This window comes from Thauera linaloolentis 47Lol = DSM 12138 (assembly GCF_000310205.1).
Taxonomy (GTDB): domain Bacteria; phylum Pseudomonadota; class Gammaproteobacteria; order Burkholderiales; family Rhodocyclaceae; genus Thauera; species Thauera linaloolentis.
In genome coordinates, this window is sequence record NZ_AMXE01000018.1 from 1 (window position 1) to 53,276 (window position 53,276).

A 53,276-nucleotide genomic window follows, 5' to 3' on the forward strand; every position below is an offset into this window, starting at 1 on the left:
GCCGAGGGCGAGGCGCCCGCTGCCGGCGGTGCCCGGCCGGCAGCGCCCGGGCCGCGCCTGCCGGGTGCGCACGTGCTGGTCGTGGACGACAGCGCGATGAATCGTGACCTGGTCGAGCGTGCGCTCGCCCTCGAGGGCGCCACCGCGACGCTGGCGGCCGACGGGCAGCAGGCGGTGCAATTGCTGAAGACCCGGCCGGACGGTTTCGACGCGGTGCTGATGGACGTGCAGATGCCGGTCATGGACGGCCTCAGCGCCACGCGGACGATTCGCGGCGAACTGGGGCTTGCCGGACTGCCGGTGATCGCTTTCACCGCTGGTGTCAGCGACGGCCAGCAGGCGGCGGCGCGTGATGCGGGGGCCAACGACGTCCTGCCCAAGCCGATGGACCTGGATGAGATGGCGGTCTTGCTGGCGCGCTGGATCAGGCCGGGCGCCGTCCGGGCGCCGGCGGCGGTCACGGCGGGCGGGGACGGCGGCGCCGGTTTTCCCGCCATCACCGGCATCGACCGGGAACGTGCCGCGCAGCGCGTGGGGCAGGACAGGGCGATGTTCATCGGCCTGCTCGAATTCTTCATCGAGGACAACGCCGGCGCGGCGGAGCAGGCGTGCCGCGAACTCGCGGCCGGCGCGCGCGAGGCGGCGGCGCGGCGCATGCATACGCTGCGCAGTAATGCCGGCTTCATCTGCGCGATGGAGATCATGGACGAGGCCGGTGCGCTGGAGTCGGCGATCGCGCAGGGCGAGCCCGGCGTGGATGCCCGGCTGGCGGCGCTGGGCGAGCGCATCGCGGCGCTGGTCGAAGCGAGCGCGCCCTGGCGCTGAGGCCTGCGGCCGGACCCGGGGCTGGCCGGCAGGTGCGGCCGGTGCCTATTCGCCGGCCGGCGCGCGGTCGATCGCGGACAGCGTCTGGTTGACGTCGAACAGCTTGGCGTTCACGCGGGGCACGCCGAAGCCGAGCAGCCGCGCCCGGTGCATGCGCAGATAGGCCTCGGCGCTGGTGCGGTCGGCGAACAGGTAGATGCCGCCGGCCTCGCCGGCGTCGCGGTTTTCGGTCCAGATCTTCCACTGCAGGCCGGGCTCGCGGGCGATCGACTCGGCCAGCTCGCGCATGGCTTCGCTCATGGTGTCGCCCCATGGGCCGGCGTAGGGAAAATCGACTTGCAGCAGTACGCTCATCGCAACGTTCTCCTCGGATGGGTTGGCGTGGCCCATTGTGCCCCGACGGCGGCCGGGCGGGACGGCTGTCTCGGGGATAATGGTGCTGTCCAACCCCACGGCAGGAATCGACCATGGAAAAAATCGTCTTTCTCGACCGCGACACGCTGGCGCCGCAGATCCGCCTGCGCCGTCCCGGCTTCGCCCACGACTATGTGGAGCACGCGCGCACTTCGCCCGGCGAACTGGCCGAACGCCTGCAGGGCGCCACGATCGCGATCACCAACAAGGTGCCGCTGCCGGGCGCGGAGCTCGAACGGCTGCCCGCGCTGCGCCTGGTTGCCGTGGCCGCGACCGGCACCGACCAGGTCGACAAGGCCGCCTGCCGGCGGCTCGGCGTGGCGGTGGCCAATATCCGCGGCTATTCGGTGCATTCGGTGCCGGAGCATGCCTTCGCCCTGATCCTGGCGCTGCGGCGCAACCTCGTGCCGTATCGCGGCGACGTGCTGGCCGGGGAGTGGCAGAAGTCCGGCCAGTTCTGCTTCTTCCACCACCCGATCCGCGACCTGAACGGCGCCCGCCTGGGCATCATCGGCGAGGGCGACCTCGGCCAGCGTGTGGCGGCCATCGGGCGCGCTTTCGGCATGCAGCCGCTGTTCGCCGCGCACAAGGGCAAGGCGGGCTATGGCCGGTTGTACACGTCATGGGACGAGGTGCTGGCGAGCAGCGACATCATCACCCTGCATTGTCCGCTGACCCCCGCGACGCGCGGCATGATCGGCCTGGCGGAGTTCCGCGCGATGCAGCGCAAGCCCCTGCTCATCAACACCGCGCGCGGCGGCCTGGTGGACGAGCATGCGCTGGCGCAGGCGCTGGACGAGGGGCTGATCAGCGGTGCGGGCTTCGATGTCGCCGATGGCGAGCCGCCCGCGGCAGACAGCCCGCTGATGCGCATCGCCGCCCGCCCCGACGTGATCCTGACGCCGCACGTGGCCTGGGCCTCGGACGAGGCGCAGCAGACCCTCGCCGACCAGTTGATCGACAACATCGAGAACTTTGTCGCCGGCAGGCCGAGCAACCTGGTGCAGGCGGTGTAGCGGGGCGCCGGCCCGGCCGCCGTGCAGGGCGTCAGCGCATCACGCTCTTTTCCAGAATCCGGTCGAGGCCGCGCATCACGGTGAGGTTCGCGCGCTCCATCGCCTGCAATTCGGCAAGCGCCTCTTCCAGCCTGCTCTGCGCATGCAGCGCCACGGCGCGTTGCGCATGCACGTGCACCGCGCGATGCGGCGCTTCGAGCTCGGCGTAGCCGGCCAGACCGGCGAAGCGCTCGCGGCCTTCGCCATCGTAATACCACTGGCCGAGACGGCAGTGTTTCTCGTCAGGCAGGGCGTCGGCGCGCAGCGCGGAGCCCCCGAGGAAGACCTTGTACACCTCGAGTTTCAGGGTGAGTTCGTCGAGATTGGCCAGCTCCACGTTCGCGAGCACCGCCGATGAGGTGACGGCCCGTTCCATGCGCCGCGACAGATCGAGCAGCTGTTTCATGCTGAGCACTGCCTGTGCGCTGTCTGTGGCGTAGCGGCTGGCGTCTTCCGCGCCGGCCTCCATCACTTTGCGTGCGGCGCGCGTCTCGTCCTGGATGTTCTCGACCAGGACCGCGATTTCGGTGGTGGCGCTGGCCGTGCGTTCGGCCAGCTTGCGCACTTCGTCGGCGACCACGGCGAACCCACGCCCGGCCTCGCCGGCGCGCGCGGCCTCGATTGCGGCGTTGAGCGCGAGCAGGTTGGTCTGATCCGCGATTTCCTTGATCAGCCGGATGATGCCGCCGATCTCGTCGGCGCGGCGGCTGAGGACCGTGACGTTTCGGGAAGCCTCGTCCATGCGCTCGAACATCGTGCCGAGGTTGCCGGCGATCTGCTCGAAGGCCGACCGGTTGGTGTCGGACTGCGCGGCGGCTTCGAGCGCGGACGCCTTTTCGTCGTTGAGTGTGGTCGTGAGCCGGAAGAAGGATTCCCGTACGCCGCAGAGCGAACTGCCGAAACTCCCCAGGCTGGCGAAAACGCCGTCGAGGACCATGCGTTCGCGGCGCAGGGTTTCGGCTTCGACGCGCAGCTCGAGCCGTTCGGCCTCGAGGGCCTGCACGCGTGCCTGCAGGCTTGCATTGGCTTGCTGCAACGACTGGTTGTCGGCTTCGCTGCGGCGCAGGTCCGCTTTTTGTCGGGAGAAGAACATGGAAGTGCTCGGAGGAGGGGCCGGGGTATGCGGAGGCGCCGGGTGGAGCGGCTTGCCGCTAGCGGGGCGGGTGTTGGGGGGCGCCCTGCGCGAACAAGGTTTCGATGGCCGGGAACAACGTGCGCTCCTCGAAGCGCACGTGTGCGATCAGCGCCTGTCCGGCCTCGGCCTCGCCCGCGCCGTTCGAGGCTGCGGCAAACAGCGCATGCAGTTGCGCGTGTTCGTCGCGCAGCCGTGCGGCCAGTGCAAGGTGGCCGTGCCTTTGGAGCAGGGGAAGGAGGTCGCGCTCTTCTTCGGCAAAATGTGCGGCCAGCGCGGGGTATTCGGCACGTAGTTCGCCTGCCGCGCCGCCGGCGAGGAGGTGCCGCCCCAGCCGGAGTGCGGCGTGGTGTTCGCGGGACAACTGGATGAGTTGAGGGTGGCGCTTCATGCTGGATCCTCCGGTGGCTTAAGATTCATGTTAAATGACTCTTTTAAAGAGTCAACGTAAATGAATCTATTGGTGTTAGATTTTCACGCTTCCGACTCACCGGCCGTCCGAGCGATGCCTGTATGAACATCACCCAGCACACTGACTATGCCTTTCGCCTGTTGATGTATCTCGGCGCCTGTCCGGGCCGGCGCGTCACGATTCGGGAGGTGGCGGAGCGGTTCGAGATCTCGCGCAGCCACCTGATGAAGGTGGTCACCGAACTGGTAGCCAAGGGCTTCGTCGATGGCGCACGGGGGAAAGGCGGCGGGCTGATGCTGGCGCGCGCGCCGGGTGCCATCGGCCTCGGCGAAGTGGTTCGCCAGATGGAGCCCAGCCTCGAATTGCTGGAATGCTTCGGTGCCGGCTCGCAATGCCTGCTAGATCCCGTCTGCCGCCTGAAGGGCGTGCTGGGACAGGCCTTGCAGACTTTTTTGGCCGAGCTGGACCGGACCACGCTGGCCGACCTCCTTGGCCACGATGGGCGGCTCCAGAGGGTGCTTGGCCTGGATGTGCCGCAGCCGGCAGCGGCAAGGCCGGCGATCCCGATCAGGACCGCCGGGAGCTGAATGGTTCGGGGCCCGGCCGGCGGCGTGCCAGCCGGGCGGCCTCAGGAGGCTTCGCCGTTCGGCGGCTCGCCGGCAAAAAAGCGCCCGCCCAGCTCTTCCAGCCCCAGCGTCTGCAGCAGACCGCGCAGGCGCTCGGCGGCGCGGCCGCGCGGCAGTCCCTTGTAGCTGGCGATGATGAGCTCGTTCTTCATCGAATGCTCCCAGCCGACGAGCTCGGTCACCGTCACCTGGTAGCCGTGCGCTTCGAGCTGCAGGCAGCGCAGGACGTTGGTGACGTGGCTGCCGAATTCGCGCGTGTGGATGGGGTGGCGCCACAGCTCGGCGAGGCCGTTCCTGAGCGCCTGCTGCTTGTTCTTGCGCAGCACCGCGGCGACTTCGGCCTGGCAGCAGGGTACCAGCACGATGAAGCGCGCCTGCTTTGCCAGCGCGAAGCGGATCGCGTCGTCGGTGGCGGTGTTGCAGGCGTGCAGCGCGGTGACGACGTCGATGTGGCCGGGCAGGTGCTCGGACTCGATCGATTCGGCCACCGTCAGCCCGTGGAAGCGCATGCTGGCCGAAAAGCCCAGCTTGTCTGCCAGGCGGCGCGAACTCATCACCAGTTCGTCGCGTGTCTCGATGCCGTGGATGCGGCCGGCGGGCGCGTGCTGCTTGAAGAACAGGTCGTGCAGGATGAAGCCGAGGTAGGACTTGCCCGCGCCGTGGTCGACGAGCTGGATGTCCGGCCGCGCGGCCAGCGCTTCGGCCAGCAGCGGCTCGATGAACTGGTACAGGTGATAGACCTGCTTGAGCTTGCGCCGGCTGTCCTGGTTCAGTTTGCCGTCGCGGGTCAGGATGTGGAGCTGCTTGAGCAGCTCGATCGACTGCTCGGGGCGGATCTCAGGGGGCAGGGCGCTCATTGCTTGATGTCGCTCCACTCGGCGCCGGTCAGCGCCCGCAACTGCGCCGGGGTGAGCGGGAACACCGAAAACGGCGTGCCGGCGGCGGCCCACAACTGCTCGAAGCGCTGCAGATCTTCGTCCAGCAGCAGCTTCACCGGCTGTGCGTGACCGATGGGGGCAACGCCGCCGATGGCGTAGCCGGTGGCCTCGCGCACGAAGTCGGCGTCGGCGCGGCCGATCTTCTCGCCGACCAGGGCTGCGACCTTGGCTTCGCTGACGCGATTGTCGCCGCTGGCGACGACGACGACCGCCTGGCCGCTTTCCTTGCCGCGGAACACGACCGACTTGGCGATTTCGGCCACGCTGCAGCCGATGGCCGCGGCGGCTTCGGCGCTGCTGCGGGTGGGTTGATCGAATTCGACGACCTGGGCCGTCGAGCCCGCGTCGGCCAGGCGTTGCTGGGTGCGCAGGGCGGTGGGGTGCTGGGCGGGTTTCATATGGATGGAGGGCGGGGAAGCGGAAGAGCGCAAGGATAAGGCGAAACCGGGCGCTTTCAGTCGGCCTGCCGGTCTCCGACGGGTGGAGCGGGCGTTGCGGCCCCGTATTCGGCGCCGGGGCGGCGTTTCAGCGTGTCGAGGTCCGAGTCCTCGATCCATTCGCGCCACACCGCCATCAGCACGGCCAGCACCACCGGCCCGAGGAACAGGCCCACGAGGCCGAAGGCCGCCAGGCCGCCGAGCACGCCGAACATCACCAGCACGAACGGGATGCGGGTGGCGTTGCTGATCACCAGCGGGCGCACGAGGTTGTCCACCCAGCTCACCACCAGCACGCCCCACAGCAGCAGGCCGATGCCGGCCGCGGTTTCGCCGCTGATCAGCAGCCATGCGGCGATCGAGCCCCAGGCGAAGGGGGTGCCGAAGGGGATCATGGCAATCAGTGCGGTGACCGCGCCGAGCAGCACCGGCGCCGCCACGCCCGCCCACCAGTAGCCCAGGCCGGCAACGAAGCCCTGGGCCAGCGCGGTGGCGACCAGCCCCCAGACGACAGCCTTGGTCATCGAGCCCACGGCGGACAGGTAGTCGTCCACCCGCCCGCCCAGAAAGCGCTTCAGCACCTGATGCACCTGCTGCAGGATGCGTTCGCCGTCGCGGTAGAGAAAGAACACGGTGATCAGCGCGAAGCCGAGCTTGGCAGCGTTGCGCCCGACGTCGCCGATCAGCGCGACGGCGTGGTCCGAGCCCAGGCGCACCCATTCGGTCAGTTGCGCACGGAAGGCCTCGGGGTCGCCGGTCAGTTCGTCGAGCAGTTGCTGCAGGTCGTCGCCGATCCAGGGCAGGTTGCGGATGAACTCGGGCAGGACGAGCGTGCCGTGGCGGATCTCGGCGGTGATGGCCGCGATCGCGAGCCCGGCCTCGTTGCGCAGCAGGCTCGCCAGCCACAGTGCCGGCAGCACGAAGGCGGCGGTCAGCATCAGGCTCATGATCAGCGCGCTCACGTTCGGGCGGTGCGGCATGCAGCGCGTCAGCCGCCGGTAGAGCGGCCAGGTCGCATAGGCGATGATGACCGCCCAGGCGACGGGGACGATGAAGGGGTTCAGTACCGCGTAGCTCAGCACCAGCAGCCCGCCGAGCAGCAGGCCGAGGATGACGCGGCGGGCGATTTTTTCGGCGACCTGGTCGATCATGCGGGCTCCATGGGAACGCGGGGTCGAGGTTGCCCCGGGGATGAGGCTGCCATTTCGTTGTGAGGCTGAACGTCGCGCGGCCGAAGCGTCCGACAGCCGGAGCCGGGCGCGCGTTCCGCTCAGCTTTCGTAGGCGGTCAGTACCACTTCCGCCGCTGCCTCGCGCAGGGGGATGAGCGCTTGGTAGGCCGCGGACGCAAACCAGTCCCGGAGCGCGGCGGCATTCGGGAAGCGCACCACGACCACGTCGGCCTCGGGGCAGAGCCCTGCGAGCGCGGCGAACTGCGTGCCTCTGAACACCAGTTCGCCGCCCCATGGTTCGAGGGTGGCGGGAACCTTGGCGCGATACGCGGCCCACAAGGTTTCGTCCTTGACCGTGATGCGGCCGATGGCGTATGCGCGATTCATTTTTGTCTCCGTATGTTGCGCCCGATGCGTCGGGGCGGGTGCGGCATCGCAGGCTTCACGCGCGGCGCGGGCGAGGGGCGGGCCGGAAAGGGAAGCGTAAACGAAAGAACCCGCTGACGAATCAGCGGGTTCCGGAGTTTTGGTGGTGATGGGCGGAATCGAACCGCCGACCTATGGGTTATGAATCCATCGCTCTAACCGTCTGAGCTACATCACCAACAGAGCGCGCGAATATAGCGGGTTTTGCAGAGGAGCGTCAACAGGCGGCGCTGCCTGCCAGGCAGTGCGCAGCGCCGAAGGGGGGCACGGTTTGCTTGCGTAGCGTTTGATTTATAAGGCTTTTATATTGACATCGCGTGTTCTATCGGGGATGATTCCGCGCCTGTTCACGTAACTTGCCACTCATTGTCGGCCGACGTCTTGCGCAAGATCCCCTTTTCACTTCTATTGCTGTCGCTGGCAGGAGCGCCCGGTTCCGCCGCACATGCGGCGCCGTCGCGGGCGTTCCCGGAAGATGCCCGCAAGACCACGATGACCTTCGCCTCCGCGGGAACCGTGCTGGTGGATGACGAGCCGGCCAGCCTCAGTCCCGGTGCGCAGATCCGCAACACCTACAACCGCATCGTGCTGCCTTCGCACATTCGCGGCGAATACAAGGTGCGCGTCAAGTTCGACAAGCATGGCCAGATACACCGGGTGTGGATCCTCACGCCCGAAGAGGCCGCCATTCCAGATCCGAAGCGGTAAGACCGCGGTGATTCGATTCCCCCGATGAAGAAACTCTACATCCGCACCTTCGGGTGCCAGATGAACGAGTACGACTCCGACAAGATGGCGGACGTGCTCGCTGCCGGCGAAGAGCTGGTCAAGACCGACAACCCCGAAGAAGCGGACGTGATCCTGTTCAACACCTGTTCGGTGCGCGAAAAGGCGCAGGAGCGGGTGTTCCACGACCTCGGCCGGGTACGGCTGCTGAAGCAGGCCAGGCCCGACCTGATCATCGGCGTGGGCGGCTGTGTGGCGAGCCAGGAAGGCGAGGCCATCGTCAGGCGCGCGCCCTATGTGGACGTGGTGTTCGGTCCGCAGACCCTGCACCGCCTGCCGAACCTGATCGAGGCGCGGCGCCGCACCGGCCGCTCGCAGGTGGATATCTCCTTCCCCGAGATCGAGAAGTTCGACGCGATGCCGCCGGCGCGCGTCGAAGGCGCCAGCGCCTTCGTCTCCATCATGGAAGGCTGTTCCAAGTACTGCACCTTCTGTGTCGTGCCCTACACCCGGGGCGAGGAAGTGTCGCGCCCGCTCGACGACATCCTCGCCGAGGTCGCCGGCCTGGCCGTGCAGGGCGTCAAGGAAGTGACGCTGCTCGGCCAGAACGTCAATGCCTGGCGTGGCGAACTGGTGCGCGAAAGCGGCGAGGAAGGCGATTTCGCCTTCCTGCTCGAATGCGTGGCCGAGATTCCAGGCATCGAGCGCATCCGCTACACCACCTCGCACCCGCGCGAGATGACCCAGCGCCTGATCGACTGCTATGCCACCATCCCCAAGCTGGTGTCGCAGCTGCACTTGCCGGTGCAGTCGGGTTCGGACCGCGTGCTGGCGGCGATGAAGCGCGGCTATTCGGCGCTGGAGTTCAAGTCCGTCGTGCGCAAGCTGCGCGCGGCGCGGCCGGACCTGTCGCTGACCTCGGATTTCATCGTCGGCTTCCCGGGCGAGACCGAGGCGGATTTCGACAAGACGATGAAGCTGATCGACGAGGTCGGCTTCGACGGCTCGTTCAGCTTCGTATACAGCGCCCGACCCGGCACCCCCGCGTCCGACCTCGAAGACCCGGTGCCGCAGGAGGCCAAGCTCGCCTGGCTGGCCCGCCTGCAGAAGCGCATCGACGAGCAGTACCAGGCCAACAGCGCGGCCATGGTCGGCACGGTGCAGCGCATCCTGGTCGAGGGCGCGGCGCGCAAGAACGCGGACGAAGAGCTGATGGGCCGCACCGACAACAACCGCGTGGTCAACTTCGCCGCGCCGTCGCTCAACCGCGACCGCCTGATCAACCAGTTCATCGACGTGCGCATCAGCGCAGCGTTGCCGCACAGCCTGCGCGGCGAGATCATCACCCGGGAATCCTGAATGGCGAAAACCCTGGAAGTCTTCTTCGAGCCGGCCGACAACGCCCGGCTCGCCAAGCTGTGCGGCGTGCTCGACGAGAACCTGCGCCAGATCGAGAACGCGTTCGACATCACCGTCGGCCGCCGTGGCGAGCAGTTCACGCTGCACGGCCATCCGGCCCAGGTCCTGCGTGGCGAAATGGCGCTGAAGCACTTTTATGAGCGCGCGGACAAGGATCTTTCCTTCGACGAGGTCCAGCTCGGCCTGGTCGAGATCGCCAACCGCGGAGAATCCACCGTGGCCTCGCCGGTGCTGATGACCCGCCGCAGCGAACTGCACGGCCGTACGCCGCGCCAGGTGGAATACCTGAAGAACATCCAGGAGCACGACATCACGTTCGGCATCGGCCCTGCCGGCACGGGCAAGACCTATCTGGCGGTGGCGTGCGCGGTCGATGCCTTCGAGCGCGAACTGGTCGAGCGCATCATCCTGACGCGTCCGGCGGTCGAGGCCGGCGAGCGCCTGGGCTTCCTGCCCGGCGACCTGGCGCAGAAGGTCGATCCCTACCTGCGCCCGCTGTACGACGCGCTCTACGACCTGATGGGCTTCGACCGCGTCGGCAAGCTGTTCGAGCGCAGCCTGATCGAGGTCGCGCCGCTCGCCTTCATGCGCGGGCGTACGCTCAACAACGCCTTCATCATCCTCGACGAGGCGCAGAACACAACGCCCGAGCAGATGAAGATGTTCCTCACCCGCATCGGCTTCGGCGCCAAGGCGGTGGTGACCGGCGACCTCACCCAGGTCGACCTGGTGCGCGGCCAGCGCAGCGGCCTGAAGGAAGCACGCCAGGTGCTGGCCGGTGTGCGCGGCATCGCATTCACCGAGTTCGGCAAGGAAGACGTGGTCCGTCATCCGCTTGTCGCACGCATCGTGGAAGCTTATGACAACGAGGCTGCCCGTCTGGAGCAGGCCAAGGCGGGCGCAGCCCGACATCAGGATGAGGGAGACGCACATGCCGAAAGCGGCGGACAAGCCGATGGCTAGGCCCAGAATTCTTGCCATCGACGCCGAGGGCAAGACGACCCGTGTCAAGGCCGAGCGCCTGGAGATCGAGCTGGGCGGCGGGCGCAAGCTGCTGCTCGCCTTTCCCGAGCGCGCCTGGGGCGATCTGGAAATCGAGGCCGAGGGCGACAGCGACGACGTCGTGCCGATGCTGTCCCTGCAGCCCGGCGCCTGCAATCTGATGACGCTGCGCGTCGACCTGCACCACGATATGCTGCCGGCCGAGTCCGTCGAGTCGATCGACCTGCCGCAGAGCGACAGTCCGCCGGTACTCAAGCTGGCGGTGCAGAAGGCGGTCGACGGCCCGGACAAGGCCAGTGTGCCCAAGAAGCACAACATTCGCCGCTGGGCGCAGGCCGCGCTGCTGCGCGACGCCGAGGTGGCGGTGCGGCTGGTCGGGGAGGCCGAGGGGCGGGAGCTGAACCGGGCGTTCCGCGGCAAGGACTACGCCACCAATGTGCTCACCTTCGTCTATGGCGAAGGCGAGGAAGCGCACGAGCGGGGCGACGGCGGCGGACCGCTGGCGGGCGATCTGGTGCTGTGCGTGCCCGTCGTGCTGCGGGAGGCGGCCGAACAGGGCAAGACGGCGGAAGCCCATTTCGCCCATCTGGTGGTGCATGGTATGTTGCACCTGCAGGGCCACGACCACGAGAACGAGGCCGAGGCCCTGGACATGGAGAAACTCGAAACGGATATCCTCGGCGGTCTCGGCTACGCCGATCCGTATGCCTGACTGACTGCCATGCCCCGCGCGGGGCGGCCGCAGCCCGGCATGCGCCGCCCGTGGATCCTTCCACCCCCCTGACATGGACAGCCCCGCAAAACCCTCACTGATCGAGCGCATTTCCGCACTGTTGTCGCGTGAGCCGGAAGACCGCGACGACCTCCTTGCCCTGCTGCATGCCGCCTTCGAGCGCGATCTGCTCGATGGCGATGCCTTGTCCATCATCGAGGGCGCGCTGCAGATGTCCGACATGCAGGTGCACGACGTCATGGTGCCGCGCGCCCAGATGGATTGCGTGAGCCTCGCCGACCCGGTCGAGGAGATCGCCGGCTTCGTCGTCGACAAGGGGCATTCGCGCTTTCCGGCAATCGGCGAGGGCAAGGACGACGTCGTCGGCATCCTGCTCGCCAAGGATCTGCTGCGCTATTTCTCCGGACGCGAGTTCGACCTGAGCGGCATGCTGCGGCCGGCGGTCTTCATCCCGGAATCCAAGCGCCTCAACGTGCTGCTGCGCGAGTTCCGCGTCAGCCACAACCACATGGCGATCGTCGTCGACGAATACGGCGGCGTCGCCGGGCTGGTGACGATCGAGGACGTGCTCGAACAGATCGTCGGCGACATCGAGGACGAATACGATCTCGACGACATCGGCGACAGCATCCGGCTTGCCTACGACGGCCGCTACCGGGTCAAGGCGACGACCGGCATTGAGGATTTCAACAAGGCTTTCGCCACGCATTTCTGCGACGACGAGTACGAAACGATCGGCGGCCTGCTGATGCGTAAGTTCGGCCGCCTGCCCCAGCGCGGCGACGTGGTCGAGCTCGAAGGGCTCCGCTTCCAGGTGCTGCGCGCCGACACCCGGCGGCTGCATTCCCTGCTGGTCGAAGTGCTTACGCAGGCCCCATCCGGAGCAGGGGCGGCGACCGGCAGGACGGCGGCCGATTGATGCGCGTCCGCATTCCGTCCGCCCTGCTCGCGGGCGCTGCCAGCGTGCTCGCGTTCGAACCCTTCGCGTGGTTTCCGCTGATGTTCCTCAGCCTCGCCGTCCTGGCGCACCTGCTGGGCCGTTGCGGGCGGATGCGCGACGGTTTCTGGCTTGGCTTCGCCTGGGGCTGGGGCGCCTTCATCGCCGGCGTCTCCTGGCTGTATGTCGCGCTCAACCGCTATGGCGGCATGCCGGCGCCGCTCGCGGGGCTGGCGATCGCGCTGTTCTGCGCCTATCTCGCGCTTTACCCGGCGCTGGCAGGGGCATTGTTCGTGCGCCTCCGCGGCCTGGCCTGGCGGCTCGAACGGGGGAGGGGGGCCTTGGCCGCGGCGGCGGCGTTCGGGGCACTCTGGCTGCTCGGCGAGTGGCTGCGCGGCGTGCTCTTGACCGGCTTCCCGTGGCTGGCCGCAGGCTATTCGCAGACGCCCCCCAGCCCGCTGGCGGGCTACCTACCCTTGTTTGGCGTGTACGGTGCCGGCGGGCTGCTCGCCTTCCTTGCCGGGCTACTGGCCTTTGCCGACTGGCGGCGCGCGGCCGGGTGGCGGCCGCTGGTCACGGCGGCTGCAGTGCTGGCCGTCGTGCTGGCCGCGGGCGCGGGCCTGCTGGGGCGGAGCTGGACGAAGCCGGCCGGCGCGCCCGTCACCATCGCGCTGGCGCAGACCAACTTCGACCAGAGCCTGAAGTGGGACCCCGACCGCTTCGCCGACGTGCTGCGGGACAATCTCGACCTGGTGCGCGGTGAGTTCGGCCGCCCGGACCCGCCGGCCATCCTGGTCCTGCCCGAGACCACGCTGCCGACCCTGCTCGACTATCTGCCCGAAGGCTATCTGGATGAGCTGGGCCGCCTTGCCGCGGAGGCGGGGGGCGACCTGGTGCTCGGCGCGTTCCGGCGCGACGAGGCGGACCATATCTACAATGCGGCGATCAGCCTCGGCACCGCGCCGGCGCAGCGCTACGCGAAGCAACATCTCGTGCCCTTCGGCGAGTATTCGCCGCCGCTGTTCGGCTGGTTCTACCGCCTGGCCAGTATTCCCATGTCGGACCAGACCCGTGGCGCGCCCGGCCAGCCGCCGATGGCGCTCGATGGGCAGCGCATCGCCCTCAACATCTGCTACGAGGACTTGTTCGGCGCCGAGCTCATTCACGCGCTGCCGCAGGCCACGCTGCTGCTCAATATTTCCAACCTCGCCTGGTATGGCGACTCCATCGCCCAGCCGCAGCACCTGCAGATCGCCCGCGTGCGGGCGCTGGAAACCGGCCGCCCCATGTTGCGCTCGACCAACACCGGCATGACGGCGGTCGTGCAGCCGGATGGCCGCGTGGCGGGCGTGCTACCCGCCTTCAAGCGCGGCGTACTGCGCATGAGCGTGCAGGGCTACGAAGGGCTGACGCCGTATGCGCGCGTCGGCAACGGCCCCGCCCTGGCTGCGGCGCTGGCCGTGCTGCTGGCGCTGGTGGCATTGCGGCGCGCGGCTTTATCGCGCAGGTGATCCGTACGCGACCGGATGTCATAATCGCGGCCTCCCCATGATTTACGTCCGGCGCAGCGTCGCCACACCACAGAGATGAACAAGAAAACTGCCCGTATCGCCGTAGCCGTGACCGCCGTGGCCCTGACGCTGGCCTTGCCGCTTTCCGGCGCGTTTTCCGCCGACGTTCCGGACGCGGCGCCGGCGCCGCGTCCGGCCCTGACCGTGAGCGTGGCGCAGCCCGCGCGCGTGCAGATGCTGCAGCGCCTGGTGGCCAATGGCGACATCGCCGCATGGCAGGAGGCCAGCGTCGGGACCGCGATCGGGGAGCAGCGCCTGGTCGAGGTGCGGGCGGACGTCGGCGACGCGGTGCGCGCCGGCCAGGTGCTTGCGGTGTTCGACGACGGCATGCCGCGCGCGGAGGCCGGGCAGGCGCGCGCCGCGCTGCTCGAGGCGGAGGCTGCGGCGGTGGAGGCGGTCGCCAATGCCAAGCGTGCGCGCACGCTGCGCGAAACCGGTGCGATGAGCGAACAGCAGGTGATCCAGTTCCTGACCGCCGAGAAGACCGCCCTGGCGCGCATCGCCTCGGCGAAGGCGACGCTCGCCGCGCGCGAGCTGCGCCTGCGCCACACTCGGGTGCTGGCGCTCGATGATGGAGTCATTTCGGCGCGCAGCGCCACCGTGGGCGCGGTGGCCGCGAACGGCGCCGAATTGTTCCGCATGATCCGCCAGGGGCGGCTGGAATGGCGCGCGCGCCTGACCGAGGCCGAGATCGGCCGCGTACACGTCGGCCAGACGGTGGCGCTGACGCTGGCTGACGGCAGCCGCCTGACGGGCAGGTTGCGCATGGTGGCGCCGACGGTCGATCCGCAGACGCGCTTCGGCCTCGTTTACGTCGACCTGCCGGTGAGCGGCGCGGAGGCCGGGCTGGCGAAGGCGGGGATGTTCGCGCGCGGCGAATTCGAGCTCGGCGAGGTCGAGGCGCTGACCGTGCCGCAGCAGGCGGTGGTGGTGCGCGAGGCCTTCAGCTATGTGTTCAGCGTCGGCGGCGATGGCCGTGTAGCCCAACTGAAGGTGGGCACCGGGCGCCGCGCCGGCGACCGCGTGGAGATCGTCGAGGGCCTGTCGGAAGACGCGCAGGTGGTGGTGGCCGGCGCCGGCTTCCTCAACGACGGCGATCTGGTGCGCATCGCCGAAGCCGTGCCGGCGCGCTGAGGGCCACGGGCGATGAACGTTTCCGCGTGGTCCATCCGCAATCCGATTCCGGCGGCGATGCTGTTTGTGCTGCTCAGCTTTGCCGGCCTGCTGTCGTTCAAGGCGATGAAGGTGCAGAACTTCCCCGACATCGACCTGCCGACGGTGACGGTGTCCGCCGTGCTGCCGGGCGCGACGCCGTCGCAGCTCGAGAACGATGTCGCGCGCAAGATCGAGAACGCGATCGCGACCCAGTCCGGACTCAAGCACATCTATACCAAGGCGCAGGACGGCAGCGTGCTGATCACCGCCGAATTCCGCCTCGAGAAGCCGGTGCAGGAGGCGGTGGACGACGTGCGTTCGGCCGTCGCCAGCGTGCGCGCCGACCTGCCGGGCGATCTGCGCGACCCGGTGGTGAACAAGGTCAACCTCGCCGGCACGCCGGTGCTGGCCTTCACCATCCGCTCGCCGCGCATGGACGACGAGGCTTTGTCCTGGTTCGTGGACAACGACGTGTCGCGCAAGCTGCTGGCGGTGCGCGGCGTGGGCGCGGTCACCCGTGTCGGCGGCGTGTCGCGCGAACTGCGCGTGACGCTCGACCCGCTGCGCCTCGAGGCGCTGGGGGTGAGCGCCGCCGAAGTGTCGCAGACGCTGCGCGAGGTGCAGACCGAGAGCGCGGGCGGGCGCGCGGACCTCGGCGATGGCGAGCAGCCGGTGCGCACGATGGCGACCGTCGCCTCGGCCGAGGCGCTCGGCAAGATCGAACTCGCGCTCGCCGACGGCCGTACACTGCGCCTGAGCGAACTGGCCAAGGTGGAGGACACCGTGGCCGAGCGGCGCTCGGCAGCCTTCCTCGACGGCAAACCGGTGGTCGGCTTCGAAGTCGCGCGCAGCCGGGGCGAGAGCGAGGTCGAAGTCGGCGCCGCGGTACTGGCGGCGCTCGCGGAGCTGCGCGTGGCGCGGCCGGATGTCGAAATCACCGAGGCCTTCAATTTCGTCGCGCCGGTGGAAGAGGAATACCAGGGTTCGCTGAACCTGCTGTACGAAGGCGCCGCGCTCGCGGTCATCGTCGTGTGGCTGTTCCTGCGTGACTGGCGGGCGACGCTGGTGTCGGCGGTGGCCCTGCCGCTGTCGGTGATCCCGGCCTTCCTCGGCATGTACCTGCTTGGTTTCTCGATCAATGTCATCACCCTGCTGGCCTTGTCGCTGGTGGTCGGCATCCTGGTGGATGACGCCATCGTCGAGGTCGAGAACATCGTGCGCCATCTGCGCATGGGCAAGACGCCCTACCAGGCGGCGATGGAGGCGGCGGACGAGATCGGCCTCGCGGTGATCGCCACCACCTTCACGCTGATCGCGGTGTTCCTGCCCACCGCCTTCATGAGCGGCGTCGCGGGCAAGTTCTTCAAGCAGTTCGGCTGGACCGCGTCGCTGGCGGTGTTCGCCTCGCTGGTGGTGGCGCGCGTGCTGACGCCGATGATGGCGGCCTACCTGCTCAAGCCCATCGTCGACAAGCACAGCGAGCCGGGCTGGCTGGCATGGTATTCGCGCTGGGCGGAGCGCTGCCTGCGCCATCGCGGCCTGACCATGCTCGCAGCGGCGGCCTTCTTCGTCGGCTCGGTGATGCTGATTCCGCTGCTGCCGACCGGCTTCATCCCGCCGGACGACAATTCGCAGACCCAGGTCTATCTGGAACTGCCGCCGGGGGTGACGCTGGCGCAGACGCTGGACACCGCCGAGCATGCGCGCCGGCTGGTGGCGGGCGTCGAGCACGTGCGCAGCATCTACACCACCGTCGGCGGCGGCAGTGCCGGCGGCGATCCGTTCGCGCCGCAGAGTGCCGCCGAGGTACGCAAGGCCACGCTGACGGTGCTGCTGTCGCCGCGCGCCGAGCGGCCGGTCAAGCAGGCGATCGAGAAGGACATCCGCGCGGTGCTGGAAACGCTGCCCGGCGTGCGCAGCAAGGTCGGGCTGGGCGGGTCGGGCGAGAAGTACATCCTCGTGTTGACGGGCGAGGATCCGGTCGCGCTGCAATCGGCGGCGCTCGCGGTCGAGCGCGACCTGCGCACGATCCCGGGGCTGGGCAGCATCGCCTCGACCGCGAGCCTGATCCGCCCCGAGATCGCGGTACGGCCGGATTTCGCACGTGCCGCCGACCTCGGCGTGACGAGCCGCGCCATCGGCGACACGCTGCGCGTCGCCACGGTCGGCGACTACGACATGGCGCTGGCCAAGCTCAACCTGTCGCAGCGCCAGGTGCCCATCCTCGTGCGCCTGGACGAATCCGCGCGCGAGAACCTCGCCCTGCTCGAACGCCTCGCCGTGCCGGGCGTGCGCGGCCCGGTGATGTTGGGGCAGGTCGCGACGCTGGAAGTGGCCGGCGGTCCGGCGGTGATCGACCGCTACGACCGCTCGCGCAACATCAACTTCGAGATCGAGCTGTCGGGGGCGCCGCTGGGCGAGGTCACGGCGGCGGTCGCGCAACTGCCGTCGGTGCGCAATCTGCCGCCGGGCGTGAAGGTCATCGAGATCGGCGACGCCGAGGTCATGGGCGAGCTGTTCGCCAGCTTCGGGCTGGCGATGCTCACCGGCGTGCTGTGCATCTACACGGTGCTGGTGCTGCTGTTCAAGGATCTGCTGCACCCGGTCACGATCCTCGTCGCCCTGCCGCTGTCGCTCGGCGGCGCCTTCGTCGCGCTGCTGGTGGCACAGAAGAGTTTCTCGATGCCTTCGCTGATCGGCCTGATCATGCTGATGGGCATCGCCACCAAGAACTCCATCCTGCTCGTCGAATACGCCATCGTCGCCTATCGCGACCACGGCCTGTCGCGCGCCGAGGCGTTGATCGACGCTTGCCGCAAGCGCGCCCGGCCCATCGTCATGACGACGATCGCAATGGGTGCCGGCATGATGCCGATCGCCATGGGGTCCGGCGGCTCCGACAGCAGCTTCCGCTCACCGATGGCGATCGCGGTGATCGGCGGGCTGATCACTTCGACCGTGCTCAGCCTGCTCGTGGTGCCGGTGGTCTACACCTACGTCGAAGGCTTCAAGCTGCGGGTGGCGCGGCTCTGGCGGCGTTCCTGAACGCACGCGCCGCCTGCCGCCGCGCGACCTCCCGGGGCAAGAAACCCCGGGGCAAGAAACCCCGGGGGGCCGCGGCGGTGCGGAGCGGGCAGATGCCGGGGGCTTTTCTGCGCATGCATGCGGGCAAGTACGCAGCGAGCGCCGAATCCCAGTAAAATCCCGGACTTTGCGTTCGCAGTGCGGCTCCGGGCCGCCCCACCGTCCAAGGCGCCATGTCCGTTCAGAAACCCACCTTCCAGCAAGTCATTCTCACGCTCCAGCATTTCTGGGGCGAACGCGGCTGCGTGCTGCTGCAGCCTTACGACCTCGAGGTCGGCGCCGGCACCAGCCATACCGCCACCTTCCTGCGCGCGATCGGCCCCGAACCGTGGAGTGCCGCCTACGTGCAGCCTTCGCGCCGCCCCAAGGATGGCCGCTACGGCGAGAACCCCAACCGCCTGCAGCACTACTACCAGTTCCAGGTCGTGCTCAAGCCGTCGCCGCTCGACATCCAGGAGCTGTACCTCGATTCGCTGCGCGCGCTGGGCATCGACCCGATGGCGCACGACATCCGCTTCGTCGAGGACGACTGGGAGAACCCCACGCTGGGCGCCTGGGGGCTGGGCTGGGAGGTATGGCTGGACGGCATGGAAGTCACCCAGTTCACCTACTTCCAGCAGGTCGGCGGCCTGGACTGCAAGCCGGTGCTGGGCGAGATCACCTACGGCATCGAGCGCCTGGCGATGTACCTGCAGGGCGTGGAGAACGTCTATGACCTGGTGTGGTCCGTGGCGCCTGACGGCCGCAAGGTCACCTACGGCGACGTCTATCACCAGAACGAGGTCGAGCAGTCGACCTTCAACTTCGAGCACAGCAACGTCGATTTCCTGTTCTCGCTGTTCGCCAGCTATGAATCCGAGGCCAAGCGCATCATGGATGTCGGTCTGGCGCTGCCGGCCTACGAGATGGTGCTCAAGGCCGCGCACACCTTCAACCTGCTCGATGCCCGCGGCGCCATCTCGGTGACCGAGCGCGCCGCCTACATCGGCCGCATCCGCAACCTGTCGCGCGCCGTGGCGCAGGCCTATTTCGAATCCCGCGAAGCCCTCGGCTTCCCGATGCTGAGCGCCAAGAAGGAGGGCGTGTGATGAACTGCGCGACCCTGCTTGTCGAACTGCTGACCGAAGAACTGCCGCCCAAGGCCCTGCCACGCCTCGGCGAGACCTTTGCCGGCAAGATCGCCGAAGGCCTGAAGGCGAAGGGGCTGGCCCCGGCCGACGCGGCCTTCCGCGCTTTCGCCAGCCCGCGCCGCCTCGCGGTGACGGTGGCGGGCGTGTCCGCCGAAGGTGCGGTGAAGGAAGTCACCGAGAAGCTGATGCCGGTCTCCGTCGCCCTCGACGTCGAGGGCAGGCCGACGCCGGCCCTGTTGAAGAAGCTGGAGGCGAAGGGTATTCCGGCCGATGCGGTGTCCGCTTTCGAGCGCCGCCTGGACGGCAAGGCCGAAGCCTTGTTCCACACCGCCACTGTGCCCGGTGCGAAGCTGGCCGACGTGCTGTCGGCCATCGTGCAGGACGCGATCAAGGCGCTGCCGATTCCCAAGGTGATGCACTGGGGCGATGGCGATGCCACGTTCGTGCGTCCGGTGCACAAGCTGACGATGCTGCACGGCGCCGAGGTCGTGCCCGGCCGCGTGCTCGACCTCGACGCTGGCCGCAGCACGCGCGGCCATCGCTTCATGAGCCGCGGCGACATCGACATCGCCAGCGCCGATGCCTACGAGCCCACGCTGCTGGCCGAAGGCAAGGTCGTTCCGAGCTTCGCCGAACGCCGCGACGACATCGAGCGCCAGTTGCTGGCCGAAGCGGCAAGGCAGGGCGCGCTGCTCGGCGAATACGCCGACCTGCTGGACGAGGTCGCCGCGCTGGTCGAGCATCCGACCGTGTATGTCGGCGAGTTCGAATCCGAGTTCCTCGCCGTGCCGCAGGAATGCCTGATCCTGACGATGCGCGCCAACCAGAAGTATTTTCCGCTGTTCGACGGCGTCGGCACGCTGCTCAACCGCTTCCTGATCGTGTCCAACATGCGGGTGGCCGATCCGTCCAACATCATCAGCGGCAATGCCCGCGTGGTGCGCCCGCGCCTGTCGGATGCGCGTTTCTTCTTCGAGCAGGACAAGAAGCAGACGCTCGAAGCCCGCCTGCCGCGCCTGGCGCCGGTCGTGTATCACAACAAGCTCGGCAGCGTGCTGGAGCGCGTCGAGCGTGTCGAGGCGCTGGCCGGCGCGATCGCTTCGCTGCTGCATGCCGACGCGGTCGCGGCGAAGCGTGCCGCGCGCCTGGCCAAGGCCGATCTCGTCACCGACATGGTCGGCGAGTTCCCCGAGCTGCAGGGCGTCATGGGCCGCTACTACGCCCTGGCCGACGGCGAGGGCGAGGTCGTGGCCGACGCCATCCAGGCCCACTACCAGCCGCGTTTCGCCGGCGATGCGCTGCCGGTGGGCAACGTCGCCGCCGCGGTGGCGCTGGCCGACAAGCTCGATGCGCTGGTCGGCTTCTTCGGCATCGGCATGGTGCCGACCGGCGACAAGGACCCCTTCGCGCTGCGCCGCGCCGCGCTGGGCGCGTTGCGCATCCTGATGGAAACGCCGCTGCCGCTCGAATTGCCGCGCCTCATCGACCTCGCCGCCGCCGGCTTCAAGCCGGGCCTGCTGACGGCCGGGGGCTTTGCCGCGCAGTTGCAGGACTTCATGTTCGAGCGCCTGAAGAACCTGCTCAGGGAGACGGGCCGCGACGGCGCGGTGATCGACGCCGTGCTGGCGCTCAGGCCCGCCCGCATCGATCTCGTGCCGGCCAAACTCGCGGCGGTGGAAACCTTCCGCGCGCTGCCCGAGGCCGATGCGCTGGCGGCCGCGAACAAGCGCATCGTCAACATCCTGAAAAAGGCGGAGGGCACGCCGGGCGAGCCCGACATCGCCCTGCTGCAGGAAGAGGCGGAAAAGGCATTGTTCCAGCGGGTGGTCGAGGTCGCGCCGCTGGTGCGTTCGCACGTCGCCAACGAGGACTACCGCGAGGCGCTGCGCGTGCTCGCGGGCCTGCGTGGCGGGGTGGACCGGTTCTTCGAGGACGTCATGGTCATGGCCGAAGAGCCGCTGACGCGCCAGAACCGCCTGGCCCTGCTCGCCCAGCTTGCTGGCCTGATGAACCAGGTGGCGGACATCTCGCGTCTGTCGGCCTGACCTAGCCCGGATCAACGACCATGCCGCTGAAGCTCATCATCCTCGACCGTGACGGCGTCATCAACGTCGACTCCGACCAGTTCATCAAGTCGCCCGACGAGTGGAAACCGATCCCCGGTTCGCTCGAAGCCATCGCCCGCCTCAACCAGTGGGGCTGGCGCGTGGTCGTCGCCTCGAACCAGTCGGGCGTCGGCCGCGGCCTGTTCGGCATGGACACGCTCAACGCGATCAACGAGAAGATGGTGCGCAGCCTGGCCCAGGTGGGCGGGCGGCTGGATGCGATCTTCTTCTGTCCGCATGCCGCCGACTCGACCTGCGAATGCCGCAAGCCGAAGTCCGGCCTGTTCCTGCAGATTGCGGAGCGTTTCAATGTGGATCTGCGCGGCGTGCCCTGCGTGGGCGACAGTCTGCGCGACCTGCAGGCCGGCGTGCGCCTGGGCTGCGAGCCCTATCTGGTGCTGACCGGCAAGGGCGAGGCGACGCGCGAAAGCCCGGACCTGCCACCGGGCACGCATGTCTTCTCCGACCTCGACGCCGTTGCCAGCGAGCTGACGTCCTCGCGCTGATCCGCCCGCGCCGTCTTCCCGATCCGTCCCGCCGCCAGCGTCCGGCGCGGCCACTTCCCGAGTCCCGACCGTGCACCTGATCCGCTCTTTCGTCTTCGCCGTCCTGCTCGCGCTGATCACGGTACCGTACGCGCTGTTCGCCATCCTGATCTTCTGGCTGCCGCCGATGACGCGGCACCGCCTGATCACATCCTGGGTACCGATCATGATGTGGGTCATCAAGCATGTGCTGGGCATCCGCTATCGCCTCATCGGCGCCGAGAACATGCCGGCGGGGCCCGCGGTGGTGCTCTCCAAGCACCAGTCCGCCTGGGAAACGATCGCGCTCCAGCAGATCTTTCCGCCGCTGTGCTACGTGCTGAAGCGTGAGCTGCTGCGCGTGCCGTTCTTCGGCTGGGGGCTGGCGAGCATTCCCGGCATCGCCATCGATCGTTCGGCGGGCAAGGATGCCCTGAGCCAGGTGGTCGAACAGGGCCGGGCGCGCCTGAAGGAGGGGTTGTGGGTGGTGGTGTTCCCCGAGGGGACGCGCGTGGCGCCGGGAACGACCGGCCGCTACAAGCCGGGCGGCGCGATTCTGGCCAAGCGCGCCGGGGTGCCGGTCGTGCCGGTTGCGCACAATGCCGGCGAGTTCTGGCGCCGCAATGCCTTCGTCAAGCGCCCGGGCGAGATCGTCGTCAGCATCGGGCCGGTGATCGAGGTCAAGGGCGTCAAGGCCGACGAGATCAATGGCCGCGCGGAAGCATGGATCGAGGCCGAGATGCGGCGGTTGTTCCCGCATCACTACGATGATCAGCCCGCTGCGGGATCGCGCCGGTAAGCAGGCATCGTTGCCCGGTCTTCGGAGTCCGGAACCTGCGCCGGCCTTCGCCATGGCGAGAACGGGGGCGGGCGTGGCCGTCAACGCAAAACGGCCCCGCAATGCGGGGCCGTTTCGTGAAGCCTGAAACCTTGAAGACTTAGGCGGCCTTCTTGGCAGCGGTCTTGGTCGAGGTGCTGACGGCCTTGACGGTGGCGTTGGTCGCGGCAGCCACGTTGGCTTCGGCGATTTCGGCGACTTGCTTGGCGGTCTTGCTGAGGCTGTCGTAGGCGCTGTTGGCGGCGGCGATGGCCGACTTCACGGCGGCGACGGCAACGTCCGAACCGGCGGGAGCCGACTTGGCGGCCTTGTCCAGAGCGGTGGCGACGCCCTTGTTCAGCTCGGCGACCTGGCCTTCCAGGACCTTCGACACTTCTTCCTGGCTCTGCGAGGTGATCTCGTAGACGCTGCGGGCGTAGGCGACGGCCTTCTCGACGATCGGCTGGGCCAGCGAGGTTTGCAGGTTCAGCAGTTCCTGGACGTCCTTGACGGCCAGCAGCGCCTTGGTGTTGGCAACGCCGTCTTCGAGGATCGAACGGGCGGTGTTCAGGTTCAGGGCGGCCAGGCGCTCGGCGCTGGCGAAAGCGGCGTTGGCCAGCGTCAGCAGGGTTTCGACGTTGGCTTTGTTGGAGGCGGCGAACTGCTCGGGGGTGATGAAGGCGGACATGGATATCTCCTCGGGAAATGGGTCAATGCAGGAACATCGGACTTCGATTCTGCCGCGATGTTGCGTTGCAGCATGGTCTGAATTATAGGGGTGGGGACTTCCGTGTCAAGCCATTTTTTGTGCATCGCACAATGGTGATGTGATTATTTTTCTCTATCGCCATTTGCCGGGAAAGCCTGCCGGCCAGGATGCCTGTGCGCGGGGCCTGTTCTTTCGCTTCGCATCATGCCGGGGAATCCTTACGGGAGCATGACGCGCGGGGATGCGGAAGGTGGATTCCGCGCAGGGAGGGCCGCAACGGGAACGGCCGCCTCTAGGCGGCCGTTCCCGTGCGCTGCAGCATCGCGGCGGGTCAGTCGTGGCCGAATTCCGGCTTGCGCTTTTCGACGAAAGCGGCCATGCCTTCCTTCTGATCCTTGAGCGCGAAGGCGGAGTGGAACACACGGCGCTCGAACAGCAGGCCTTCGTTGAGGCTGCTTTCGAAGGCGCGGTTGACCGATTCCTTGATCATCATGACCACGGGCAGCGAGAAGCCGGCAATGGTCTCGGCGGCGGCGAGGGCTTCGTCGACCAGCTTGTCCGCAGGCACGACGCGCGACACCAGGCCGGCCTTCTCGGCTTCGGCGGCATCCATGAAGCGTGCTGTCAGGCACAGGTCCATGGCCTTGGCCTTGCCGACCGCGCGTGGCAGGCGCTGCGTGCCGCCGGCGCCGGGCAGGATGCCGAGCTTGACTTCGGGCTGGCCGAATCGGGCGCTGTCGGCGGCGATGATGATGTCGCACATCATCGCCAGTTCGCATCCTCCGCCCAGCGCAAAGCCGGCAACCGCGGCGATGATCGGCTTGCGGCAGGTCTTCACGCGCTCCCAGTTGCGGGTGATGTAGTCGCCCTTGTAGGCGTCCATGTACGAAAACTCAGCCATTGCGCCGATGTCGGCACCGGCGGCGAAGGCCTTCTCGGAGCCGGTGATGACGATCGCACCGATGCCGTCGTCGGCTTCGAAGCCGTCGAGTGCAGCGCCGATCTCGTCCATGACCTGGTCGTTGAGGGCGTTCAGCGCCTTGGGCCGGTTCAGGGTGATCAGGCCGACGCGGCCGCGGGTTTCGGTGATGATGAGTTCGAAATTCATGCTGTCTCCAAGCGTGTTGCAGGAAGGGTGATTACTGCGGTGTGGCAGTCTTGTTGTCGTTCTTGGGCTGGATGACCGCGCGTACGCGTCCGTCGCCGGCCGGCTTGCTGCCCGGTGCATTGGTCGCGAGATAGTTCTCGGTGATCGCGTCGTACTCGATGTAGGCGCCGCGCACCTCGTCGCCGCCGCTGGTCACCCGCGCGCGATTGAACAGCCGCGCCTTCTCGTTGCGGCTGTCGTATTCGATGCGCTCGGCCTCGCCGTCGACGTATTCGTTGGTGGCTTCGCGCTTCTGCCGGAAGGTGGCGAGCTTGCCCTGGTTCGCGGTCGCCACGCCATTCTGGAAGCCGGCCGCATCCTGGGTGACGACGAGCTTGTCGCCCTTGATCAGCAGGCTGCCCTGGGTGAGGATCACGTTGCCTTCGAAGACATGCACCTTGTTGCGGTCATCGACCGTCATGCGGTCGGCTTCGATATTGACCGGCTGCTGGCGGTCGGCGTTTTCGGCGAACGCGGGCTGGCCGATGGCCACGAGGGCGAGGAGAAGAGTCGGGATCAAGGCTTTCATGAAGCGGGTCCTTGGCGGCGCGGCATGTTGACGTGAACCTTGCCGATGAGTTCGAGCGTGCCGAACAGATTGTCGGCGCGCATGCCCAGGGCGTCGGCGCGCGTCGCGCCGCGCGTCAGCAGTACGGGTGAGTCGGTGCGGGCCCGATAGGCGTCGGGCCACACGGTCAGGGTTTCGGAGTCGAGGGCCAGGGCGGGGTCGTCGGCCACGGCGGGGCGGCGCACGCGCACCTCGCCCTGCATGTCGACCTGTTCGCCGCCCGGCGATACTTCGGCATGGCGGGCGGTGATGCGTGTTTCGCGGCCTTCGCTGATCATGCGCAGGCGCGGCATGTCGAGCCGTGTGATGTCGCCTTGCGGGAAATGGCTCAGGCGGTCGGCGAACAGTTCGTAGCGCTGCGCGCCATTCGCACCGTAGCCGACGACGCGCGTGCCGTTGGCGATGAAGTCCGGTCCCGTCTGTTCTACGGCCGCTGCCGCCGGGTCTTCGACGCGGGTGACGCGCTCCAGCCATACGGAGGCGCCGGCCAGCAGGCCGAGCACGATGATCGGGTAGAGGCGGTAGGTGCTGCCCACTCAGATCACCTTGGCCTGCATCAGGTCGTGCGTGGTGAGTGCGCCGGCGAGGCCGCCGGCGGCGTCCAGCACCAGCAACTGGCTGATGCGCATGCGCTCCATCAATTCCGCTGCTTCCGCGGCCAGCGCTTCGGGGCCGATCGAGCGCGGGTTGCGCGTCATCACGTCGGTCAGTTTCGTGCTGCGGACGTCGCAGCCCTTTTCCAGCGCGCGGCGCAGGTCGCCGTCGGTGAAGATGCCGATCGGGCGCGAATTCGCGTCGCAGACCGCGGTCATGCCCATGCCGCCGGCGGTCATGGCCAGCAGTGCCTGGGTCAGCGGCGCGTCGGCTGCCACCATGGGCACGACATCGGCGGCGCGCATGACGTCGCCGACGTGCGTCAGCAGGCGCCGGCCGAGCGCGCCGCCGGGGTGCGAGCGGGCGAAATCGTCGGCGCCGAAGCCGCGTGCGTCGAGCAGGGCGACCGCCAGGGCATCGCCCAGGGCCAGCGCGGCCGTGGTGCTGGCGGTGGGCGCGAGGTTGAGCGGACAGGCTTCTTCGGCGACGGCGGCCTCGAGATGGATGTCGGCCTGCTGCGCCAGCGGCGATTCCGGGCGGCCGGTGATCGATATCAGCCGCGCGCCCTGACGCTTGACCAGGGGCACGATGGTCAGCACTTCCTCGCTGGTGCCCGAGTTCGAAAGCGCAATCACCACGTCCTCGGGGGTGATCATGCCCATGTCGCCGTGTGCGGCCTCGGCCGCGTGCACGAAATAGGCGGGCGTGCCGGTGCTGGCCAGCGTGGCGGCGAGCTTGCGCGCGATGTGGCCGGACTTGCCGATGCCGGTGACGATGACGCGCCCGCGCCGCCGCAGGATGAGCTCGACCGCACACTCGAACTCGGCCCCCAGGCGGTCGGCCAGGGCGGATACCGCTGCGGCCTCGATTCGAAGGACGCGGCGCGCAAGCGCGAGGGTGGGGCTTTCGGGGGCTTGGGTCATTGGGGGCGGGCGTCGCTGCTTCAGGCTGGAGACTGTCGGTCGCGCATATCGCCGATGCAGTGCTGACATGCATTTGCGCCGCGCCGGCGAAGACGCGCAATTGTATAACAGTCGGAGCGCCGCCCGGCGCCGGGGAAACGGCCGGATGCCTCGCCCCCGCCGCCCCGCCGCTTGCCGGGAGGGGCTACAGGCTGGCGCAGACGGTATAGCTGGCGTTGTCGTCCAGGGGGTTGTCGGTGGAGACGATGATGAGCGAGCCGCCGCTGTCGCTGCCCGCGCGCATCGAGCCGGCGGCCGGGTCGCCGTCGTCCAGTGCCAGGTCGAGCTGGCGCACGAGCTTGCCCGGGATGCCGCCCGAGCAGCTCAGGATGGCGCCGCGAATGCCGAGCAGGTTGCCGCCGCGCTGGACGCCGAGGCGTCCGCCCACCGCATTGCGCGGCAGGTAGCCGGCGTTGTCCGTGTCGCTGCTGCCGGTCGCCAGATCGGCCAGGCGCACGTGCTGCCAGAAGCGGAAGGATTCGCTGTCGGCAGCGTCGTCCCAGTTGCCGTCGATCACGCCGTTGCCATCGCCTTGCCCGGTGCACTCGCCGCTGTCCGGGCACAGGTGCAAGCGTGCGCGGGCGTCGTCTCCCGGCAGGGCGCGGAAGCGGTCCTGGTAGGCGTGGACCAGTGTCGGCAAGGTGCGGAAGTCCTGGGCGAGGTTCTTGACCTTGGCGCTGTCGATCAACTCCTGGCCCTTGAGCACGCCGCCCAGCAGCAGGCCGACGATCAGCAGCACGATTGCGATTTCGACGAGGGTGAAGCCTTGTTGACGGGGTTTCATGCGCGATGCCTCCGGTAACGGGGTTGGAAGAACGGGATTACAGGCGCCCGGCCTGGGCGAGGCGGGCGATCAGCAGCGGACGGCCGATCCACACCAGCAGGTCGTCGAAGCCGGCGGTGGGCTCGCCTGCCTGGTACTCGGGATGGGTGGCGGAGTAGCTGGCATTGCGCCCGTCGGCGCCGCGGTTGGCGCCAGCCGAGAACACGAGTGCGACCGCTTGCGAATCGCTGGTGGTGATGCGGCGGCCGTCGTGCGCGTAGATCTGCAGCCCGTCCGCCGGCATGCGTTCCGGCGTGATGAGGTGGTCGCTGAAGCTGCGGTCGACCCGGTAGCGCCAGTGGCCACCCCAGCCGTCGCCGGCCTGCAGGCGCTCGCCGCCCCAGGCATCGGTGGCGGGCATGCCCAGCGTGCGCCACGGCAGAATGCCCTCGACCGCCGTGTCGCAGGGCGGAGGGGCTTCCTGGCCGTAGCCGGGCTGGGCCGGGTCCGCCTCGATGCTGGGGCAGGGCAGGCGGCCGTGGATGATGGCGAAGCCGGTCAGCGCCTGCTGGATGTCGCGCAGGCGTTCGATCGTCGTCTGGCGGTCGCGGGCCTCCATGCGGCTGCCGAGCGGAACCAGCAGGCTGCCCGAAAGCAGCGTGAGGATGACGAGTACCACCGCCAGTTCGGCGAGGGTGAAGCCGGCCTGGCACGATCCGGAAAGCGTGCGCGACGGGGGCGGCCCGGGGGGTATGTTCAGTTCAGGCATCGGACGACGTCCTGGGTGGCGGGGCGCCGCGGGTCGGAGATCCGGAATCCGGGGGCGCCATGGAACTCGGGGATGCCGAGTGCGAAGTGCTGCGGGTTGTCGCCTTCGAGGTATTGCGTGATGTCGGCCCGATCGGCGGGAGTATTGCGCTGCTGGCGGCCGTTGCCGTCGCGGATGCGCTCGCCGCCGAACAGCAGTACGGCGCGGCAGCTTTCCGAGTGTGGGCGGGTCGAGTCGATGAAGCCGATGCATGCGCTGCCGTCGCTGCACAGGGCGATGTGGAACTGGTCGCGCCAGTTGTCGTGGGCCGCGGCGGCGGGGGCGGGCACGCCCAGTTCCGCGGCCGAAGGAAGTCCGCCGGTCAACAGCAGGCCGCCGGGCGTCGCGTGCGCATGCCGGGCGAGGAGCACGGTATCGGCGAGCCGCGTGGCCAGATGCTGTGCGGCGATTTCGCCGATGCGGTCGATGTAGGTGGCGAAGTCGCTGCGCCGGCGCAGGGCGTCGTACAGGTCGTCTACGCCCAGCCAGGCGATGAGATCGTTGCGCGCGGGGCTGCCGATGCTTCCTTGCCGGACAGGCAGCGTAGCGCCGGAGGCGAGGCCGGTGCCGGCTTCGACGAAGGCGTCGAAGTCGTTCGCGGCGCTGTCGGTGCCGGCGCAGGGGGCGCTGCTGCCGCTGTTGCGATGCTGGCCGTCGAGCGGCGGACCGGGGGCGAGGATCACCGCGATGGCGAGGCCGTTCGGCGATGCGGCGGGCAAGGCCGCGCCGTCGTCGCCCTGCAGGGCGAACTGGCCCGGGCTGTCCCAGTTGAGCGATGTGGCCTTCGGGTTGTGCTTGACGCTGGCTGCGACGGCGTACCACAGGCATTCTCCCCAGCCGTCGCGCAGTTCGGGAAGGGCGAGGGTTCGCCAGGGCAGTCGCCCGGCTGCCGACAGGCCGCGAGCGCCGCAGGCGCCGAGCGTGGTCGAGCCCGTGTTGCCGGCATCCGGGCAGGGCAGGTAGCCATAATCCTGGCCGTCATGGCTTTCGCCGTAGCTGATCGCGTAGCCGAGCAAGGCCTCGCGCGCCTGCGACAGCGCCGAGATGCTGCGCGCCTGGGCCTGGGCACGAAAGCGCGCGTCGAGCCCGCCGTGGGCGAGCAGCCCGCCGGCGCCGAGCAGGATGGCGAGCGCGAGGGCGGCGATCAGGCCGTGGCCGGAGGCCCGCGTGTGCGTGCGCCTCATTCGGGCTGCCTCGCGTCCTGCTCGTCTGCGGCCAGCGGCGCCTGGGCGGGGGGCGTGTCCGCAGGCGGCTGCCAGGCGTCGCCGGTGCGCAGCCGTTCACGCGGGCTGTGTCGCGGAATCAGCTCCAGGGCGGGAAACGGCGCCGCACGCAGCGCCTGGGGCAGCGGGCCCGGCGTTCCGTCCAGCCAGAGCGTGAGCGCTCCGCTCGACTGGCGCACGAGGCCGTCGATGCGTCGCGGCGGTGGTGCGGCGGGCATCGGTCTTGCCACGACCGCCGCGGGGGGCGCGGAGGGGAGCGGCGGTTCGTCCAGGATGCGGCGTTCGTCGGGTGTGAAGAACAGGCGGCCGAGGCCGGCCTCGGTAGCCGCATCGGGGAGGGCGCTCGTTGCGGCGCCGGCCGGCGCCACGATGGCCGCGGCCAGGAGCAGAGCCGTGCGGGCAGGGGGACGATGCCTGGGGTGCGTCATCGCGAAGCCTCCCGGGTCGCCACGGAAAGCGTCAGCCAGTCGAGCCGGCAGCGGGCATGCACGCGTTTGGCCGCGTCCTCGCCACGGCGCGCCAGCGTGCAGCCGCGGGGCAGGATCAGTGCGCCGCGCATGGAAGCCAGCGCGTCGATCAGCGCCGGGAGCCGGCCTTCATGCCGGAGTGCGGCGTCGATTTCCAGGCGATGGGAGATGAGGAGGACGCCGTTCGTGTCCTCCAGCAGCCGTGCAGGGGCGAAGCGGAGCGTGTCGCCGCCGATGCCCTGCCGTATCTGGATGCGTGACGCCCCGGCGGTCCAGGCCGAGGGATCGGGCGGCTGCATCGCGCCTGCGGAGGCCAGGGCTTTCCAGCGTTCGAGCGCGGGCTGCAGTTCGTGCTGTTGCTGCCGCAGCGCCTCCATCTCGGCCATGAGGCCGGCATGCCAGCGCTGCGTCGCCGACAGCGTCGCCAGGGCTTCGTCTCGCGCACCGCTTGACCAGGACGCGGCGCCGATGCCGCCAGCCGCGAGTGCTGCGGCCAGCAGCAGGGCGGGGACGGGGGGCGGCGAGGGGGCGGTTCGTACGGGGTTCATCGGTGCGGTCCTTGCGTATGGCCCAGTGGCAGGAGCAGCTCGACATGGGCGTCGCCCCCGCTGCCGATGCGCAGGCCGATGTCCTGCGCGCCCGTTGCCGAGAGGCGGGCGATGAAGGCGTCGAGGGCGGCGTTGCCGGCGGCGTCCATCCGGGGCTGCCGGGCCGTGTCCGCAGAGAGGCTCAGCTTCACCTGGGCGAAGGCCTGCCTTGTGTCGCCGGTGGGCGAGGCCGACCAGTCCAGGGTCTGCAGGGCAAGCCCCGGGCTGTGGTCGAGGATGGCCGCCATCGGGCCGAGGACGGCGAGTGGCGCGACCGCCGCGCTGCGTTCGCGGGTGACCAGGCGCATGCTGTGGATGATCTGCGCGGGCGGCGCGTCCAGGTCTGCATGTCCGGCTTCCACTGCGGCGCGCTCGCGCTGCAGGCGGCCGATGTCGCGCTCCAGTGCGGTGTTCCGCTCGCGCGCTTCCTGTGCTGCCTTCCAGTCGAGGCCGGCCATGCCCGCCCCGCCGATGAACAGCAGCAGCCCGGCGCCAAGCGTGAAGGAAAGAGCGCGGCGCGGATGCGTCGCTGCGCCATGGCCGGAATCGGGCCAGCCCAGGCGCCGCGGGGCCCGCGCCAGCCAGCGCAGTAGCAAGGCGCTGCTGTCCGTGGCGGGGGTATCGGCCAGGGGGGGGCCGAGTTCCGCCGGATCGAGATGCCGCAGCGAGGTGCCGCCGGGGGGCGGAGGGGCATCGCCGGCCACCGTCGCTGGGGCGAGCACGACGACTTGTATGCGCTCGCCGCGGCCGGGCTGGATGGAACTGGCGTAGTGCAGCGTGCGATCGACTTCCGCCCGCCATTCCGTGTCCTGCAGCGAGGTTTCGGCGCTGAAGCCTTCCACCAGCCGTGACAGCCGCGCCCTGCGGCCTTCGGCCAGGGTCAGGCGCATGCCTGCGCGGCTGAAGCTGACGACCAGGCCGGGGTCGCTCGGCAGGAAATGGGCGATCAGTTCGCTGGCCGGGACCAGCCGTTCGCCTGCAAGCCCGGCGTCGTGCAGGACGGCTATCCAGGCCTCGATTCTCGCGGGACGGGCGAGGCCGCTGAACAACACCTGCTCGGTATTGGCCTGGCGGTCGACGGCGAGTGTCTCGGCCTTTGCGTAGGCGGGTTGCGGGTACCACGTGGCGAGGCGCCGCGAGACCAGGGCGCGGCGGTCGGCGCCGCGCACGCGAGGCAGTGTCTCGAGCTCGTGGCTTTCATCGGGCAGGTCCGCCAGGATGCGGTAGCGGGCCTTGCGGTGCCGTCCCTTCAGCCATTCGGCGAAGGTGTGCCGTTCGCCTTCGCCGAATGCGGCGAGGCGGACGATCGCATGTTCATGGCACTGGAACGCTTCCAGGCCGAGCGCATCGATACGGAGCAGGATCGGGGGGGTCGGCATGGCTGGATCCGGTTCAGACCGGGAGGCGGGTGATGATGTCGTAGATGGGGCCGAGCACCGCGGTGGCGATCCACAGCAGCAGGCCACCCATCGCCAGCGTCAGCGCGGGCTCGATCGCGGCCTGCAGGCGGCCGACTGCGTCGGCGACGTCGCGCCGGTAGATCGTGGCGACATTGCCCAGCGCGCGGTCCAGGCCGCCCGTCTGTTCGCCGACCTTGAGCATGCGTTCGACCAGCGGCGGGAACAGGCCGCTGGCACCGAAGGCGGCCGAGACGGTATGGCCTTGCTCGATCTGGTGGCTGGCGTGGCGCAGGGCGTCGCGCAGGGCGAGGTTGCCGGCGGCGTCCTGGGTGATGCGCAGGGCGTCGATGATCGTGATGCCGGAGGCGTAGAGCGTGGCGAGGACGCCGGCGAAGCGGGCGAGGGCGAGCTTGGTCTGGATTTCGCCGGCGATCGGGAGGCGCAGCAGCAGGCGGTGCAGGCGCGTGCGGGCGGACTCCGAGCGCGCCAGCGTCCAGCGCGCGCCGCCGAATGCCAGCGCGGCGATACCGAGCAGGGCCCACCAGGCCTGCGTCACCAGGTGCGACAGGCCGATGAGCAGGCGTGTCTGCAGCGGCAGTGTCTGGCCGCTGCTGCGGAACAGCTTTTCCAGTTCGGGTACCACGTGGACGAGGGCGACGACGAGGGCGAGCAGCATCAGGAAGGCCACGATCGCGGGGTAGATGGCGATGCGGCGGGCGTAGCCGACGAGTTCGTCTTCGTGTTCGAGCGCGGCGCCGATGTCACGCACCGCTTCGGGCAGGCGGCCGGCCTGTTCCCCCGCCCGCAGCAGGGCGACGGTGGCGGACGGGAATACGGCCGGCTGGCGGGCAGCGGCCTCGGACATCGGCTGGCCGCGCTCGATGTCGGCGAGCAGCGTCGCGACCACCATGCGCATGCGCGGATGCGTGGTGGCGTCGCGCAGCGCGCCCAGGCTTTCGAAGGGCGGTACGCCGGCCGCCAGCAGTTGCTCGAGGTGGAAGCAGAAGTGGATCAGTTCGCGGCGTGGAAGGCGCCGGCCGGGCAGGCCGGGCGTGCGCCGTGGCTCGCCGTTGATGAAGACGAGGCCCTGGCCCAGCAGCCGGGTTTCCAGGTCGGAGAGGTCTGCCGCGTCCAGGTCGCCGCGGAGCATGCGGCCGTCGGCCGCCATCGCCCGGTAACGGTAGGTTCTCATGCGCACGGCCCCCGTGCGGCCGCATGGCTGGCGAGGTCGACGACGCGCGCCAGTTCGGCGAGCGAGGTGGTGCCGTCGAGCACGCGGCGCACGCCATCGTCCGCGAGGCCGAGATGCCCGCGGGCATGCAAGGCCGCGCGCAGCACACCCGGGCCGGCGCCGGCGGCGATTTGTTCGTCGAGGGCGGCATCGACGTGCAGCAGTTCCATGATGGCACGCCGTCCGCGGTAGCCGTGAAAGCCGCATTCGATGCAGCCGGAGGGTGTGAACAGGGGCGGCGCGGCGTCGGCCGGCAGGCCGAGCAGGCGGCATTCGCCGGGTGATGCGGGCGCTTCGATGCGGCATTCCGGGCACAGCCGGCGCACCAGGCGCTGGGCGATGATGCCCGACAGGCTGCCGGCGAGCAGGTCGGCGCGCAGCCCGATGTCGAGCAGGCGCGGTATGGCGCCGAGCGCGGAGTTGGCGTGCAGGGTGGCGAATACCTGGTGGCCGGTGAGGGCGGCGCGCAAGGCCATCTGTGCCGTGTCGGCGTCGCGGATCTCGCCGACCAGCAGGATGTCCGGATCCTGGCGCAGCAGGGCGCGCACGCCGTCGGCGAAACCGAGGCGGCTGCTGTCGCCGATCGGGGTCTGGCGGATCTGGGCGAGGGGGTATTCGACCGGGTCCTCCAGCGTCATGATGTTCACCGCTTCGGTGTTGAGGTGGCTGAGGATGGAATACAGCGTGGTCGTCTTGCCGCTGCCGGTGGGGCCGCAGACGAGGATCAGCCCTTCCGGCCGTGCCAGCATGCGGTCGAGCGTGATGCGTTGTTCCGTGCTCAGGCCCAGCGCATCGAGCGGCACGATGCCTTTCTCGCGGTCCAGGATGCGCAGCACGATGTTCTCGCCGTGCAGGGTGGGCTGGGTGGCGACGCGGAAGTCGATCGGCCGCCCGGCGATCGTCAGCGAGATGCGGCCGTCCTGCGGGCTGCGTGATTCGGCGATGTCCAGCCCGGCCATGACCTTGAGGCGCACCGCCAGTTCGGGCCAGAACGATTTGTGCAGCGCGCGGACCTGGCGCAGCGTGCCGTCGATGCGTTGGCGGATGCGCAGATAGCCTGCTTCGGGCTCGAAGTGGATGTCGGAGGCGCCGCAGACGGCAGCCTCGGCCAGCATCGCGTCGACCAGGCGCACCACGGCCTGGCCGTCGCGCGGGGTGCCGGCTCCGGCCCGTGCCTCGCCGCGGGTGCCGCGCTGTTCGATCTCGCGCACGATGTCGTCGATGGCGACGGCCTGGCCATAGTGGCGTTCGATGGCGCGTTCGAGTTCCACGTCGGCGGCGATACGCAGTTCCACACGGATTCCGGGGCCGAGTTCGGCCTGAAGGCGATCGAGCGCGATGACGTCGTGGGCATTGGCGGTGGCGACGACGAGCAGGCGTTCAGCCTTGTGGAGCTGCAGCGGCAGCAGCCGGTGCCGCCTGGCGAGCGCCTGAGGGACGAGGGTGAGCGCGGCGGGATCGGCCAGGGTGTCGCCGAGCTCGACGCTGGGGTGGCCGCTGCGTGTCGCCAGGACGTCGCGCAGCGCGCTGTCGCTGACGAAGCCGAGTTCGACCAGGACCTGGCCGAGCGGTCGCCTGAGCTGCTGTTGTTCGTGCAGCGCGATGCGCAGCTGGTCGGCGCCGATGAGGCGGGCGTCGAGCAGCAATTGGCCGATCGGTAGCGGTGCATTCATTGGCGTTCTCCCGTTTCGGCTGCCGTGCGGGAAGGCAGGAGCAGCGGACGCAGCGGCACGGATGGCAGGTTGCGATGGCCGGGAGCAGGGGCGGAGACGAGAAAGCCGGGGCCCGGCAGGTGGTCGGCATATTCCGCATAGTCGCTCCCCGTGCTGGGGTCCTCGACGAGCAGTGGCCGCAGGAAGATCAGCAGTTCGGTGCGGCGCACGGCGTTGTCGCGGCGGGTGAAGAGTTCGCCGAGCAGCGGGATCTCGCCCAGCAGAGGGATGCGGCCGGTGTCGTGGTCCACGCGGTCTTCCATGAGGCCGCCGAGCACCGCGATTTCGCCGCTGCGCAGGCGCAGCATCGATTCGATTTCACGCGTGCGGATCTGCGGCACGCGGTTGGGGATGTTGCGCAGCGAGGGGTTCGGGTCGTCCCTGAAACCGGAAATGCCGGAGATGGTCGGGCGCACGTTGAGCGTGATTTCGCCGTTGGCGCTGATCTGCGGCGTCACCGACATGACCATGCCGACCGAGACTGACTGGGGCGTCGTGGTGGCGGTGATCTTTTCGCGATCGCTGTCGCCGTACTCGGTGGTGGAGGCGTCGACCAGGAAATAGACGTACTCCTCCACGACCTTGAGCATCGCGGTCTGGTTGTTGAGCACCGACAGGCGCGGGCTCGACAGCACCTTCACGGTGCCGAAGGTTTCCAGCAGTTCGAGTTTGAGCTCGGTGTTCCCCGAGGCGTAGCTCAGCGTCGGCGCGGCGAGGCCGGCGCCCGCGCTGCCCTGCGGGTGGATGTTCCAGCCCGGCAGGCCGAGGCGGGTCCAGTCCACGCCCTGCTTGTAGCCGTCGGCCAGCGTCACTTCGACGATGGTGGCCTCGATCATCACCTGCCGCCGCGCGGCTTGCTGCACCTGTCCGATGAAGGCAGCGAGGTATTCGTGCTGGCGGGCCGTGGCACGCACCATGACGAGCCCGCTTTCGCGGTTGATCATGATGTCGTCGTCGCGGCAGGCGTCCGAGCCCTCGCCGCCGCAGCGTGTCCCGCCTTGCGCGCCGCTGCCGAGGATGGTGCGGATGCTGGCCAGCATCGACTGCCAGAAGTCGTTGCTCGAGCGGGTTTCGATCTGCGTCACGGAGGTGTTGCCCGCGGCGTTGCCGCGATTGTCCGCGCTGCTGGAACTGGTCGATATCTGGGTGCTGGTGGCGACGGTGCCGCGCATGGTGCGGCTCAGGTTGACGTAGTCGAGCGCGTAGCTGCGCAGGAAAGGGGTGTCGGGCCGTACGCTGAGATGGCCATTGGCGAATTCGTAGCGGATCGGCGCCTGGCGTGCGATGCGCGCGAGCAACTGGCCGAGCGTCTGGTCGATGGCATTGAGCGTGACCTTGCCTTCGATGCCGCCGTGCAGGTCGAGGTCGAGCCGCGCGTCGCGGCCGATCGCGAGCAGCAACTGCTGCACGGGGAGATCCCGCACCGAGACGGAATAGGTTTCTTCACGGCCGGCCGCGGCGGGCGCTGCCTGCGGAACGGGCGGCGCGACGGGCGCAGGGGCGGCCGCTGGCGGATGGGCTGGCACTGGCGCGGAGAGATGGCCTTTCGGGGCCTGGTATGCGGGCAGGCCGGCGCATGCGCCCAGCAGCAGCGCGCATGCCAGAAGGGTAACGGAGAGGCGGAGATCGGTCCGGGAAATCATGCGATGATGCTAAACGCATTTATGCAAAAAGAGAATACTTTTATGGCATTATTTCCGAGGCCCTGCCGTCTGGCGGGGAGAAGAATGATCCGGCAGGTGCGCGCGAGTTGGCTGTTGCAATCCGGCAGCATGCGAAGAAGGCACGCCTGCCTCTGCTAGAATGCGCGGTCCTGATAACAAGACATGGAATTCGTGGCCACAGCAGCCGAGCGCGATGCGCCTCTCGTTTCCCTTCGCGATGTCCGCTTCGCCTATGGCGAGCGGCCGGTGCTGCGCGGCATCGACCTGAGCGTGCATCGCGGCCAGGTGGTCGCGATCATGGGGGGGAGCGGCTGTGGCAAGACCACCTTGCTGCGGCTCATCGGCGGCCAGTTGAAGGCGAGCGCGGGCACCGTGGAGGTCGATGGGCGCGATGTCGGCGGGCTCGGCCGGGCGGAGCTCTACGCGATGCGCCGGCGCATGGGCATGCTGTTCCAGTTCGGTGCGCTGTTTACCGACATGAGCGTGTTCGACAACGTCGCCTTCCCGCTGCGCGAGCACACCGACTTGCCGCCGTCCATGATCAGCGACCTGGTGCTGATGAAGCTGCAGGCGGTGGGGCTGCGCGGTGCGGCGTCGCTGCGGCCGGGCGAGCTGTCTGGCGGCATGGCGCGGCGTGTGGCGCTGGCGCGCGCGGTCGCCCTGGATCCGATGCTGATCCTGTACGACGAGCCCTTCGCCGGGCTGGACCCGATTTCGCTGGGCATCATCGGGCAACTGATCCGGCGCCTGAACGACGCGCTCGGCGCCAGCTCGGTGATGGTCACGCACGACGTGCATGAGTCGCTGGAGATCGTGGACTACATCTATTTCGTTTCCGAGGGGCGCATCGTGGCGCAGGGCACCCCCGGGGAGATCCGGGCGTCGGCGGACCCCTTCGTCCACCAGTTCGTCAATGCCGAGGCCGACGGTCCGGTGCCCTTCCATTATCCGGCGCCGTCGATCGGCAGCCTGCTGGGCGCGGGGGCGGCATGAGCGGCCCGTTCTCCGCCATCGTTGCCGGGTTGCGGCATGTCGGCAAGATGACGATAGACGGCGTCTGGCGGCTGGGTTTCGTCACCCGCTTCCTGTTCGCGGTGCTGCTGGCTTCCGGCCAGTCGCTGACCCGCATCCATCTGACGATCCGCGAGCTGTACTTCAGCGGCGTGCTGTCGCTGCTCATCATCACCGTGTCCGGACTGTTCGTCGGCCTGGTGCTCGGGCTGCAGGGCTACGACATCCTGCAGCGCTATGGTTCGGCCGATGCGGTGGGGGTGATGGTGGCGCTGTCGCTGCTGCGCGAGCTGGGGCCGGTGATCGCGGCCTTGCTGTTCGCCAGCCGTGCGGGCTCGGCGATCACCGCCGAGATCGGGCTGATGAAGACCACCGAGCAGTTGAAGGCGATGGATATGATGGCGGTGAATCCGATTGCCCGCGTGGTGGCGCCGCGCTTCTGGGGCGGCGTGCTGTCGATGCCCCTGCTGGCGGCGTTGTTCTCGGCGATGGGCGTGTTCGGCGGCTGGCTGATCACCGTCGTCGTCATCGGTGTCGATGACGGCGCCTTCTGGTCGCAGATGCAGGCCGCGGTGGAATTCGACTACGACGTGCTGAACGGCGTGATCAAGTCCCTTGTCTTCGGTACGGTGGTGTCGCTGATCGCCGTGTTCGAAGGCTATGACTGCGAGCCCACCGCCGAGGGCGTGTCGCGCGCGATCACCCGCACCGTGGTGACTTCGGCGCTGGCCATCCTGGCGCTCGATTTCGTACTTACCTCTTTCATGTTCCGGGGTTGATGATGAGTCGTACCGCACTCGACCTGTGGGTCGGCATTTTCGTTGCCATCGGCTTTGCCGCGCTGGTCTTTCTGGCGATGAAGGTCGGCAATTTTTCTGGTATCAACGGTAGCGAGAACTATCGTATAGAGGCGTCCTTCGACAACATCGGCGGGCTCAAGGTGCGCGCGCCGGTCAAGAGTGCCGGCGTGCTCGTCGGCCGTGTGCAGGACATCCGCTTCGACACCGAAACATATCGCGCCGTCGTGCGGCTGGATATCGACAAGCGCTTCGAGTTCCCGGCCGACACTTCGGCATCGATCCTGACGTCCGGCCTGTTGGGCGAGCAGTACATCGGCCTCGATGCGGGGGCCGATGTCGAACCGCTCAAGGATGGCGATCGCGTGCTGATCACCCAGTCCGCCGTCGTGCTCGAGAAACTGATCGGCCAGTTCCTGTTCGACAAGGCTGCCGAGCCGGCCGCGCAGTGAATCGGCGCGGACCATCGCTGGAGAAGAACAACATGAACGCTCTGACCATCACGTGCTCTGCCGCCCGCAGGCCCTTGGCCGTCGCCGCGCTGTCGGCCCTGCTGCTGGGCGGCTGCGCCACGGCGAACAATGCGAAGGACCCGCTCGAGGGCTACAACCGGGCCATGTTCAGTTTCAATGAGCAGGTCGACAAGGTGGTCGTCAAGCCGGCTGCCCAGGCTTACGAGTTCGTGCTGCCGAATTTCGTCCGCACCGGTGTCGGCAACTTCATCGGCAATCTCGAAGACCCCTGGATCGGCATCAACAATCTGCTGCAGGGCAAGGCCGCCGATGCCCTGTCCGACCTGATGCGCTTCGCCTTCAACTCGACTTTCGGCCTGCTGGGGGTGATCGACATCGCGACTCCGATGGGGCTGCCCAAGCACGACGAAGACCTCGGCCAGACACTGGGGAGCTGGGGCGTGGGAGAAGGGGCGTACGTCGTGCTGCCCTTCTTCGGCCCCCGCACCGTGCGCGACAGCGTGGCGCTGCCGGCCGACTTCATGGGCCAGAATCCGGTGCGGATCGACCATGTGCCCACGCGCAACAGTTACACCGCGTTGCGCGTCACCCACCAGCGCTCCACCTTCCTCGGTGCCGAAAGGACGGTGGATGAGGCGACGATCGACAAGTACGCCTATACCCGCGACTTCTATCTTGAACAACGCCGTTACAAGGTTTCGGATGGCAATGTGGCGCGCGAGTATGAAGATTTCGAGGCGCGCCTCGGTCCGGCGCTCGGCGAGGAGGTCGACATGGCTGCCGAGGCGGCGGTCGGGCGTCTCGAACTGAGCGGCATCGGCAGCGGGCAGATTGCCGCCGCAATGCAAACGGGAAAATGACATGAATTTCAAGAAACTGCTCGTTCTGTTCTGTTTCCTCGCCGCCGGCCTGATGCCGATGGCGCAGGCCTCGGCGCAGCCGGCACCCGACGTGCTGGTGCGTGAAGTCACCAACGAAGTGCTCGAGATCGTGCGTGCCGACAGGGCGATCCAGGCCGGTGACTCGCAGCGGGTCATCGCGCTTGTGCACGCCAAGGTGCTTCCGCATTTCGATTTTCGCCGCATGACCATGCTGGCCGTCGGCCGCGACTGGCGCGATGCCTCTGCGGAGCAGCAGGGGCAACTGACGGAGGCTTTCCGCACCCTGCTGGTGCGTACCTACTCCAACGCGCTGACCCAGTACCGCGACCAGACGATCGACTTCAAGCCGACCCGCTTCGGCGAGGCCGACAAGCGCGTGCAGGTGCGCACCGAGGTGCGCCAGAGCGGCGCGCAGCCGATCGGCATCGACTACATGCTGGAGAAGTCGGATGCGGGCTGGAAGGTGTTCGACGTCATCGTCGCTGGGGTCAGCCTGGTCACCAACTATCGCGGCAGCTTCACGCAGGAGATCCGCAGCGGCGGCATCGACGGTCTGATCAAGTCGCTCGAGGTGAAGAATCGTTCGCTCGAGGCGGAGCAGAAGCCTTCATGAACGATGCGCTCGTGCCGGCGGTGTTCACGCCGCAGGGGCCGCTGACGATGCATCGTGCCGCAGCGGCGCTGGAAGAAGGGCGCCGTCTCGCCAAGGCCGGGCCGCTGGTGGTGGATCTTACGGCAGTGACGCTTGCCGATTCGGCGGCGCTGGCGCTGATCCTCGACTGGCTGCGCGCTGCGCGCGAGGCGGGGCAGCACATCGTGCTGCGTGGCCTGCCGCCCGGGCTCGCCAGCCTTGCCGCGCTCTACGACATCGATGGCCTGCTGCCGCTGGAGCCGGCTGCATGACGGTGCCGGCCATCCGGGTCCGTGCCGTCACCAAGCAGTACGGAACGCTGAACGCGCTCGGTGGCGTTGACCTCGAGGTCGGGCAGGGCGAGTTTTTCGGCCTGCTCGGCCCGAACGGGGCAGGCAAGACCACGCTGATCTCGGCGCTTGCCGGGCTCGTCCGGCCCGACGGCGGGTCGCTCGAGATCATGGGCCACGACGTCGTCGGTGATTACCGCAATGCGCGGCGCAATCTTGGCGTGGTGCCGCAGGAACTGGTGTTCGATCCCTTTTTCTCGGTGCGCGAACTGCTGCGCATCCAGTCGGGCTACTTCGGCATACGCGGCAACGACGACTGGATCGACGAGATCCTTGCCAGCCTGGACCTGACGCACAAGGCGGGCGCCAACATGCGCTCGCTGTCGGGCGGTATGAAGCGGCGCGTGCTGGTGGCGCAGGCGCTGGTGCACCGGCCGCCGGTGATCGTGCTCGACGAGCCCACGGCCGGGGTCGACGTCGAACTGCGCCAGGGCTTGTGGCAGTTCGTCCGCAAGCTCAATCAAGCAGGCCACACCATCGTGCTGACCACGCATTACCTGGAAGAGGCGGAGAGCCTGTGCGGGCGCATCGCCATGCTCAAGGCCGGCAGGGTGGTCGCGCTCGACACGACGGACAACCTGCTGCGCCGTTTCGCCACGCACAGCCTGCGCGTCAGCGTGGACAGGGTGGACACCGCCGCCGCGCTTGGCGGCCGCGCGGCGGAGGACGGCTGGGTGGAATTCGCCTTCGATGGCTATGCCGATGTCGAAGGCCTGCTGGCCCGCCTGCGCGAGTCCGGCGCGGGGCTGCGCGAAATCCAGCTGGGCGCGCCGGATCTCGAGCGGGTGTTCGTGGAGGTCATGCATCGTGCCTGAAACGCCGCGTGCCATGCACCCCGCGGTTGCGCCGCGCATCGAGCCGATGGCCGCCGACGCCGCGCTGACGGGCTTCCGCACCCTGCTGTACAAGGAAGTGCTGCGCTTCTGGAAGGTGGGATTCCAGACCGTGGCGGCACCGGTGCTCAATGCGCTGCTGTTCCTGCTGATCTTCTCGCATGTGCTCGACCGCCATGTCACCGTGTATGGCGACGTGGCCTACACCAGCTTCCTGGTGCCCGGGCTGGTGATGATGTCGGTACTGCAGAACGCGTTCGCCAACAGCTCATCCTCGCTGATCCAGAGCAAGATCACCGGCAACATCATCTTCGTGCTGCTGCCGCCGCTGTCCTATCGGGAGTTCTATGGGGCCTACGTCATCGCATCCACCCTGCGCGGCCTGCTGGTGGGCGGCGGGGTGCTGCTGATGGCGATGCCCTTCGTCGACCTGGGCATCGCCAATCCTTTGTGGGTGCTGGCTTTTGCCGTGATGGGCGGGGCGATCCTGGGCTCCTTCGGCGTCATTGCCGGCATCTGGGCCGACAAGTTCGACCAGCTCGCCACCTTCCAGAACTTCCTCATCATGCCGCTGACGATGCTGTCCGGTGTCTTCTATTCGATCCACTCGCTGCCGGAGCTCTGGCAGGATGTGTCGCATCTGAACCCGTTCTTTTTCATGATCGACGGGTTCCGCTACGGTTTCTTCGGTCAATCGGATACTTCGCCCTGGCTGTCGCTCGGCGTGGTGTCGGTCTGTTTCGTACTGCTCGCGGCGCTTACCCTGGCCATGCTCGCACGGGGCTACAAGCTGCGGTCATAAAGGATGAATCATGTTTGAAGCTAGCGAAATCAAGCGCCTGATCGAGCAGGGCATGCCCTGCGAATTCGTCGCCATCGAAGGTGACGACGGGGTGCATTTCACCGGCGTGGTTGTCAGCTCCGCCTTCGAGGGCAAGCCGCGCGTGCGCCAGCACCAGGCGGTGTATGCCACGCTCGGCGGCCTGATGGGCAACGAGATCCATGCGCTGCAACTGCAGACCTTCACACCCGCGCAATGGGAAGAAGGCCGCGGCGAACTGGGCATGTGAGGCGGGGATGGACAAACTGCTGATAGAAGGTGGCAGCCGCCTGTCGGGCGAAGTCGCCGTTTCCGGTGCCAAGAATGCCGCGCTGCCGATCCTGTGCGCGGCGCTGCTGACCGCCGAGCCCGTGACCTTCACCAATGTGCCGCAGTTGAAGGATATCGGCACTTTGCTGGCGCTGCTCGCGCAGATGGGCGTCAAGGTGGCGCGCGAGGGCGATAGCGTCACGCTCGACGCCTCGGGCCTGGACAACCCGGTCGCGCCCTACGAGATGGTCAAGACGATGCGGGCATCGATCCTCGTGCTCGGCCCGCTGGTGGCTCGCTGCGGCGAGGCCAAGGTCTCGCTGCCCGGCGGCTGCGCCATCGGCGCCCGTCCGGTGGACCAGCACATCAAGGGCCTGCAGGCGATGGGCGCGGACGTGCGCGTCGAGCATGGTTACGTCCATGCGAATGTGCCGCGCCTGAAGGGCGCGCGCCTGTTCACCGACATGGTCACCGTGACCGGCACCGAGAACCTGATGATGGCCGCCGCGCTGGCCGATGGCGAAACCGTCATCGAGAATGCCGCGCGCGAGCCCGAAATCGTCGATCTGGCGAACTGCCTGGTGGCGATGGGCGCGCGCGTCTCGGGTGCGGGCTCGGACGTGATCCGCATTCGCGGCGTCGATCGGCTGCATGGCGCAACGCACCGCATCATGCCCGATCGCATCGAGACTGGCACCTACCTGTGCGCCGCGGCCGCGACGGGCGGATCGGTGCGGCTCACCGGCACCAGTTCCAGCTACCTGGATGCCGTCATCGACAAGCTGATGGACGCAGGTTGCGAAGTGGTGTCCGAGCGCGATGCGATCCGCCTCAGCGCGCCCGAGCGCCTGAACGCGGTCAGCCTGCGCACCGCGCCCTATCCGGCCTTCCCGACCGACATGCAGGCGCAGTTCATGGCGATCAACTGCGTGGCGCAAGGTGTCGCGATGATCCGCGAGACCATCTTCGAGAACCGCTTCATGCATGCCGTCGAACTCCAGCGCCTCGGCGCGGATATCCGCATCGATGGCAACACCGCCGTGGTGCAGGGCGTGGAGCGGCTGCAGGGGGCGACGGTCATGGCGACCGACCTGCGCGCTTCGGCCAGCCTGGTGGTGGCAGGCCTGGTGGCGGAAGGGGAGACCGTCATCGAGCGCATCTACCATCTCGATCGCGGCTACGAGCGGCTCGAAGCGAAGCTTGCCGCCCTCGGCGCCCGGGTCAGGCGCCTGGGATGAACTACCGGCGCGCCCTGGCGGGTGCGCCGCGGGCCGGCGCAGCCTGCGCCGGGACGTTCGTGCTCAGAGTTCGAACTGGCCGTTTGCCTCCGGCTGCCAGGTCACTTCCAGCACCTTCAGGTGCAGTTCCTTGCCGTCCGGCGTGTTCCAGTCGATCGACTGGCCGGCAGCCAGTCCCAGCAGCGCACTGCCGGCGGGCGAGAAGATCGACACCCGGCGTGCTTCGGCATTGGCATCCTTGGGGTAGGCCAGGGTCAGTTCGTATTCGCGGCCGGTGCCTTCTTCGAGGAAGCGGGCACGGCTGTTCATCGTGATGACGTCGGCCGGCATGTCCTCGGGTTCGCGCACGTCGGCGCGCTCGAGTTCCTCGCGCAGGCCATCGAGATCGCTGCGGCTGCGGAAGGTCGGAAGAGTCAGCAGGCCTTCGAGGCGTTCGAGGTCGCTGCTGGAAACGATGATTGGCGGCTTCATGGTGTTGTCCTGCGTGGCGTCCTGCGCTGGAGGCCTTCCGGTCCGCGCGGACATGCAAAAGAAAAGGCCGAACTGCCGCTCGCAGTCCAGCCCCTAGGATTCGTCCCGTTGGGCGAAGGTTAACAGAAGCGGTGCCGGGTTACAATGACGGCCCGTTCGATCAAGGTTTTTCACGTGTCCAGCATCACGCTCGCCCTGTCCAAGGGGCGCATCTTCGAAGAGACGCTGCCGCTGCTCGCGGCGGCCGGCATCGTCCCGACCGACAACCCCGAATCCTCGCGCAAGCTGATCATCGGCACCAACCGGCCGGACGTGCGCCTGGTCATCGTACGCGCCACCGACACGCCCACCTACGTGCAGTACGGCGCGGCCGACCTCGGCATCGCCGGCAAGGACGTATTGATCGAACATGGCGGCGCCGGCCTGTACCAGCCGCTGGATCTCGACATCGCGCGCTGCCGGCTGTGCGTGGCGGTGCAGAAGGGCTTCGACTACGCTGCCGCCACCCGCCCGGGGGGGCGTATCCGCGTCGCGACCAAGTACATCAATGCCGCCAAGGCGCATTTCGCCGGCAAGGGCATGCATGTCGACCTGATCAAGCTCTACGGCTCGATGGAACTGGCGCCGCTGGTTGGGCTGGCCGATGCGATCGTCGACCTGGTATCGACAGGCGGCACGCTGCGCGCCAACAACCTCGAAGAAGTCGAGGACATCATGCCGATCAGTTCGCGCCTGATCGTCAACCAGGCTTCGCTGAAGCTCAAGCGCGAACTGCTGCAGCCGGTGCTCGATGCCTTTGCCGGCGCGATCAAGCCTTAAGGAGCCGTGCATGAGCCAGACGCCCATCCGCCGCCTCGACGTCAAAGAACCCGAATTCCTGTCCACGCTCGACGCCTTGCTCGCTTTCGAGGCCGAGGCCGACGAGCGCATCGATGGCGCGGTGACCGAGATCCTGCGCGCGGTGCGCGCCACCGGCGACGCGGCGGTGGTTGAATACACCCGCCGCTTCGACGGTGTGGACGCGCAGTCGATGGCTGCGCTGGAGTTGCCGAAGGCTGAACTGCATGCCGCGCTCGACGGCCTGGCGTCCGCGCAGCGCGAGGCCCTGACGATCGCTGCCGATCGTGTGCGCATCTACCACGAGCGGCAGAAGGGCGAGTCGTGGGAATTCGTCGAGGCCGACGGTACCCGTCTGGGGCAGAAGGTCACGCCGCTCGACCGCGTCGGCCTGTACGTGCCGGGCGGGCGGGCGTCATACCCCAGTTCGGTGCTGATGAACGCGGTTCCGGCCAAGGTCGCCGGCGTCGGCGAACTGATCATGGTCGTGCCCACGCCGCGCGGCGAGAAGAATCCGCTGGTGCTGGCCGCGGCGGCGATCACCGGCGTGGACCGCGTGTTCACCATCGGTGGTGCGCAGGCGGTGGCGGCGCTGGCCTATGGTACGCAGACCATTCCGCAGGTGGACAAGATCGTCGGCCCCGGCAATGCCTATGTGGCGGAGGCCAAGCGCCGGGTGTTCGGCACCGTCGGCATCGACATGGTGGCGGGGCCGTCCGAGGTGCTGGTCATCGCCGACGGTTCCGGCCACGCCGACTGGGTGGCGATGGACCTGTTCGCCCAGGCCGAGCACGATGAATTGGCGCAGTCCATCCTGCTGTGCACCGATGCCGGTTTCATCGATGCGGTGCATGAGTCGATCGACCGTTTGTTGCCGGCGATGCCGCGGCGCGAGACCATCGCCAAGTCGCTGGCCAATCGCGGCGCGCTGATCCGTGTCGACAGCATCGAGCAGGCCTGCGCGCTGGCCAACCGCATCGCGCCCGAGCACCTGGAGTTGTCGCTGGAGGATGCGGAGGCCTGGATCGGCCACATCCGCCATGCCGGTGCGATCTTCGTCGGCCATTGGGCGGTGGAGGCGCTGGGCGACTACTGCGCCGGGCCGAACCATGTGCTGCCGACGATGCGCAGTGCGCGCTTCTCGTCCCCGTTGGGGACTTACGATTTCCAGAAGCGCACCAGCATCGTCAACATCTCCCAGGCCGGCGCCCAGCATCTGGGCAAGGTCGCGTCCATCCTGGCGCATGGCGAGGGCTTGCAGGCGCATGCGCGCTCGGCGGAAATGCGGCTGAAGGTCTGATGCTGCCGGCCACAACTGCGTCCGGTCGCGGCGGCACACTCTCCAGGGATGTTGCGGAACTGCGAGCCGGTGACGTGCGGGGTGGCGGCCGTTCCCTTCTCAGCTTCCGAGGATGTCCTTCAGCGCATCGACGAGGACGGTACACTGTTCGTCCGTTCCCACCGTGATGCGCATGAACTGGTCGATGCGCGGCGCCTTGAAATGGCGCACGATGATCGCGCGCTTGCGCAGTTCGGCCGTCAGCTCGGCGCCGTCGCGTCGCGGATGGCGGGCGAAGACGAAATTCGCCGCCGAGGGCAGCACTTCGAAGCCCAGCGCGCGCATCCGGCCGACCAGCGCGTCGCGCGTCGTGATCACCTTGCGGCAGCTTTCCCGGAAGAAGTCCTCGTCTTCCACCGAGGCCACGGCGCCGGCCAGCGCCAGGCGGTCGAGCGGATAGGAGTTGAAGCTGTTCTTCACCCGCTCCATGCCCTCGATCAGGTCGGCGTGCCCGGCGGCGAAGCCGACGCGCAGGCCGGCCAGCGAGCGGCTCTTGGAGAAAGTGTGCACGACCAGCAGGTTGGGATGCTTGTCTACCAGCGTGATCGCGCTGTCGCCACCGAAGTCGATGTAGGCCTCATCCACCAGCACGACGGCGTCCGGATTGCCGGCGACGATGCGCTCGACCTCGGCCAGGCTCAGCAGGCGGCCGGTGGGGGCATTGGGATTGGGGAAGATGATCGCGCCCGGCCGTTCGCCGCCCTGCGGCAGGTAGTCTTCGGTGCGGATCGAAAAATCGTCCGTGAGCGGCACCGCGCGCTGCTCGATGCCGTACAGGCCGCAGTACACCGGGTAGAAGCTGTAGGTGATGTCCGGAAACCACAGCGGACGGCCGTGGTTCAGCAATGCCATGAAGGCATGCGCCAGTACTTCGTCCGAGCCGTTGCCGACGAAGATCTGCCGGGGCTGCAGGCCGTGGCGGCGTGCCAGCACGGCTTTGAGCGCGTCGGCGTTCGGGTCCGGGTAGAGCCGCAGGCCGTCGCCCGTCGCGGCGCGGATGGCGTCCAGCGCCCTGGGCGAGGGGCCGTAGGGGTGCTCGTTGGTGTTGAGTTTGATCAGGTTGTCGAGCTTGGGTTGCTCGCCGGGGACGTAGGGGGTCAGGCCGTGGACGACGGCGCTCCAGAAGCGGCTCATGTTCTGTCTGCTGTGAGGGTTCGAGTGGCGGATCGGCAACGCGATTGCGTCGGGCCTGTCCCCGCCATAGGCTGCGCGTTGCGGTCAATTTGCCGGGCGATGTTATCATGGCCCGGACCTGTAACTCTTGAGCCCTGAAGCCAGTCATGCGGCAAGCCGAAGTCACTCGCAACACCCTCGAAACGAAGATATCCGTGCGCATCGATCTCGATGGCACGGGCAAGGGCAGGCTCGATACCGGCGTTCCCTTCTTCGATCACATGCTCGACCAGATCGTGCGCCACGGCTTGATCGACCTGGACATCCATTGCGAGGGCGACACCCATATCGACGACCACCACACCGTCGAGGATGTCGGCATCGCGCTGGGGCAGGCCTTCGCCAAGGCCATCGGCGACAAGAAAGGCCTGCGCCGCTATGGCCATGCCTATGTCCCGCTCGACGAGGCGCTGTCGCGCGTCGTCGTGGATTTTTCCGGCCGGCCCGGCCTGCACCATCATGTGAATTACACCCGTGCCCGCATCGGCAACTTCGATGTCGACCTGGCGCGCGAATTCTTCCAGGGCTTCGTCAATCACGCCGGTGTCACGCTGCATATCGACAATCTGCGCGGCGAGAACGCCCACCATCAGTGCGAGACCGTGTTCAAGGCCTTCGCCCGTGCGTTGCGCATGGCGGCCGAGGCCGATGAGCGGGCGGCGGGGACGATTCCTTCCACCAAGGGCGCGCTCTGAGCGAAAATCCTCTGCGGCCGTTCCAAGCGGCGGCCGTCATCCTGTTCGAAAGCGAGTCAAACCGATGACCACCGTGGCCATCATCGATTACGGCATGGGCAACCTGCGCTCGGTCGCGAAGGCGATCGAGCACGTGGCCCCCGGCCACCAAGTCTTTGCCACCTCGGATCCCGCGCGCGTCGCCGCGGCTGAGCGTGTCGTTTTCCCCGGGCAGGGGGCGATGCCCGACTGCATGCGGGAACTCGACGGCCGCGGCTTGCGCCAGGCCGTGCTGGATGCCGCGGCGAGCAAGCCTTTCCTGGGCATCTGCATCGGACAGCAGATGCTGTTCGAGCACAGCGCCGAAGGCGACGTGCCCGGCCTGGGCATCTTGTCGGGAGAGGTGCTGCGCTTCCCCGAGCAGAAGATGCTGCTTGCCGATGGCTGCCGCCTCAAGGTGCCGCACATGGGCTGGAACGAGGTCTGGCAGCGAGAGCCGCATCCCATGTGGGAAGGCATCCCGGATGGCGAACGCTTCTACTTCGTGCACAGTTATTTCGTCGTGCCCGCAGATGCGGCGCTGGCCGCGGCGGACACCGACTATGGCGTTCGCTTTACCAGCGCGGTAGCGCGGGATAATATCTTCGCGGCCCAGTTCCACCCCGAGAAAAGCGCAGCGGCCGGCCTTCGCCTGCTGGCGAATTTCATCCGCTGGCAGCCCTGAGTGCCCGCCAGGCCGACCCAGTCCAGTTCATCCTTCAGTCCCACCATTCCAGATCCCGGTATGCTGCTCATTCCCGCCATCGACCTCAAGGACGGTCATTGTGTTCGCCTCAAACAGGGCGAAATGGACGACGCCACGGTGTTTTCCGAAGATCCCGGCGCCATGGCGCGCCACTGGCTCGATGCCGGTGCCCGTCGTCTGCACCTGGTGGACCTCAATGGCGCCTTTGCCGGCAAGCCGAAGAATGGCGCCGCGATTCGTGCGATCACCGACGAAGTCGGCGACGACATTCCGGTCCAGCTCGGTGGCGGCATCCGCGACCTCGACACCATCGAGCATTATCTCGACAACGGCATCAGCTACGTCATCATCGGCACTGCGGCGGTGAAGAACCCCGGGTTTCTGCACGATGCCTGCAGCGCCTTTCCGGGGCACATCATCGTCGGCCTGGACGCGAAGGACGGCAAGGTTGCGGTCGATGGCTGGTCGAAGCTGACCGGGCACGACGTCGTCGATCTGGCGAAGAAGTTCGAGGACTACGGTGTCGAGTCCGTCATCTACACCGACATCGGTCGCGACGGCATGCTGTCGGGGGTCAATATCGAGGCGACCGTGCGCCTGGCGCGCGCGCTGCGCATTCCCGTCATCGCCAGCGGCGGCATCACCGACCTGCGCGACATCGACGCGCTGTGCGCGGTGGAGGACGAAGGCATCATGGGCGCGATCACCGGCCGCGCCATCTACGAAGGCACGCTCGATTTCACCGCAGCCCAGGCCCGCGCGGACGAACTGAGCGGCGCATCCGAATGACTCTTTCCGCCGAGCGCCGCTGATGCTTGCCAAGCGCATCATTCCCTGCCTGGACGTGAGTGCCGGGCGCGTGGTCAAGGGCGTCAATTTCGTCGAACTGCGCGACGCGGGAGATCCGGTCGAGATTGCCCGCCGCTACGACGAACAGGGCGCCGACGAACTGACCTTTCTCGACATCACTGCGAGCTCCGACGACCGCGACATCATCCTGCACGTCGTCGAGCAGGTGGCCGAGCAGGTGTTCATCCCGCTGACCGTCGGCGGCGGCGTGCGCGCGGTCGATGACGTGCGCCGGCTGCTCAACGCCGGTGCGGACAAGGTCAGCATGAACACCGCGGCGGTCAACAACCCGCAACTGGTGCACGACGCGTCGAGCAAGGTCGGCAGCCAGTGCATCGTGGTGGCCATCGACGCCAAGCAGACCGCGCCGGGCAAGTGGGAAGTCTTCACCCACGGCGGGCGCAGGAATACCGGGCTCGACGCCATCGAATGGGCGTGCAGGATCGAATCCCTGGGCGCGGGCGAGATCCTGCTCACCAGCATGGACCGCGACGGCACCAAGAGCGGCTTCGATCTGGCGCTGACGCGTGCCGTGTCCGACGCGGTGCGCATTCCGGTGATCGCCAGCGGCGGCGTCGGAACACTGGAGCACCTCGCCGAGGGCGTGTCCGAAGGCCGCGCCGATGCCGTGCTCGCAGCGAGCATTTTCCACTTTGGCGAGCATACGGTGCGTGAAGCGAAGACGCTGATGCGCGCGCATGGAATCGAGGTGAGACTGTGAGCGTGAGTACGCGCTGGCTGAACGACATCGAGTGGGACGAGAACGGCTTGGTGCCGGTGATCGCACAGGAAGCCTCCAGCGGCGACGTGCTGATGTTCGCGTGGATGAACCGCGAGGCATTGCAGCGCACCGCCGAAACGGGCGAAGCCATCTACTGGTCACGTTCGCGGCGTAAGCTGTGGCACAAGGGCGAGGAGTCGGGGCACGTGCAGAAGGTGCTCGACATCCGCATCGATTGCGACAACGACGTCGTGCTGTTGAAGATCGAGCAGATCGGCGGCATCGCCTGCCACACCGGGCGCCATAGCTGCTTCTTCCAGAAATATTTCGCCGATGGCCGCTGGGAGGCTGTCGAACCGGTTTTGAAAGACCCGAAGGAGATCTACAAATGATCGATATCGAAGTGCTGCGCCGTATTTCCGATACCCTGGTCGCGCGCAAGAAGGCGGACCCCGATGCCTCCTACGTCTCCAGCCTGTACGCCAAGGGGACGGACGAGATCTGTAAGAAGGTCGCCGAGGAGGCCGCCGAGACCATCATGGCGGCCAAGGACAAGGACAGGCTGCATCTGGTCTGGGAAGTCACCGATCTGTGGTTCCATTCCCTGGTCCTGCTCGCCCATCATGGCCTGTCGGTCGAGGATGTGCTGGCCGAATTCCGCCGCCGCGAGGGCGTGTCGGGTATCGACGAGAAGAAGTCGCGCACGGCTTGAGGAGGCTCAATGAGCGAGTGCATCTTCTGCCGTATCGTCCGCGGCGAGATTCCGTCGAAGAAGGTCTATGAGGACGAGCACGTCTTCGCCTTTCACGACATCAATCCCGCAGCGCCGGTCCATGTGCTGGTGGTTCCCAAGGTCCATGTCGACTCGATGGCCCATCTCACCGAGGAACACGAAGCGGCGATGGGGCGTCTCATGCTTGCGGCGGGTCGCATCGCACGCGAACAAGGCTGCGCCGACGGTTTCCGGACCATCGTCAATACCGGAAGGGTGGGTTTGCAGGAGGTGTATCATCTGCACCTTCATATTCTGGGTGGCCCCGATCCCCTGCCACCCATGTTGAAGCATTAAGGAGAGCGGTATGGGTTCATTGAGCATCTGGCACTGGTTGATCGTGCTGGTCATCGTCCTGCTCGTGTTCGGGACGAAGAAGCTGCGCAACATCGGCTCGGATCTGGGCGGTGCGGTCAAGGGCTTCAAGGACGGCATGAAGGAAGGCGATGCCGCTACCGATGCCGCCCAGCAGAAGATTGCCGAGGGGCAGACGATCGAAGGTGAGGCGCGGGAAAAGGTCGACAAGTCGGCTTCCTGAGTCTTGCGTCTCGATGGAGAGGGGCGCCCAGAAAGGGAGCGCCCCTTTGTTTTCGTGCGGCACACCTGTCGTGTGTGCCTCTATAGCGGCGAAACATGTTCGATTTCGGCTTTTCGGAACTCATCGTGATCGGGGTGGTGCTGCTCGTGGTGGTCGGCCCGGAGCGCCTGCCCAAGGTCGCGCGCACGGTCGGTCACCTGCTCGGGCGGGTCCAGCGCTACGTGTCGGACGTCAAGTCCGACATCCAGCGCGAGATGCAGCTCGAAGAGCTGAAGAAGCTCCAGGAGCAGGTCAAGCAACAGGCGCAGGAGCTCGAAAGCTCGGTGCGTTCGGGGGCGGCCGGCATCGAGGGCCAGATCAGCCGCACGGCCGAGGAGCTGCGTTCGGCGCTGCCTGATGGCGCAGCGTCCGCCTCCGCTGCCCCGTCTCCCGAACAGCCAGCAGCTGCCGCGGTGGAAGGGCAGCTCGAACTTGGGCTCGATGCCAACCGCCAGGCCGGGACGGCCGACAAGAGCCAGGCTGCAGACAAGACCAAGGCATGAGCACCCAAACGGATACCTTCATCTCCCACCTGATAGAGTTGCGCGATCGCCTGATCCGCGCGTTGCTCGTGGTGGTGGTCGCTTTCGTCTGCCTGATGCCGTGGGCGGGCAATATCTACGACATCCTCGCCAAGCCGATGATGGATACCCTGCCGGCCGGCACGCAGATGATCGCCACCGGCGTGGTGACGCCTTTCTTCGTGCCGGTGAAGGTGACGATGATGGTCGCCTTCGTGCTGAGCCTGCCCTGGGTGCTATACCAGGCCTGGGCCTTCATCGCGCCGGGGCTGTACGCCCACGAGAAGCGCATGGCCCTGCCGCTGGTCGCCGGCAGCACGCTGCTGTTCATCGCCGGCATGGCCTTCTGCTATTTCTTCGTATTCGGCATGGTGTTCAAGTTCATTGCCGAATTCGCGCCCAAGAGCATCGTGCCGGCGCCGGACATCGAGCAGTACCTGTCCTTCGTGATGTCGATGTTCCTCGCTTTCGGCATCACCTTCGAGGTTCCGGTGGCGGTCATCGTCCTTGCCAAGGCTGGCATCGTCACCGTGGCCAAACTGCGGGAAGCGCGGCCCTACGTGATCGTCGGCGCGTTCGTGATCGCGGCCATCGTCACGCCGCCCGACGTCGTCTCCCAGCTGATGCTCGCGATCCCGATGTGTCTGCTCTACGAACTGGGCATCATCCTCGCCAACTGGATGGTCAAGGCGGCGCCTGCGCCTGCGAGCGAAGCCTATGTGCCGCCGTCCATCGAGGACATGGACAAGGAGCTGGATCGCATCGAAGCCGGCGTCGATGCTGGAGACGGCAGCGACAAGCGCTGAGTACCCCCCCCCC

Annotated in this window: 60 protein-coding genes and 1 tRNA gene; 37 read left to right on the forward strand and 24 right to left on the reverse strand. The window is 67.9% G+C overall.

Annotated features, from left to right (window positions below; all coding sequences use genetic code 11):
• Positions 1–825, forward strand: an 825-nt coding sequence (locus C666_RS07055) for a response regulator (protein ID WP_004336047.1), incomplete at its 5' end; no start/stop codon positions are given.
• A 45-nt stretch (positions 826–870) separates the two neighbouring features.
• Here C666_RS07055 and C666_RS07060 read toward each other — a convergent pair.
• Positions 871–1,179, reverse strand: a complete 309-nt coding sequence (locus C666_RS07060; RefSeq protein ID WP_004336049.1) for a monooxygenase — start codon at positions 1,177–1,179, stop codon at positions 871–873.
• Between the two features lie 113 nt (positions 1,180–1,292).
• On the opposite strand from C666_RS07060, the gene C666_RS07065 reads away from it, so the two are divergent.
• Entirely contained in the window at positions 1,293–2,255 is a 963-nt protein-coding gene (locus C666_RS07065) for a D-2-hydroxyacid dehydrogenase (protein ID WP_004336051.1), read from the forward strand.
• A gap of 31 nt (positions 2,256–2,286) precedes the next feature.
• Here C666_RS07065 and C666_RS21060 read toward each other — a convergent pair whose 3' ends face one another.
• Together C666_RS21060 and C666_RS07075 are read right to left on the reverse strand one after the other, a co-directional pair.
• A complete protein-coding gene (locus tag C666_RS21060) occupies positions 2,287–3,387 on the reverse strand; it encodes a methyl-accepting chemotaxis protein (protein WP_004336054.1) in 1,101 nt (366 codons plus the stop codon).
• A 58-nt stretch (positions 3,388–3,445) separates the two neighbouring features.
• Positions 3,446–3,817 (reverse strand): hemerythrin domain-containing protein, encoded by a 372-nt coding sequence (locus C666_RS07075; RefSeq protein WP_004336057.1) that lies wholly within the window; start codon positions 3,815–3,817, stop codon positions 3,446–3,448.
• Between the two features lie 122 nt (positions 3,818–3,939).
• Here C666_RS07075 and C666_RS07080 point away from each other — a divergent pair, with 122 nt between their 5' ends.
• On the forward strand, positions 3,940–4,425 hold the full coding sequence (locus C666_RS07080; RefSeq protein WP_004336060.1) for an RrF2 family transcriptional regulator: 486 nt from the start codon (positions 3,940–3,942) through the stop codon (positions 4,423–4,425).
• Between the two features lie 41 nt (positions 4,426–4,466).
• On the opposite strand, the gene C666_RS07085 is transcribed toward C666_RS07080, so the two are convergent.
• The 5 genes from C666_RS07085 to C666_RS07105 form a co-directional block, all read right to left on the reverse strand.
• Positions 4,467–5,321 carry a class I SAM-dependent methyltransferase gene (locus tag C666_RS07085; RefSeq protein ID WP_004336062.1) on the reverse strand — a complete coding sequence of 285 codons (855 nt, stop codon included), beginning with the start codon at positions 5,319–5,321 and terminating at the stop codon, positions 4,467–4,469.
• Positions 5,318–5,800: a YbaK/EbsC family protein gene (locus C666_RS07090; RefSeq protein ID WP_004336064.1), complete on the reverse strand. Its 483-nt coding sequence runs from the start codon at positions 5,798–5,800 to the stop codon at positions 5,318–5,320. The genes C666_RS07085 and C666_RS07090 overlap by 4 nt, the downstream gene beginning before the upstream one ends.
• 56 nt (positions 5,801–5,856) lie before the next feature.
• Positions 5,857–6,990, reverse strand: a complete 1,134-nt coding sequence (locus C666_RS07095) for an AI-2E family transporter (protein WP_004336066.1) — start codon at positions 6,988–6,990, stop codon at positions 5,857–5,859.
• A 119-nt stretch (positions 6,991–7,109) separates the two neighbouring features.
• Positions 7,110–7,397, reverse strand: coding sequence for a DUF1330 domain-containing protein (locus C666_RS07100; protein WP_004336068.1), 288 nt, complete (start codon positions 7,395–7,397; stop codon positions 7,110–7,112).
• A 140-nt stretch (positions 7,398–7,537) separates the two neighbouring features.
• A tRNA-Met gene (locus tag C666_RS07105) sits at positions 7,538–7,614 on the reverse strand.
• Between the two features lie 203 nt (positions 7,615–7,817).
• Here C666_RS07105 and C666_RS07110 point away from each other — a divergent pair.
• The 12 genes from C666_RS07110 to C666_RS07165 all read left to right on the forward strand — a co-directional run bounded on the left by C666_RS07110 (position 7,818) and on the right by C666_RS07165 (position 22,621).
• Complete coding sequence (locus C666_RS07110; RefSeq protein WP_038000652.1) at positions 7,818–8,144, forward strand: hypothetical protein; 327 nt, start codon at positions 7,818–7,820, stop codon at positions 8,142–8,144.
• 24 nt (positions 8,145–8,168) lie between these two features.
• Positions 8,169–9,521, forward strand: coding sequence for a tRNA (N6-isopentenyl adenosine(37)-C2)-methylthiotransferase MiaB (gene miaB / locus C666_RS07115; RefSeq protein ID WP_004336071.1), 1,353 nt, complete (start codon positions 8,169–8,171; stop codon positions 9,519–9,521).
• The gene (locus C666_RS07120; protein WP_004336072.1) at positions 9,522–10,544 is read left to right on the forward strand and encodes a PhoH family protein; all 1,023 of its coding nucleotides are present in this window, start codon (positions 9,522–9,524) and stop codon (positions 10,542–10,544) included. It begins immediately after the preceding gene.
• The gene (gene ybeY / locus C666_RS07125; RefSeq protein WP_004336074.1) at positions 10,513–11,295 is read left to right on the forward strand and encodes an rRNA maturation RNase YbeY; all 783 of its coding nucleotides are present in this window, start codon (positions 10,513–10,515) and stop codon (positions 11,293–11,295) included. Before C666_RS07120 ends, ybeY begins: the two co-directional genes overlap by 32 nt.
• A gap of 73 nt (positions 11,296–11,368) precedes the next feature.
• Complete coding sequence (locus tag C666_RS07130; RefSeq protein WP_004336076.1) at positions 11,369–12,235, forward strand: CorC family transporter; 867 nt, start codon at positions 11,369–11,371, stop codon at positions 12,233–12,235.
• Positions 12,235–13,764, forward strand: coding sequence for an apolipoprotein N-acyltransferase (gene lnt, locus C666_RS07135; RefSeq protein WP_004336078.1), 1,530 nt, complete (start codon positions 12,235–12,237; stop codon positions 13,762–13,764). The genes C666_RS07130 and lnt overlap by 1 nt, the downstream gene beginning before the upstream one ends.
• Positions 13,765–13,839: 75 nt before the next feature.
• Positions 13,840–14,958, forward strand: coding sequence for an efflux RND transporter periplasmic adaptor subunit (locus C666_RS07140; RefSeq protein ID WP_028792200.1), 1,119 nt, complete (start codon positions 13,840–13,842; stop codon positions 14,956–14,958).
• A gap of 12 nt (positions 14,959–14,970) precedes the next feature.
• Positions 14,971–18,024 carry an efflux RND transporter permease subunit gene (locus tag C666_RS07145; RefSeq protein WP_004336083.1) on the forward strand — a complete coding sequence of 1,018 codons (3,054 nt, stop codon included), beginning with the start codon at positions 14,971–14,973 and terminating at the stop codon, positions 18,022–18,024.
• A 212-nt stretch (positions 18,025–18,236) separates the two neighbouring features.
• Entirely contained in the window at positions 18,237–19,151 is a 915-nt protein-coding gene (glyQ, locus tag C666_RS07150; protein ID WP_004336085.1) for a glycine--tRNA ligase subunit alpha, read from the forward strand.
• Entirely contained in the window at positions 19,151–21,238 is a 2,088-nt protein-coding gene (gene glyS, locus C666_RS07155; RefSeq protein ID WP_004336086.1) for a glycine--tRNA ligase subunit beta, read from the forward strand. The genes glyQ and glyS overlap by 1 nt, the downstream gene beginning before the upstream one ends.
• 26 nt (positions 21,239–21,264) lie before the next feature.
• Positions 21,265–21,804 carry a D-glycero-beta-D-manno-heptose 1,7-bisphosphate 7-phosphatase gene (gene gmhB, locus C666_RS07160; protein ID WP_028792201.1) on the forward strand — a complete coding sequence of 180 codons (540 nt, stop codon included), beginning with the start codon at positions 21,265–21,267 and terminating at the stop codon, positions 21,802–21,804.
• A 70-nt stretch (positions 21,805–21,874) separates the two neighbouring features.
• Positions 21,875–22,621 carry a lysophospholipid acyltransferase family protein gene (locus C666_RS07165; protein ID WP_004336089.1) on the forward strand — a complete coding sequence of 249 codons (747 nt, stop codon included), beginning with the start codon at positions 21,875–21,877 and terminating at the stop codon, positions 22,619–22,621.
• A 139-nt stretch (positions 22,622–22,760) separates the two neighbouring features.
• Here the strand turns inward: C666_RS07165 and C666_RS07170 are convergent, their stop codons facing one another.
• The 14 genes from C666_RS07170 to C666_RS07235 all read right to left on the reverse strand — a co-directional run bounded on the left by C666_RS07170 (position 22,761) and on the right by C666_RS07235 (position 36,219).
• A complete protein-coding gene (locus C666_RS07170; RefSeq protein WP_004336090.1) occupies positions 22,761–23,327 on the reverse strand; it encodes a phasin family protein in 567 nt (188 codons plus the stop codon).
• 352 nt (positions 23,328–23,679) lie between these two features.
• A complete protein-coding gene (locus C666_RS07175) occupies positions 23,680–24,456 on the reverse strand; it encodes an enoyl-CoA hydratase (protein WP_004336091.1) in 777 nt (258 codons plus the stop codon).
• 31 nt (positions 24,457–24,487) lie between these two features.
• On the reverse strand, positions 24,488–25,024 hold the full coding sequence (gene lptA / locus C666_RS07180) for a lipopolysaccharide transport periplasmic protein LptA (RefSeq protein ID WP_004336092.1): 537 nt from the start codon (positions 25,022–25,024) through the stop codon (positions 24,488–24,490).
• Positions 25,021–25,599 (reverse strand): LPS export ABC transporter periplasmic protein LptC, encoded by a 579-nt coding sequence (lptC, locus tag C666_RS07185; protein ID WP_004336093.1) that lies wholly within the window; start codon positions 25,597–25,599, stop codon positions 25,021–25,023. Before lptC ends, lptA begins: the two co-directional genes overlap by 4 nt.
• A complete protein-coding gene (locus C666_RS07190) occupies positions 25,600–26,580 on the reverse strand; it encodes a KpsF/GutQ family sugar-phosphate isomerase (RefSeq protein ID WP_004336095.1) in 981 nt (326 codons plus the stop codon).
• A gap of 184 nt (positions 26,581–26,764) precedes the next feature.
• The gene (locus C666_RS07195; RefSeq protein ID WP_004336096.1) at positions 26,765–27,403 is read right to left on the reverse strand and encodes a prepilin-type N-terminal cleavage/methylation domain-containing protein; all 639 of its coding nucleotides are present in this window, start codon (positions 27,401–27,403) and stop codon (positions 26,765–26,767) included.
• 37 nt (positions 27,404–27,440) lie between these two features.
• Positions 27,441–28,151 carry a type II secretion system protein gene (locus C666_RS07200; protein WP_004336098.1) on the reverse strand — a complete coding sequence of 237 codons (711 nt, stop codon included), beginning with the start codon at positions 28,149–28,151 and terminating at the stop codon, positions 27,441–27,443.
• A complete protein-coding gene (locus C666_RS07205; protein WP_004336100.1) occupies positions 28,139–29,374 on the reverse strand; it encodes a hypothetical protein in 1,236 nt (411 codons plus the stop codon). The genes C666_RS07200 and C666_RS07205 overlap by 13 nt, the downstream gene beginning before the upstream one ends.
• Complete coding sequence (locus C666_RS19305) at positions 29,371–29,841, reverse strand: hypothetical protein (RefSeq protein WP_004336101.1); 471 nt, start codon at positions 29,839–29,841, stop codon at positions 29,371–29,373. Before C666_RS19305 ends, C666_RS07205 begins: the two co-directional genes overlap by 4 nt.
• Complete coding sequence (locus C666_RS07215) at positions 29,838–30,428, reverse strand: hypothetical protein (RefSeq protein ID WP_004336102.1); 591 nt, start codon at positions 30,426–30,428, stop codon at positions 29,838–29,840. The genes C666_RS19305 and C666_RS07215 overlap by 4 nt, the downstream gene beginning before the upstream one ends.
• Entirely contained in the window at positions 30,425–31,846 is a 1,422-nt protein-coding gene (locus C666_RS07220; RefSeq protein WP_004336103.1) for a hypothetical protein, read from the reverse strand. The genes C666_RS07215 and C666_RS07220 overlap by 4 nt, the downstream gene beginning before the upstream one ends.
• A gap of 13 nt (positions 31,847–31,859) precedes the next feature.
• Entirely contained in the window at positions 31,860–33,059 is a 1,200-nt protein-coding gene (locus C666_RS07225; protein WP_028792203.1) for a type II secretion system F family protein, read from the reverse strand.
• Complete coding sequence (locus C666_RS07230; RefSeq protein WP_004336105.1) at positions 33,056–34,771, reverse strand: GspE/PulE family protein; 1,716 nt, start codon at positions 34,769–34,771, stop codon at positions 33,056–33,058. Before C666_RS07230 ends, C666_RS07225 begins: the two co-directional genes overlap by 4 nt.
• Positions 34,768–36,219: a secretin GspD/PilQ domain-containing protein gene (locus tag C666_RS07235; RefSeq protein WP_425427309.1), complete on the reverse strand. Its 1,452-nt coding sequence runs from the start codon at positions 36,217–36,219 to the stop codon at positions 34,768–34,770. The genes C666_RS07230 and C666_RS07235 overlap by 4 nt, the downstream gene beginning before the upstream one ends.
• 417 nt (positions 36,220–36,636) lie before the next feature.
• On the opposite strand from C666_RS07235, the gene C666_RS07240 reads away from it, so the two are divergent.
• From C666_RS07240 to murA, 10 genes are read left to right on the forward strand one after another with little or no spacing between them, the layout of a single operon-like run.
• Positions 36,637–37,467: an ABC transporter ATP-binding protein gene (locus C666_RS07240; RefSeq protein WP_004336107.1), complete on the forward strand. Its 831-nt coding sequence runs from the start codon at positions 36,637–36,639 to the stop codon at positions 37,465–37,467.
• Entirely contained in the window at positions 37,464–38,264 is an 801-nt protein-coding gene (mlaE, locus tag C666_RS07245) for a lipid asymmetry maintenance ABC transporter permease subunit MlaE (protein ID WP_004336109.1), read from the forward strand. The genes C666_RS07240 and mlaE overlap by 4 nt, the downstream gene beginning before the upstream one ends.
• Positions 38,265–38,266: 2 nt before the next feature.
• Positions 38,267–38,734, forward strand: a complete 468-nt coding sequence (gene mlaD, locus C666_RS07250) for an outer membrane lipid asymmetry maintenance protein MlaD (RefSeq protein WP_028792204.1) — start codon at positions 38,267–38,269, stop codon at positions 38,732–38,734.
• Positions 38,735–38,766: 32 nt separating this feature from the next.
• On the forward strand, positions 38,767–39,615 hold the full coding sequence (locus tag C666_RS07255; RefSeq protein WP_004336113.1) for an MlaA family lipoprotein: 849 nt from the start codon (positions 38,767–38,769) through the stop codon (positions 39,613–39,615).
• A gap of 1 nt (position 39,616) precedes the next feature.
• The gene (locus C666_RS07260; protein ID WP_004336115.1) at positions 39,617–40,249 is read left to right on the forward strand and encodes an MlaC/ttg2D family ABC transporter substrate-binding protein; all 633 of its coding nucleotides are present in this window, start codon (positions 39,617–39,619) and stop codon (positions 40,247–40,249) included.
• The gene (locus tag C666_RS07265) at positions 40,246–40,539 is read left to right on the forward strand and encodes an STAS domain-containing protein (protein WP_004336117.1); all 294 of its coding nucleotides are present in this window, start codon (positions 40,246–40,248) and stop codon (positions 40,537–40,539) included. Before C666_RS07260 ends, C666_RS07265 begins: the two co-directional genes overlap by 4 nt.
• Positions 40,536–41,432, forward strand: coding sequence for an ABC transporter ATP-binding protein (locus C666_RS07270; protein ID WP_004336119.1), 897 nt, complete (start codon positions 40,536–40,538; stop codon positions 41,430–41,432). Before C666_RS07265 ends, C666_RS07270 begins: the two co-directional genes overlap by 4 nt.
• A gap of 46 nt (positions 41,433–41,478) precedes the next feature.
• The gene (locus C666_RS07275) at positions 41,479–42,252 is read left to right on the forward strand and encodes an ABC transporter permease (protein ID WP_028792206.1); all 774 of its coding nucleotides are present in this window, start codon (positions 41,479–41,481) and stop codon (positions 42,250–42,252) included.
• A 10-nt stretch (positions 42,253–42,262) separates the two neighbouring features.
• On the forward strand, positions 42,263–42,520 hold the full coding sequence (locus C666_RS07280) for a BolA family protein (protein WP_004336123.1): 258 nt from the start codon (positions 42,263–42,265) through the stop codon (positions 42,518–42,520).
• 7 nt (positions 42,521–42,527) lie between these two features.
• Positions 42,528–43,778: a UDP-N-acetylglucosamine 1-carboxyvinyltransferase gene (murA, locus tag C666_RS07285; RefSeq protein ID WP_004336125.1), complete on the forward strand. Its 1,251-nt coding sequence runs from the start codon at positions 42,528–42,530 to the stop codon at positions 43,776–43,778.
• 63 nt (positions 43,779–43,841) lie between these two features.
• On the opposite strand, the gene rnk is transcribed toward murA, so the two are convergent.
• Entirely contained in the window at positions 43,842–44,249 is a 408-nt protein-coding gene (rnk, locus tag C666_RS07290; RefSeq protein ID WP_004336127.1) for a nucleoside diphosphate kinase regulator, read from the reverse strand.
• 174 nt (positions 44,250–44,423) lie between these two features.
• Between rnk and hisG the strand changes: the two genes are divergently transcribed.
• Both hisG and hisD read left to right on the forward strand, forming a co-directional pair.
• Positions 44,424–45,068 carry an ATP phosphoribosyltransferase gene (hisG, locus tag C666_RS07295; protein WP_004336129.1) on the forward strand — a complete coding sequence of 215 codons (645 nt, stop codon included), beginning with the start codon at positions 44,424–44,426 and terminating at the stop codon, positions 45,066–45,068.
• A gap of 10 nt (positions 45,069–45,078) precedes the next feature.
• Positions 45,079–46,386: a histidinol dehydrogenase gene (gene hisD, locus C666_RS07300; RefSeq protein WP_004336131.1), complete on the forward strand. Its 1,308-nt coding sequence runs from the start codon at positions 45,079–45,081 to the stop codon at positions 46,384–46,386.
• A 99-nt stretch (positions 46,387–46,485) separates the two neighbouring features.
• Here the strand turns inward: hisD and hisC are convergent, their stop codons facing one another.
• The gene (hisC, locus tag C666_RS07305) at positions 46,486–47,559 is read right to left on the reverse strand and encodes a histidinol-phosphate transaminase (RefSeq protein ID WP_004336134.1); all 1,074 of its coding nucleotides are present in this window, start codon (positions 47,557–47,559) and stop codon (positions 46,486–46,488) included.
• A 146-nt stretch (positions 47,560–47,705) separates the two neighbouring features.
• On the opposite strand from hisC, the gene hisB reads away from it, so the two are divergent.
• The 10 genes from hisB (at position 47,706) to tatC (ending at position 53,263) form a co-directional block, all read left to right on the forward strand.
• Positions 47,706–48,293: an imidazoleglycerol-phosphate dehydratase HisB gene (gene hisB, locus C666_RS07310; protein WP_004336135.1), complete on the forward strand. Its 588-nt coding sequence runs from the start codon at positions 47,706–47,708 to the stop codon at positions 48,291–48,293.
• Positions 48,294–48,357: 64 nt separating this feature from the next.
• A complete protein-coding gene (gene hisH / locus C666_RS07315; protein WP_004336137.1) occupies positions 48,358–48,996 on the forward strand; it encodes an imidazole glycerol phosphate synthase subunit HisH in 639 nt (212 codons plus the stop codon).
• 60 nt (positions 48,997–49,056) lie between these two features.
• Positions 49,057–49,806, forward strand: coding sequence for a 1-(5-phosphoribosyl)-5-[(5-phosphoribosylamino)methylideneamino]imidazole-4-carboxamide isomerase (gene hisA / locus C666_RS07320; RefSeq protein ID WP_004336139.1), 750 nt, complete (start codon positions 49,057–49,059; stop codon positions 49,804–49,806).
• A 22-nt stretch (positions 49,807–49,828) separates the two neighbouring features.
• On the forward strand, positions 49,829–50,587 hold the full coding sequence (gene hisF / locus C666_RS07325) for an imidazole glycerol phosphate synthase subunit HisF (RefSeq protein ID WP_004336140.1): 759 nt from the start codon (positions 49,829–49,831) through the stop codon (positions 50,585–50,587).
• Positions 50,584–50,979 carry a phosphoribosyl-AMP cyclohydrolase gene (gene hisI / locus C666_RS07330; RefSeq protein ID WP_028792207.1) on the forward strand — a complete coding sequence of 132 codons (396 nt, stop codon included), beginning with the start codon at positions 50,584–50,586 and terminating at the stop codon, positions 50,977–50,979. The genes hisF and hisI overlap by 4 nt, the downstream gene beginning before the upstream one ends.
• Entirely contained in the window at positions 50,976–51,299 is a 324-nt protein-coding gene (locus tag C666_RS07335) for a phosphoribosyl-ATP diphosphatase (protein WP_004336143.1), read from the forward strand. Before hisI ends, C666_RS07335 begins: the two co-directional genes overlap by 4 nt.
• A gap of 9 nt (positions 51,300–51,308) precedes the next feature.
• Positions 51,309–51,656, forward strand: coding sequence for a histidine triad nucleotide-binding protein (locus C666_RS07340; RefSeq protein ID WP_004336145.1), 348 nt, complete (start codon positions 51,309–51,311; stop codon positions 51,654–51,656).
• Between the two features lie 10 nt (positions 51,657–51,666).
• Positions 51,667–51,897, forward strand: coding sequence for a Sec-independent protein translocase subunit TatA (gene tatA, locus C666_RS07345; RefSeq protein ID WP_004336147.1), 231 nt, complete (start codon positions 51,667–51,669; stop codon positions 51,895–51,897).
• A gap of 95 nt (positions 51,898–51,992) precedes the next feature.
• Positions 51,993–52,439 (forward strand): Sec-independent protein translocase protein TatB, encoded by a 447-nt coding sequence (gene tatB / locus C666_RS07350; protein WP_004336149.1) that lies wholly within the window; start codon positions 51,993–51,995, stop codon positions 52,437–52,439.
• Positions 52,436–53,263, forward strand: coding sequence for a twin-arginine translocase subunit TatC (gene tatC, locus C666_RS07355; RefSeq protein WP_004336151.1), 828 nt, complete (start codon positions 52,436–52,438; stop codon positions 53,261–53,263). The genes tatB and tatC overlap by 4 nt, the downstream gene beginning before the upstream one ends.
• Positions 53,264–53,276 lie beyond the last annotated feature (13 nt).

Coding starts and splice junctions, on each gene's coding strand:
- C666_RS07060 (WP_004336049.1), bottom strand. CDS start 1,179: ATGAGCGTACTGCTGCAAGTCGATTTTCCCTACGCCGGCCCATGGGGC.
- C666_RS07065 (WP_004336051.1), top strand. CDS start 1,293: ATGGAAAAAATCGTCTTTCTCGACCGCGACACGCTGGCGCCGCAGATC.
- C666_RS21060 (WP_004336054.1), bottom strand. CDS start 3,387: ATGTTCTTCTCCCGACAAAAAGCGGACCTGCGCCGCAGCGAAGCCGAC.
- C666_RS07075 (WP_004336057.1), bottom strand. CDS start 3,817: ATGAAGCGCCACCCTCAACTCATCCAGTTGTCCCGCGAACACCACGCC.
- C666_RS07080 (WP_004336060.1), top strand. CDS start 3,940: ATGAACATCACCCAGCACACTGACTATGCCTTTCGCCTGTTGATGTAT.
- C666_RS07085 (WP_004336062.1), bottom strand. CDS start 5,321: ATGAGCGCCCTGCCCCCTGAGATCCGCCCCGAGCAGTCGATCGAGCTG.
- C666_RS07090 (WP_004336064.1), bottom strand. CDS start 5,800: ATGAAACCCGCCCAGCACCCCACCGCCCTGCGCACCCAGCAACGCCTG.
- C666_RS07095 (WP_004336066.1), bottom strand. CDS start 6,990: ATGATCGACCAGGTCGCCGAAAAAATCGCCCGCCGCGTCATCCTCGGC.
- C666_RS07100 (WP_004336068.1), bottom strand. CDS start 7,397: ATGAATCGCGCATACGCCATCGGCCGCATCACGGTCAAGGACGAAACC.
- miaB (WP_004336071.1), top strand. CDS start 8,169: ATGAAGAAACTCTACATCCGCACCTTCGGGTGCCAGATGAACGAGTAC.
- C666_RS07120 (WP_004336072.1), top strand. CDS start 9,522: ATGGCGAAAACCCTGGAAGTCTTCTTCGAGCCGGCCGACAACGCCCGG.
- ybeY (WP_004336074.1), top strand. CDS start 10,513: ATGCCGAAAGCGGCGGACAAGCCGATGGCTAGGCCCAGAATTCTTGCC.
- C666_RS07130 (WP_004336076.1), top strand. CDS start 11,369: ATGGACAGCCCCGCAAAACCCTCACTGATCGAGCGCATTTCCGCACTG.
- lnt (WP_004336078.1), top strand. CDS start 12,235: ATGCGCGTCCGCATTCCGTCCGCCCTGCTCGCGGGCGCTGCCAGCGTG.
- C666_RS07140 (WP_028792200.1), top strand. CDS start 13,840: ATGAACAAGAAAACTGCCCGTATCGCCGTAGCCGTGACCGCCGTGGCC.
- C666_RS07145 (WP_004336083.1), top strand. CDS start 14,971: ATGAACGTTTCCGCGTGGTCCATCCGCAATCCGATTCCGGCGGCGATG.
- glyQ (WP_004336085.1), top strand. CDS start 18,237: ATGTCCGTTCAGAAACCCACCTTCCAGCAAGTCATTCTCACGCTCCAG.
- glyS (WP_004336086.1), top strand. CDS start 19,151: ATGAACTGCGCGACCCTGCTTGTCGAACTGCTGACCGAAGAACTGCCG.
- C666_RS07170 (WP_004336090.1), bottom strand. CDS start 23,327: ATGTCCGCCTTCATCACCCCCGAGCAGTTCGCCGCCTCCAACAAAGCC.
- C666_RS07175 (WP_004336091.1), bottom strand. CDS start 24,456: ATGAATTTCGAACTCATCATCACCGAAACCCGCGGCCGCGTCGGCCTG.
- lptA (WP_004336092.1), bottom strand. CDS start 25,024: ATGAAAGCCTTGATCCCGACTCTTCTCCTCGCCCTCGTGGCCATCGGC.
- C666_RS07190 (WP_004336095.1), bottom strand. CDS start 26,580: ATGACCCAAGCCCCCGAAAGCCCCACCCTCGCGCTTGCGCGCCGCGTC.
- C666_RS07195 (WP_004336096.1), bottom strand. CDS start 27,403: ATGAAACCCCGTCAACAAGGCTTCACCCTCGTCGAAATCGCAATCGTG.
- C666_RS07200 (WP_004336098.1), bottom strand. CDS start 28,151: ATGCCTGAACTGAACATACCCCCCGGGCCGCCCCCGTCGCGCACGCTT.
- C666_RS07205 (WP_004336100.1), bottom strand. CDS start 29,374: ATGAGGCGCACGCACACGCGGGCCTCCGGCCACGGCCTGATCGCCGCC.
- C666_RS19305 (WP_004336101.1), bottom strand. CDS start 29,841: ATGACGCACCCCAGGCATCGTCCCCCTGCCCGCACGGCTCTGCTCCTG.
- C666_RS07215 (WP_004336102.1), bottom strand. CDS start 30,428: ATGAACCCCGTACGAACCGCCCCCTCGCCGCCCCCCGTCCCCGCCCTG.
- C666_RS07220 (WP_004336103.1), bottom strand. CDS start 31,846: ATGCCGACCCCCCCGATCCTGCTCCGTATCGATGCGCTCGGCCTGGAA.
- C666_RS07225 (WP_028792203.1), bottom strand. CDS start 33,059: ATGAGAACCTACCGTTACCGGGCGATGGCGGCCGACGGCCGCATGCTC.
- C666_RS07230 (WP_004336105.1), bottom strand. CDS start 34,771: ATGAATGCACCGCTACCGATCGGCCAATTGCTGCTCGACGCCCGCCTC.
- C666_RS07240 (WP_004336107.1), top strand. CDS start 36,637: ATGGAATTCGTGGCCACAGCAGCCGAGCGCGATGCGCCTCTCGTTTCC.
- mlaE (WP_004336109.1), top strand. CDS start 37,464: ATGAGCGGCCCGTTCTCCGCCATCGTTGCCGGGTTGCGGCATGTCGGC.
- mlaD (WP_028792204.1), top strand. CDS start 38,267: ATGAGTCGTACCGCACTCGACCTGTGGGTCGGCATTTTCGTTGCCATC.
- C666_RS07255 (WP_004336113.1), top strand. CDS start 38,767: ATGAACGCTCTGACCATCACGTGCTCTGCCGCCCGCAGGCCCTTGGCC.
- C666_RS07260 (WP_004336115.1), top strand. CDS start 39,617: ATGAATTTCAAGAAACTGCTCGTTCTGTTCTGTTTCCTCGCCGCCGGC.
- C666_RS07265 (WP_004336117.1), top strand. CDS start 40,246: ATGAACGATGCGCTCGTGCCGGCGGTGTTCACGCCGCAGGGGCCGCTG.
- C666_RS07270 (WP_004336119.1), top strand. CDS start 40,536: ATGACGGTGCCGGCCATCCGGGTCCGTGCCGTCACCAAGCAGTACGGA.
- C666_RS07275 (WP_028792206.1), top strand. CDS start 41,479: ATGGCCGCCGACGCCGCGCTGACGGGCTTCCGCACCCTGCTGTACAAG.
- C666_RS07280 (WP_004336123.1), top strand. CDS start 42,263: ATGTTTGAAGCTAGCGAAATCAAGCGCCTGATCGAGCAGGGCATGCCC.
- murA (WP_004336125.1), top strand. CDS start 42,528: ATGGACAAACTGCTGATAGAAGGTGGCAGCCGCCTGTCGGGCGAAGTC.
- rnk (WP_004336127.1), bottom strand. CDS start 44,249: ATGAAGCCGCCAATCATCGTTTCCAGCAGCGACCTCGAACGCCTCGAA.
- hisD (WP_004336131.1), top strand. CDS start 45,079: ATGAGCCAGACGCCCATCCGCCGCCTCGACGTCAAAGAACCCGAATTC.
- hisC (WP_004336134.1), bottom strand. CDS start 47,559: ATGAGCCGCTTCTGGAGCGCCGTCGTCCACGGCCTGACCCCCTACGTC.
- hisB (WP_004336135.1), top strand. CDS start 47,706: ATGCGGCAAGCCGAAGTCACTCGCAACACCCTCGAAACGAAGATATCC.
- hisH (WP_004336137.1), top strand. CDS start 48,358: ATGACCACCGTGGCCATCATCGATTACGGCATGGGCAACCTGCGCTCG.
- hisA (WP_004336139.1), top strand. CDS start 49,057: ATGCTGCTCATTCCCGCCATCGACCTCAAGGACGGTCATTGTGTTCGC.
- hisF (WP_004336140.1), top strand. CDS start 49,829: ATGCTTGCCAAGCGCATCATTCCCTGCCTGGACGTGAGTGCCGGGCGC.
- C666_RS07335 (WP_004336143.1), top strand. CDS start 50,976: ATGATCGATATCGAAGTGCTGCGCCGTATTTCCGATACCCTGGTCGCG.
- C666_RS07340 (WP_004336145.1), top strand. CDS start 51,309: ATGAGCGAGTGCATCTTCTGCCGTATCGTCCGCGGCGAGATTCCGTCG.
- tatA (WP_004336147.1), top strand. CDS start 51,667: ATGGGTTCATTGAGCATCTGGCACTGGTTGATCGTGCTGGTCATCGTC.
- tatB (WP_004336149.1), top strand. CDS start 51,993: ATGTTCGATTTCGGCTTTTCGGAACTCATCGTGATCGGGGTGGTGCTG.
- tatC (WP_004336151.1), top strand. CDS start 52,436: ATGAGCACCCAAACGGATACCTTCATCTCCCACCTGATAGAGTTGCGC.